Raw genomic sequence first — 57463 nt, 5'->3', positions numbered from 1 at the left:
CTGCGCAGTCGATAGCCAACACCGCGCCGGGGATCAGACGTTGAGAGATACCGTTGAACGCCTCTGAAAGTTCAGCAACGAACATACGTACACCCTGGGTGATGATGAAGATAGCGACAGCAAACGAAAAACCGGTTTGCAGGATATACACCGTCCAGTGGGTTTTACCCGCCATCGCCTGAACCACATCAATGCCGAAAGAGAGCAGGATCGCCCCGAAAAAGATGGTCATCACAATCGCGGTGGAAACGATGTTGTCATGGAAGATATTCAGCCAGCCTGGCAGCTTGAGATCTTCTACGCTCTCCTCTTTCTTACCCAGATACGGCGCGACTTTGTAAGCAATCCAGGAGGCGAACTGCTGCTGGTGACCGATGGAAAAACCGCAACCGTCAGTTACTTCCTGCGTCGGTTTGTACATCATATTGGAGGTAATGCCCCAGTAGAGCGACACCAGCACCGCGGTACAGATGATGGTGGTCCACATCGGGTAACCAAAGATGTAGAAAGAGACAGCAATCAGCCCCGCCTGCTGGAACATGATGTGCCCAGTCAGCATGATGGTTCGAATGCCGGTAATACGCCGTAGCAGTACGTAACAAATGTTCAGCGCCAGCGCTAACAGTACGGCGTACCCTACCCAACTGTATGCATCGCCCATTCGTTCGATGGTTGCCATCATGGAGGCATAGGTATCGGAGATCGCGCCATTGATACCGTAAACCTCAGACATCTTCGCCACCACCGGTTTAAACGTGCTGGTCAGAATGCCCGACCCTGCCTGCAATAACATAAAACCGATAATCGTTTTGATCGTGCCTTTGATAATGACGCTGACACTTTTACGCAACAGGATGTAGCCGAGGCAGGTCACAATACCCAACAGCAACGGTGCATTGGTCATGACCTGATTAAAAAAGACGGTAAAGATGTTGTAGAGGATCTCCATAACGATCTCCAGTAGACGAAGTTGCTGAACATTCATTACAGATGCCCAGGATGTTGTGCCCTCACTCTAATTTTCAAAAGTAATCACAACAAGATTGAATTTGATTAAATGTGATGAAGTACGCAAATAATTCTCTTACTTGCAGAGTGGATTTACTTCAAATTCATACACGTCAAAATAAATTCATTTAAAACAATAAAATACAAAAATACATTTCATATAAACCATCTTATCACGTTGTAATTTGTTCGCATTTTCCCATTCAACACCAAAAATCAGCGCATTGCCTTCTTGAGAAAATGATGTCAGTATCAATCAAAACAAATCATAATTTGATTCAAATTGAACAAACATGAAGGTAATTGCGATGAGTAAAGTAAAAAGCATCACGCGTGAATCATGGATTCTGAGCACATTCCCGGAGTGGGGAAGCTGGCTGAATGAAGAGATTGAGCAGGAACAGGTCGCACCTGGCACTTTCGCGATGTGGTGGCTCGGCTGTACTGGAATTTGGCTGAAGTCGGAAGGCGGGACTAACGTCTGCGTCGATTTCTGGTGCGGTACGGGTAAACAGAGTCACGGTAACCCGCTGATGAAAACCGGTCACCAGATGCAACGCATGGCGGGCGTGAAGAAGCTGCAGCCAAACCTGCGCACCACGCCGTTTGTTCTTGATCCGTTTGCCATTCGTCAGATCGATGCGGTGCTGGCCACGCACGATCATAACGATCACATCGACGTAAATGTTGCGGCAGCCGTCATGCAGAACTGTGCCGACGACGTGCCGTTTATTGGACCGCAGACTTGTGTGGATCTGTGGATCGGTTGGGGTGTACCAAAAGAGCGCTGCATCGTGGTAAAACCTGGCGATGTGGTGAAAGTGAAAGATATTGAAATTCATGCGCTTGATGCGTTTGATCGTACGGCATTGATCACGCTTCCTGCCGATCAAAAAGCGGCAGGCGTGCTGCCGGATGGTATGGATGCCCGCGCCGTAAACTATCTGTTCAAAACGCCGGGCGGTACGCTTTATCACAGCGGTGATTCACACTACTCCAACTACTATGCAAAGCATGGCAATGAGCACCAGATCGACGTCGCGCTCGGATCCTACGGCGAGAACCCACGGGGTATTACGGACAAAATGACCAGTTCCGACATGCTGCGTATGGCGGAGGCCCTGAATACAAAAGTGGTGATCCCTTTCCATCACGATATCTGGTCAAACTTCCAGGCCGATCCTCAGGAGATCCGCGTACTTTGGGAGATGAAAAAAGATCGGCTGAAGTATGGCTTTAAGCCTTTTATCTGGCAGGTGGGTGGCAAGTTCACCTGGCCGCTGGACAAAGATAACTTTGAATATCACTATCCGCGCGGCTTTGACGACTGCTTCACGATTGAACCGGATTTACCGTTTAAATCGTTCTTGTGATCCACACAAAATGCCGGGCCATCCCGGCATTTTTTCCCATTTACTTTAGTATTTCCAGGCTATTTCAAATATCATCTTTTCAAATCAATTTGTATCGGAATAGCTCATGACTGAAGCACAAAGACATCAAATATTGCTGGATATGCTGGCGCAGTTGGGCTTTGTTACCGTTGAGAACGTGATTGAGCGTCTGGGGATTTCACCCGCCACAGCACGCCGGGACATCAACAAACTCGATGAAAGCGGCAAACTCAAGAAAGTCCGCAACGGCGCAGAAGCTATTACCCAGCAGCGACCGCGCTGGACGCCAATGAATCTGCACCAGGCACAGAACCACGATGAAAAAGTTCGCATTGCCAAGGCGGCATCCCAGCTTGTGAATGCAGGTGAAAGCGTGGTGATCAACTGCGGATCGACCGCCTTTCTGCTGGGTCGCGAAATGTGCGGCAAGCCGGTGCAGATCATCACTAATTATCTGCCGCTGGCGAACTATCTGATCGACCAGGAGCATGACAGCGTGATCATCATGGGAGGGCAATATAACAAAAGCCAATCCATCACGCTTAGCCCGCAAGGCAGTGAAAATAGCCTGTATGCCGGGCACTGGATGTTCACCAGTGGCAAAGGGTTGACCGCGGACGGACTGTATAAAACGGATATGCTGACCGCGATGGCCGAGCAGAAGATGCTTAACGTGGTGGGCAAACTGGTGGTACTGGTCGATAGCAGTAAAGTCGGTGAACGTGCGGGAATGCTGTTCAGTCGCGCCGACCAAATCGACATGCTGATTACTGGCAAAAATGCAAACCCTGAGATTCTGCAACAGCTTGAAGCTCAGGGCGTGAGCATTATGCGCGTTTAAAGGTGCTGGCGGAAAAACGTCACTGTTGCGGCCAACGCTTCTGGCGTGATGCGATGTCGTACGCCCGCTTCCCACAGGCAGGTCAGATTGTTGTCCAAACCTGCCTGAATCAGCGCTTGCTGTAAGCGGAAGGTTTCAACAGCCGGTACAACATCATCATCCTGTCCATGCCACAGCAGCAACGGCCTGTCAGCGAGGCGTGGTAACTGATGCGTAACATCCCATTCGGCAAGCGGGGCGATAACGGCATCAAATTCCGCCTGCTGCTCTGGGGTCTGAACCAGTAAAGGGGGAAAAAGCGTCTGCGCAAGCCGGGTAAAATAGCCTGAACCCATCAGGCTGGCTACACATTTAACCTCAGGATGGCGCGCCATTATGCCCAATGCTGTCATTCCCCCCATCGACGCCCCACCGACGGCAAGCCGCTCATCTGAAAGCCAATTTTCCGCCTCCAGCGCCGCACGTAACGTCGTAAACTCCTGCATATTTTGCTGCAAAATATGCCAGAAGCGGCGCATTCGCACCCTGGCATCGCTTTTGAAGCGAGCGCCATGGTCGGGCGCATCTGGCATGACGACACGGAACCCGGCCTGAGCCAGCGCAACGGCAAAATAGCTGTAAACCAGGCTTGAAGAGGTAAACCCGTGATAGAAGATAACACAAGGGAGTGAACATTCGCGTTTGCCAGCCGGAACGGCGTGCAGGACAGGTATACCCGCCAACTGTCGTGTTTCAATTTCGATCATTTGTCGCCTCTTTCTTTCTGGTATGCCATGCAGCAATACTTAACGCAAGCGAATGTGTTCGGCAATGATTCATAATGTTGAGAACTGGGTTACGCTTTCGCAACATTTTCATTCGAAAATCGCGTGAGAGATAACAATTCGGGAACATTCCCCTAAAGGGAAATTAATAAGGCACTACACTATGGCTATCAGGAAACGAGATAGAGTTATGCGTCGGTTTGCCTCTTTGTTGTTGGTTATGTTTTTAAGCGCCTGTAGCGTGCTACAGGGAACGCCGCAACCCGCACCGCCCGTTGCCGACCACCCGCAGGAGATCCGCCGTGACCAGAGTAATGGGTTACAGCGATTAGGGACGGTTAGCGCGCTGGTAAGAGGCTCTCCGGATGATGCGCTGGCAGAGATCCGTGCCAAAGCCGCCGCGGCTAAAGCTGATTACTACGTGGTTTTATTAGTGGATGAAACTATCGTGACAGGCCAATGGTATTCACAGGCTATTTTGTATCGTAAATAACATTGGGTTGAAATTTAGTCAGCTTTACATTGCTTTGCGCCCCTATGCGTTTACCTGTGCACAATAAACCAACAGCAGGAAGCTTGAGGTTTATTATCGCGATGGAATGCCCTGCCGTGTGTAGGGGTACGAATAATGGAGCTGACGATGAAACAATCACTTGCCTTATCCTCACTGCTGCTTTCTGCCGGACTGGTAGGTACTACGGCGCAGTCTGCCGAATTCGCCAGTGCTGACTGTGTTACTGGCCTGAACGAAATTGGCCAGATATCTGTCAGTAACATTGCAGGAAATCCGCAGGATGTAGAACGTGTTGTCGCGTTAAAAGCGGATGAACAAGGTGCCTCATGGTATCGGATCATTCAAATGTACGAAGATCAGCAGCCCGACAACTGGCGCGTACAGGCCATACTCTATGCTTAACACATTGCCGGATGGCGTAAACTTATCTGACCTACAGTGAACTGTAGACATGATAAGACGCGAAAGCGTCGCCATCAGGCATATTATTAACGTAATCCCCCCGTTGCCCGCAGAAGCAAATCGTTCAGCACCTGCTCAGACAATCGTAGTCCCCCCCGCGTATCAAGCATAATTTGGCACCAGGCCTGCGCCACTGGTGGAGAGGCATAGCGCAACATCTGCGCTCCGCAACCAAGCAGGAAAAGCTGCTGCGTAATCTCCCGCCCCAATGCCTCGCTGGGTTTACGTAAACGCTGCTGGAGCTGACGCACCATTCGATCGTAATGTCGGTCTTGCCCTTTGACTTCCGCAAAGGCTTCACTGAGCATATCGTATATGCGGGGTTGTTTTGTCAGTACCCGCAATACATCAAGGCACATAATGTTGCCAGAGCCTTCCCAGATACTGTTTACCGGCATTTCACGATACAAACGCGGCAGCTCGCTCTCCTCGCAATAGCCAATCCCACCCAGCACTTCCATCGCTTCTGCCACAAATGGCATACCGCTTTTGCAAACGGAGAATTTCGCCGCTGGCGTGAACAACCTGGCCCACAGCGCTTCTTTAGCATCAGCACGACGGTCCCAGGCCCGCGCCAGTCGAAACAGTAACGCCGTTTGACCTTCCAGTTGGAGCGCCATCCGACCTAACACTTGGCGCATCATCGGTTGTTCAATCAATGGCTTGCCAAAAACTTGCCGCTGGTGAGCATGGTAAATCGCGACGGAAAAAGCACGTCGCATCATACCGTGACTGCCGAGCGCACAGTCAAAACGCGTCATCCCCCCCATTTTCAGGATATGGCGTATACCTTCCCCTTCTTCACCCAATAGCCAGCCAATCGCATCGTGGAATTCAACCTCGCAGCTGGCGTTGGAGCGGTTGCCTAACTTATCTTTCAATCGCTCAAGACGGATAGCATTACGCTGCCCGTCAGGTAAAAATCGCGGCACAAAAAAGCAGGATAATCCTCCCTTAGCCTGGGCCAGCACTAAATGGGCATCGCTTTGCGGCACGGAGAAAAACCACTTATGTCCCACCAGCCGATACGAGCCGTCAGCAAGACGTTCTGCCTGAGTGGTATTGCTCAGCACATCTGAACCACCCTGCTTCTCGGTCATGCCCATGCCGATAAGCAGCCCACGCTTTTGCCCTCCGGGCAGTAAATGCGAGTCATAACGGTCGCTTAGCAGCGGCGTAAGCCAGTCGTGAAAGGGGGCGGGTAACATTTGAAGTAACAGCGGCGTGGCGGCAAAAGTCATGGTCACCGGACACAACGTGCCAGCTTCAACCTGCGCATGCAGCATGAAACGCGAGGCCCGTGCAACAAATGTTCCCTGCCTCGCATCTTCTTCCCAGGCCAGATTATGTACGCGGTTGGCGCACAATCCCTGCATCAGCAAATGCCAGGCTGGATGAAAACGCACATCATCCAGCCGCTGCCCCTGCGGGTCGTAGCGCAACAGTTCAGGTGGAAAAGCATTGGCCAGACGGCCCAGTTCGAGCGACTCGGCAGTCCCTAGCTGCTGACCAATACTGGCGAGAAGATCGCTGTCCCAACCAGCGCCTTCGCGGATAACCGCTTCGCACAGCGCGCCATCGGACAAATATAAGTTACTGTTATTGAGCGGTACAGGTTGGTTAAAAACGGTATGCGTTTGCCAGTGCATTGTGTCTCCCTCCTTCAATGGCCGTCGCTTTAAGTATGGTCAGCCAGACAAGAGAGTGCCTGGGATTCAGGTCACAAAAAAGCCATCCCGAGGGATGGCTTAAGAGACATAGAGAATAAATTAGCCACGCTGGCGGACAGCTTCAAACAGGCAGATGCCCGTCGCAACTGAAACATTCAACGACGAAACGCTCCCTGCCATCGGGATGCTGATCAGTTCGTCACAGTGTTCGCGGGTCAGACGGCGCATACCTTCACCCTCTGCGCCCATCACCAGCGCCAGACGACCGGTCATTTTGCTCTGATAGAGAGTATGGTCGGCTTCACCTGCGGTTCCGACGATCCAGATATTCTCTTCCTGCAGCATACGCATGGTGCGCGCAAGGTTGGTCACGCGGATCAGCGGTACGCTTTCTGCCGCACCACAGGCCACTTTTTTCGCCGTCGCATTCAACTGTGCGGAACGATCCTTCGGTACGATTACAGCATGTACGCCAGCGGCATCGGCGCTACGCAGGCATGCGCCCAGGTTATGCGGATCGGTGACGCCATCGAGGATCAATAAGAACGGCTGATCGAGCGTAGCAATCAGATCCGGCAGATCGTTTTCCTGATACTGACGGCCCGGCTTCACGCGAGCAATAATCCCCTGATGTACCGCACCCTCGCTTTTCTCATCCAGAAACTGACGGTTAGCCAGTTGAATGACAACACCCTGTGCTTCCAGTGCGTGGATCAGTGGCAGCAGGCGTTTATCTTCACGACCTTTGAGAATAAAGACGTCCTGGAAGCGCTCAGGCGCACGTTCCAGCAGGGCCTGCACCGCATGGATGCCGTAAATCATTTCACTCATGAATGTACTCGTTAATAGTTTATGCGTAACGCCGGGCAACGCGAAGGTTGCCCGACTTACAGTCTATGGCTGTTATTGTGCGACTTTCTTTTTCGCCGCACGTTTAGCTTTAGTGGCGGCAGCAATTTTAAGCGTTTTTGCCGAGGGCTTTTTCGCTTTTTTATCGCCTTTCTTCTCAGCCGCATTCTTTTCCGCCTGAGGTTTGGCTCTGCCTTTCTTCTCGCCGCGGAAAGCGCTGTCCGGCTCGAAATTCACCTTTTTGCCCATCTGACGACGTTTACCGGTATTTTTACCCGCATCGCCTTTTTTGGCTTTTTCGCGGGCGGTTTTACCTTCATTACGCGGCGCACGTTCGCTGGAGATCAAGCTGAAGTCGATCTTACGCTCGTCCATGTTGACTGCTTCCACGCGAACTTCCACGCGATCGCCCAGGCGATACATCTGGCCGCTGGATTCCCCCGTCAGGCGCTGCCCAACCTGGTCGAAACGATAGTAGTCGTTATCCAGAGAGGAGACATGCACCAAGCCATCGATAAACAGTTCATCGAGACGGACAAAGAAACCAAATCCGGTCACGCTGGCAATCACGCCTTTGAAGACATTACCCACCTGGTCCAGCATGAAGTCGCACTTCAGCCAGTCAGAGACATCGCGCGTGGCTTCATCAGCACGGCGCTCGGCCATCGAACAGTGCTGACCCAGTTGCAGCATCTCTTCCATCGAATAATGGTAGCCACCGGTTTCCGTGGTGTTGCCCTTATGGCCCTGCTCCTGCGCCAGCAGATACTTAATCGCCCGGTGCAAGGAGAGATCCGGGTAACGACGGATCGGTGAAGTAAAGTGCGCATAAGATTGCAACGCCAGGCCAAAGTGACCACGGTTTTCCGGATCGTAAATCGCCTGCTTCATCGAACGCAGCAGCATGGTTTGCAGCATTTCTGCGTCAGGACGGTCAGCAATCGACTCCAGCAGTTCAGCGTAATCACGCGGCTCAGGTTTGTTGCCACCAGGCAGCTCCAGCCCCAGCTCTGCCAGGACGGAACGGAACGAGTTAATCGCTTCGGTCGTCGGCTTATCGTGAATACGGAACAGCGCTGGCTCTTTGGCTTTCTCAACGAATCGTGCCGCGGAGATGTTCGCCATGATCATGCACTCTTCAATCAACTTGTGCGCGTCGTTACGCTGCGTCTGCTCGATACGCTCGATACGGCGTTCAGCATTGAAGATAAACTTCGCTTCTTCACTCTCAAACGAGATACCGCCACGCTCTTCACGGGCTTTATCCAGCACTTTGTAGAGGTTATGCAGCTCTTCAATGTGTTTAACCAGCGGTGCGTACTGCTCACGCAGCTCCTGGTCGCCCTGCAGCATGTGCCAGACCTTAGTGTAGGTCAGACGTGCGTGGGAACTCATGACCGCTTCGTAGAATTTAAAGCCGGTTAAACGGCCTTTCGACGAAATGGTCATTTCACAGACCATACACAACCTGTCCACCTGCGGGTTGAGTGAACACAATCCGTTAGACAGCACTTCCGGCAGCATCGGAACAACCTGCGACGGGAAGTAAACGGATGTGCCACGGCTACGAGCTTCCTGGTCCAGCGGAGTCGGCGGGCGAACGTAATAGCTTACGTCAGCAATCGCCACCCATAAACGCCAACCACCGCCGCGTTTCTTCTCGCAATAAACCGCATCGTCGAAGTCGCGCGCATCTTCGCCATCGATAGTCACCAGCGGCAGATCGCGCAGATCGACACGTCCTACTTTCGCCTCTTCCGGCACTTCTTCTTTCAGTCCGGCGACCTGTTTCTCAACCGCCTGAGGCCAGATATATGGGATTTCATGAGTACGCAGGGCCATATCAACGGCCATGCTGGTTCCCATGTTGTCACCCAGCACTTCAACAATTTTACCCACCGCTTTGGTGCGGCGAGTCGGGCGCTGGGTCAGCTCAACCACGACCACAAAACCCATACGAGCGCCCATTACCTCTTCCGGCGGGATCAGGATATCGAAGCTCAGGCGGCTGTCGTCTGGGACGACAAACCCAACACCAGCATCGGTGAAGTAGCGGCCGACAATCTGGCTGGTTTTCGGCACCAGTACGCGCACAATACGCGCTTCGCGGCGACCTTTACGGTCCGCGCCCAGCGGCTGTGCCAGCACCTGATCGCCATGAATGCAGGTTTTCATCTGCTCGCTGGACAGATACAGGTCATCTTTGCGGCCTTCAACGCGCAGAAAGCCGTAGCCATCACGGTGGCCAATAACGGTACCTTTCAGCAGGTCGAGACGCTCCGGCAGCGCATAGCATTGACGACGGGTGAAGACCAGTTGTCCGTCACGCTCCATCGCGCGCAGGCGACGACGCAGCGCTTCTTGCTGCTCTTCACCTTCAATATTGAGTTCAGCGGCCAGCTCATCGCGGTTGGCCGGCTTTTCACGTTTAGTTAAATGTTCGAGGATAAATTCCCGGCTCGGGATAGGATTCGCGTATTTTTCTGCTTCGCGTTCCTGGAAAGGATCTTGTGACATGTCGGTTCCTCCGTCATCATCGCTGCTGGCGGGAGTCGTTACTCCACCAGCAATAATTTATAAAGCGGTTGATTCTTTTCAACCAAATCAGCAAGTGTGTAGTTGTCCAGTTCCGTGAGAAAACTTTGCACTGCTTTAGAAAGCGCCTGTTTGAGTCTACAGGCCGGGGTAATATGGCAAAACTCGCTGCTACAGTTGACCAACGATAAGGGTTCCAGCTCGCGAACCACATCACCAATACCAATATCCTTAGCGGGTTTACCCAGGCGGATACCGCCATTTTTTCCTCGAATAGCAGTAACAAAGCCCGCCCGGCTAAGTTGATTGATTATTTTGACCATATGATTACGGGACACGCCGTAGACTTCTGTCACCTCAGAAATACTGGTCATACGTCCTTCGGGAAGTGACGCCATGTAGATTAGCGCACGTAATCCGTAATCGGTGAAACTTGTTAACTGCACATCAACCTCAGGAAAAGGGATAAAACGGATAAACCTGGTAGTATTAATTACATTGATGATAAACCAGCCACCAGCCAGGTCGCTAATTTATTTCAGTTCGGGAAGGAAAAAAGCGAGGAACTTACGTGATTTTAAGCCGGATTCTGATGCAAAGCACCTTATCCGGCCTAAATTAGTGCAAGCGCAGCGCCGTTTGACGCTACGCTATAACCAGAATTATGCGTCGAACGGGTCGCGCAGGATCATGGTTTCAGTACGGTCTGGGCCAGTTGAGATAATATCAATCGGCACACCGGTCAGTTCTTCAATACGCTTGATGTAGTTCAGCGCTGCCTGCGGCAGACCGCTACGTTCCTTCACGCCGAAGGTGGATTCAGACCAACCCGGCATGGTTTCGTAAATCGGCTCGATACCTTTCCAGTCGTCAGCTGCCAGCGGAGTAGTCGTTACTTCGCGGCCATCCGGCATACGGTAAGCAACACAGATTTTCACCTCTTTCAAACCGTCCAGTACGTCCAGTTTGGTCAGGCAGAAGCCAGACAGGGAGTTAATCTGTACTGCACGGCGTACAGCAACGGAATCCAGCCAACCGGTACGACGACGACGACCGGTGGTCGCGCCATACTCGTTACCTTGTTTGCACAGGAACTCGCCAACGTCATCAAACAGCTCTGTCGGGAACGGACCCGCACCTACACGAGTAGAGTAAGCTTTGATGATACCCAGAACGTAGTCCACATAACGTGGACCCAGGCCGGAGCCGGTTGCCACGCCACCTGCGGTGGTGTTGGAGGACGTTACGTACGGATAGGTACCGTGGTCGATATCCAGCAGCGTACCCTGCGCACCTTCAAACATGACGAAATCGCCACGCTTACGCGCCTGGTCCAGCAGATCGGAAACATCAACAACCATTGAGGTCAGGATGTCGGCGATAGCCATCACATCATCCAGCACTTTCTGGTAGTCAACTGCTTCAACTTTATAGAAATTCACCAGCTGGAAGTTGTGATATTCCATCACTTCTTTCAGTTTTTCAGCGAAAGTTGCTTTATCAAACAGATCGCCAACACGCAGACCGCGACGAGCTACTTTGTCTTCATAAGCTGGACCGATACCACGACCGGTAGTACCGATCGCTTTCTCGCCACGCGCTTTCTCACGAGCGTTATCCAACGCAACGTGATAATCAAGGATCAGCGGACAAGCTTCAGACAGCAGCAGGCGCTCGCGAACCGGGATACCACGATCTTCCAGTCCTTTCATTTCTTTCATCAGCGCGGACGGAGACAGAACAACACCGTTACCGATGATGCTGATTACGTTTTCGCGAAGAATGCCTGATGGAATAAGATGGAGGACGGTTTTTTCACCGTTGATTACGAGAGTATGGCCTGCGTTGTGACCACCCTGGTAGCGCACAACATATTTAGCCCGTTCAGTCAGAAGATCGACGATCTTCCCTTTACCTTCGTCACCCCATTGGGTGCCCAGTACGACGACGTTGTTACCCATTTTTCAAAATCACCGTTTGCTTAAAAATGGATTCTACCACCGCTTTTTCAGATATACAGCACTTTTTGCATGCGAAAATCCGCAAATTAGTCTACTTATTGATCAGCCAATCGTTTTCCTCAACATGTAGTAGACCACAACGCCCGCAACCACAAGACCTCCACCAAAACGACGCAAAATATTTTCGGGAAGTTGCGCCATTGCGGAGATCATTTTCTTCCATGCGCTGGGATAAAGCATCGGACCCAGCCCTTCCAGCACCAAAACCAGCGCGAGCGCCAGCAAAATTGTTGAATTCATCCATCGCCCTTATATAAAAAGAAAACCACCGCATCCCTGGAGATGCCGGTGGTTTTGCTGCTTTAAAACCGCTGGAACGCGATTAGCGTGTCGCGGTATTTGGTGTCTTCATGTAGCGGAAGAAATCGCTGTCCGGGCTCATGACCATCACGTCCTGATTCCCTTCAAAGCTCTTCTCGTAAGCACGCAGGCTACGGATGAAGGCGTAGAAGTCAGGATCCTGACTGAACGCATCGGCAAACAGCTTAGCGGCTTCTGCATCGCCTTCACCGCGCATAATACGGCCCTGACGCTCAGATTCTGCCAGCGTTTTAGTGACTTCATAGTCAGCCGTTGCACGCAGTTTTTCCGCCTCTTCCTGGCCTTGTGAACGATGGCGACGCGCTACCGCTTCACGCTCAGCGCGCATACGGTTGTAGATAGCCTCGGACACTTCAGCAGGCAGGTTGATTTGCTTAATACGCACGTCAACCACTTCGATGCCCAATGCCGCCATACTGTTCGGATTGATGACCGGTACTTTACCGTTCGTTTCAGCCTGAACACGTTCAGCCGCTTCGGCAATCGCGCTATCTGCTGCCGGAGTCGCCACTTCATCTTCCGTGCCAGCAGAACCGGAGTTCAGCGCGTCACGCACTTCCAGGGTCAGACGACCGCGGGAATCGGTAACGATGTCCTTCACGTCCAGACGACCAATTTCAGAACGCAGACGGTCAGAGAACTTACGTTTCAGCAGGACTTCCGCCTGAGAAACATCGCCACCGCCCGTTGCCAGGTAGTAACGGCTAAAGTCACTGATGCGCCACTTGATGTAGGAGTCAACGATCAGGTCTTTCTTCTCTTTGGTAACAAAGCGATCGGCCTGGTTGTCCATGGTCTGAATACGCGCATCCAGCATCTTCACAGATTCAATAAACGGAATCTTGAAGTGCAGGCCTGGTGCAACGACCAGCGGCTTGTTTTCATCGTCACGCAGAACTTTACCAAAGCGCAGAGTAATACCGCGCTCGCCTTCTTTGACCACAAAGACAGACATGAACAGAACTACCAGAACGATGATGATAATCGCAATAACTGACTTACGCATCGTTATTCCCCCTGACGCTGGTAGTCGTTACGCTGCGCATTCGCGCGGCGTTGGTCCATAATATCGCCCTGACTGGTGGACGAAGTGTTGCTTGCTCCAGTGCTGGAAGTCGTTGCTGGCGGAAGACGCAGCAGGTTTGAACTGCTGTCAGTCTTTGTTGCTGGCGCACTACCACCTTTCAGCATTTGATCCAGCGGCAGAACCATAAGATTGCTACCTTTATCGTTAACCAGGACTTTGCGGGTATTGCTCAGCACTTTTTCCATGGTTTCGATATACAGACGCTCGCGGGTAATTTGCGGTGCGGCTTTATATTCCGGCAGAATTTTTGCGAAGCGAGCCACTTCACCCTGTGCTTCCAGGATGGTCTGAGTCTTATACGCACGTGCTTCTTCCAGAATACGCTGCGCCTGACCGTTTGCACGCGGCTGAACTTCGTTGGTGTACGCTTCCGCTTCACGGATGTACTGCTGTTCGTTTTCACGTGCTGCGATAGCATCGTCAAACGCGGCTTTTACTTCTTCCGGCGGACGTGCAGCCTGGAAGTTGACGTCCAGCAGGGTGATACCCATGTTGTACGGACGGATCGTTTCTTCCAGTTCACGTTGGGTGTCGCTACGAATAACGGTACGCCCTTCGGTCAGGATACGGTCCATGGTGTATTTACCGATAACCCCACGCAGGGCGCTGTCAGTAGCCTGACGCAGACTGTCATCCGCGCTGGTTACGCTAAACAGGTAACGCTGCGGATCGGTCACGCGGTACTGTACGTTCATTTCGACGCGCACGACGTTTTCGTCAGAAGTCAGCATGACGCCGGATGCGGCAAGTTCACGCACGGCTTCAACGTTGACCGGTGTCACTTCGTCGACAAAGGTCGGTTTCCAGTTCAGACCCGGTTCAACCAAATGGCTGAATTTACCGAAGCGTGTCACCACGCCACGTTCCGCTTCTTTAATGGTATAGAAACCGCTAGCCGCCCAGATAATGACGATAGCGGCCGCTGCAATAGTAAAGACTCGACCGCCCAGTTGCGGACGCGGGCCTTGCGATGAACTACCACCGCCAGAGCCTGTACCTTTACCGCCACCCAGACCACCGAGCTTTTTACTCAGTTTGCGGAAGATATCGTCCAGATCGGGAGGTCCCTGCTCGCGACCACCTTTGTTTCCATTTCCCTCAGGGTTGCCGCCAGGTTTGCTGCTTCCCCAGGGGTCGCGGTCTTGTCCGTTATTACCGGGCTGATTCCACGCCATTTTTGTGCTCCATATTTGTTATGCGATGCTATACCTGCGTCTTTTGCGCTGCCGTTGCGTTGGCTGCGTCCCTCAACGCCAGTCACATAGTTGACTATGCTCCTGGAGATTTCAGGACTTGCCGCCTTCCTGCCGCACAAAATCCACAAGGTATAGAGGCGAAAAAATCTTCAGGCCATATCCGTCAGATCAGACAACATAGTCTTCCAGTGCCGGTTCTTGTTTACAGAGGCGACGCCAGTCTACGATCGGCATACGAACCTGCAGACCTACGCTGCCGTCCTCCTCCATCCACTCTTTTTCTATTGCCTGAAGTTGATAAAACCGGCTTCTCAAACGCCCTTCCTGCGGCGGCAAACGCAACGTATGCTGCGCCACCTCACCGGAAAGTCGCTCAGTCAAAGCCTGAAAAAGTTGTGGTATACCAATCCCCGTTTGCGCTGATACCCAAACGCGAATGGGTTTATTCTCTTCATCTCTGTCGATACGCGGCTCAAAGTCATCCAACATATCGATTTTATTCATCACCAGCAGAGTCGGGATCTCATGCGCATCGATCTCTTCGAGCACCGTATCGACGGCCTCAATGTTTTCCTGCACACGAAAGTCTGCTGCATCAATAACGTGCAGCAGCAATGTCGCCTGACGTGTTTCCTGCAAGGTGGCCTTAAACGCCGCCACCAGGTCGTGCGGCAAATGACGGATAAACCCAACGGTATCCGCCAGCACTGTCTCACCCACGTCCGCAACGTCTATTCTGCGTAGCGTCGGGTCCAGGGTCGCAAACAGCTGATCCGCTGCGTAGACCTGGGCTTCGGTGATCTGGTTGAACAGGGTGGATTTTCCGGCGTTGGTATATCCCACCAGTGATACGGTTGGGACATCCGCTTTCTTGCGCGACTGTCGCCCCTGCTCACGTTGCTTTTCAACTTTTTCCAGGCGCGACTGTATCTGCAAAATGCGATTACGCAGCAAACGACGGTCGGTTTCGAGCTGGGTTTCACCCGGACCGCGCAAACCAATCCCGCCCTTTTGCCGTTCAAGGTGAGTCCAGCCACGGACCAGACGCGTAGCCATATGGCGCAACTGCGCCAGCTCAACCTGCAACTTACCCTCATGGGTTCGCGCACGCTGGGCAAAAATATCTAAAATGAGACCAGTCCTGTCGATAACAAGACACTGGCACAACTGTTCCAGGTTACGTTCCTGGGCAGGGCTTAGAGCATGATCAAAAATCACCACCGCAGCGCCAGTCGCTTTTACGGCTTCGGCAATTTCGATTGCCTTACCTTCACCAACAAAATACTTCGGGTGCGGTGCTTTACGGCTCCCGGTAATCACCTGCATTGCTTCGACACCGGCGGAAGAAACCAGAGATTCAAACTCCTGGAGGTCTTCCATATCTTTGTCTTGCGAAAAATAGATGTGTACCAGTACCGCCTGCTCACCGGCATCATAACGGTCAAACAAGCGTCAACCCCTTAATATAAATCAACGGGGAACGCAGGATCGCTGGCTCCCCGTATGTAAAACAGCTAATAACCTTATTCGGTTTCTTCGCTGTCCTGTTGCGCAGATGAACCTTGCGCGTTGCTACCGTGATGGTAGTTGCTGCCTGTGCCGCCGGTGGCATTATTGCTGTGATGAGAAACCGGACGAGACGGGACAACAGTAGAAATCGCGTGCTTATAAACCATCTGGCTGACCGTGTTTTTCAACAGGATCACGAACTGATCAAAAGACTCGATTTGACCTTGCAGCTTAATACCATTCACCAAATAAATAGAAACTGGAACACGTTCCCGACGCAGTGCGTTCAGGAACGGATCTTGTAAAGATTGCCCCTTAGCCATTCTCTCTTTTCCTTATATGCTTATTTGTACTTTGAACCTTTCGATTCTGAAAAATTGCGCACGATACGTTTCAATTGTACACATTCAGTTCGCGATAGCACCAACAACCTGTAATACTTCGTTTCGCGCCTGGTCAGGCTTTTCACTGTCAAGCCAGTGCACCCCTTCCCAACCACGCAACCAGGTTACCTGTCGCTTCGCCAACTGCCTCGTGGCGCAAACACCTCTATAAACCATTTCATCGTATGAAATTTCACCTTCAATGTATGACCACATCTGGCGATACCCTACACAACGAATGGAAGGCAAATCCGTATGCAAATCTCCACGGGCAAAAAGCGCCCGGACTTCTGCTTCAAAACCTGAAGCTAACATCTGATGAAAACGCTGCTCAATTCGCTGATGGAGCAGTTCACGGCTCGCCGGGGCGATTGCAAACTGATGCACCTGATACGGCAAAGCATCTCCTGACGTTTGCGTCAGCTCCGTTAAAGTTTTACCCGAAATGAAAAAAACTTCCAGTGCCCGGGAAAGTCTTTGCGGATCATTTGGATGAATACGCGCCGCAGCCACGGGATCGATGTCCTGAAGCTGTCGGTGTAACGCGTCCCAACCCTGCTCTGCCGCCTGCTGCTCAATTCTGGCCCTGACTTCCGGGTCCGCCGACGGTAACGGCGACAGTCCTTCAAGCAAGGCTTTGAAATATAACATTGTGCCGCCCACCAGCAACGGGATACGCCCCGCGGCGGTGATGTCGGCCATCTCGACTAACGCATCGCGACGAAAATCCGCAGCGGAGTACGCTTGCGACGGATCGCGGATATCCAACAATCGGTGCGGCGCGGCTTGTAATTCAGCTGCATCAGGCTTGGCTGTACCGATATCCATCCCCTTGTAAATAAGGGCGGAATCAACGCTTATCAACTCTATGGGCAAAACTTTACGCAATTCAATTGCTAATGCCGTTTTACCGGAGGCCGTTGGCCCCATCAAAAAAATCGCCTTTGGCAGGCTCGCCTTACGGGTATCACTCATGTTTCAGGGCATTCATTACCGAATGTAAATCAACAGGTTGTAACAGACCACCCGGCGGTGCCTTCACGAGTTGCGGGCAGAGCCGCTCAACATCCGCTAACAGCGTAATCGCCTGTGCCATGCTCCACTGTGGATGCTCGCTCATCAGGTTACGTGCGATCCACTGTGCAATATTGCCCGGCTCGAATACGGATTGCTGCGCCAGGTAGCCTATCAGTTCAGGAATCAAGATTTGTAAATTTTGTTGGCGTAAGGGTAAAGGCACAGCCCGGATGGTCACATGCTGCGCATCCAGCTGAAATTCAATGCCCAACTCAGCCAGTTGGCTCTGTCCTTTTTGCAGTGCCGCTTTTTCATCGGCGGTCACTTTTAGACGTAAAGGGATCAGTAACGGTTGAGCACAAACCGTTCCCTGACCCGGCGTTAACTGCGCCTGACGCAGCCAACGCTCAGCCACCGGCAATGCCAACAACTGAATATGGCCATCGCACTCGAGTAACGCGCAGTCTGCACCAACAATCGTTAGCACCCGGCCAAAGCCCTGACTACTGCCAGTCAGAGGCGTCGATGACGTTTCAGAGACCGGCGTTTTCCGCGTTGGAGCCGGCGTCTGCATCAGTTGCTGATAGATTTCGCCCTGCTGCTTTTGGTATCCGGGTTGAGCATGAGGCCAACTGGCTCCCGCCTGACGGCCACCGCCACTACTACTGCCACCGCTACTGCCACTTCCAGCACCAGCGGATGCTGAGTACCGCGGTGTCGCAGGTTCACGCGCGGGAGCAGGCTCGGCAAAATGGTTGCGTCCAGCAGCTACGCGGTTTTCCGGGATGTGCCTTGGGGCGGGTTCGTCGTTATCAGCCAACGGCAGCGGCGTTTCAAGCTGCTGTTGCAGGACGCTCAACACGCCCTGGTAAATAAAATCGTGCACCAGGCGAGATTGATGGAAACGGACCTCATGTTTAGCTGGGTGTACGTTGACATCCACTTGATGCGGATCGATTTCCAGATACAGCACAAATGCGGGCTGTTGATCGGCTCCCAGCTTATCTTCACAAGCCTGGCGGATAGCATGGTTGATCAGCCGGTCACGCATCATCCGACCATTCACATAGCAGTACTGGATTTCTGCCAGTGCTGCCGTTGTGTGGTTAGGATCGGCCACCCAGCCACGCAATGTTAAATCGCCATGCTGCCATTCGATCGCCAGCGCATGCTCCAGAAATGGCGTGCCGCAAATCGCACCCAGCCGGCGCTCTTTCTGCCCATCCGCGGCCACTGCCCTGTACTGTCGCACCACTTTGCCGTTGTGCGACAAATTAATCGTCACATCAAAACGTGCCAGCGCAATGCGGCGAATAATCTCGTCGATATGATTAAATTCGGTTTTCTCGGTGCGCATAAATTTGCGCCGCGCCGGGGTGTTGTAGAACAGATCTAACACCTCCAGCGTGGTTCCCACCGGATGCGCAGCGGGTTTAACTGTGACATCCATGTCACGCCCTTCGGCATACGCCTGCCAGGCTTCGGGTTGTTCTTGCGTACGCGACGTCAGGGTTAAGCGAGACACGGAGCTGATACTGGCCAGCGCTTCGCCGCGAAATCCGAGGCTCACGATGGCTTCAAGATCGTCAAGCGAGGCTATTTTACTGGTGGCATGACGCGCCAACGCCAACGCCAGCTCGTCTTTTTTAATCCCACAGCCGTTGTCACGAATACGGATAAGCTTCGCGCCGCCGCGTTCAATATCGATATCAATGCGCGTCGCACCGGCATCAATGCTGTTTTCCACCAGCTCTTTCACCACTGACGCAGGCCGCTCTACCACCTCGCCTGCGGCAATCTGGTTCGCCAGCTGTGGCGGTAGAACCTGAATCGGCATGGCTAATCCTTAATTTGTTAACGTGTTACCCGGCGATATGGCGCTGGCGGTTTGCGCCGGTGCGCCCTGCGGCCCGGTTTGCATCGGGTGCGCCTGGAAATAGTTACGCAATCCTTTGTAAATCGCCTCAGCCAGTTGCTGCTGGTAATCATCGCTCGCCAGCAGACGTTCTTCGCTGTTGTTACTGATAAAGCCGGTTTCAACCAGCACTGACGGAATATCAGGCGAACGCAGTACGCCGAGGCTAGCGTGTTCCGGGCGACGCTTATGCATCGAACCAATACGTTCTAACTGGCCGATCATGCTGGTCGCCACATCATACCCGACGCGTTGCGAATGACCGAACTGCAGATCCAGTACAGCCTGGCTGAGGTAAGGATCGGACTGGCTGTTTGCCAGCACATCGCCCGCGCCGCCCAACAGCTCCGATTGCTTCTCGTGCTGTTCCAGCCAGCCGGCCATCTCACTGTTCGCCCGACGGTTTGACAGCACCCAAACGGAAGCACCTGTGGCATCACGGTTTGGTGCGGCATCCGCGTGAATAGAAACCAGGAAATTGGCGTTTTGTTTACGCGCGACGTCTGAACGCCCCATCACCGAGATAAAGTAATCACCATCACGAGTGAGGACGCCTTTAAACATCGGGTCATCATTGAGCAAACTGCGCAGCTTGCGCGCCACGGCAATCGTGACGTTTTTCTCACGCGTGCCGCCAGGACCAATAGCGCCAGGATCCTGTCCACCGTGTCCGGCATCAATGGCAATCACCACTTTATCGCCGTTGCTGGAACTGGCGCGCGCCGCAGGGCGCGTAGAGGTATTGCTGTTAGTCACAGCCGTAGTGCGATCGTTTTCCGCTTTAAATGGATTGCGCGCTGGCTCGACAGGACGTGGGGCAACAATCGGCGCTTCAACACGCTTTGCAACCACGGGAGGTGGAGGCGGCGGCGGTGGCGCATCAGCGTTGATGGTAAACACGACGGTATAATTGCCGCCGTTCTGGCGTTTTACTGCTTCGGCTTTACCGTTCTCGGTTAAATCCACCACCAGTCGCAGAGACTGCGCATCTTTTGGCGTGCCGGAACGGATAGATTTCACCAGATTATTGCCGCTAAACAGCAGCGGTAATCCCTGAATCACTCCGGTTTGTTTAATATCCAGCGCGACGGTTCGTTTCCCGTCCTGCGAAACGGCATATTCAGGATCGCCAATAAAGCTCAGCGTAATCCGCGCCTGTTGATCGCCATTAGATACCTGAAGATCGGAGAGGCTGGCGGCCCCTGCCTGCGCGCACAGCAGGACCAGGGTTGCCATCAACCAGTTTCTGATGCGATAAATCATCCCGCCACCCTTAAGGTTAATCGGCTAAACGCGCCAGCAATAAATCACCTGATGAGGAGACTGCGCTTACACGCGCCTCTCGACCTTGCGCCTGGTATTCAATGTGTATTTCGACGTCCGGGTCTGGCAGTACACCTTTACCTTGTTGCGGCCATTCCACCAGGCAGATGGCATCATTGGCAAAATAATCGCGGATCCCCATAAATTCCAGCTCCTCTGGGTCCGCAAGTCGGTATAAATCGAAGTGATATACCATCATGTTATCGAGTGAATAGGGTTCAACCAGCGTGTAGGTGGGGCTTTTTACATTACCTTTATGACCTAATGCCTGCAGAAATCCCCGGCTAAAGGTGGTTTTACCCGCCCCCAGGTCGCCGTACAAATATATAACCGTCGCGCCGTCACAGGCTTTGGCTACCCGCAGTCCCAAGTCTAAAGTCGCCTGCTCATCAGGTAGTGGAATTACTCGATTCATCATGATAAACGTCAATCACATCAGGGTTAACAATACGCTGTAGCGTGGTAAAGAGATCTGTCGCCAGCATGCCGCGCGTACCAAAACGCGCCGCCAGCACATCCGCCGCCGCTCCGTGCGCAACACATCCCGCACATGCTGCATCATACGGGGTAAGCTTCTGTCCGAGCAATGCGCCAATAATACCGGAAAGTACATCCCCCATTCCGCCGCTGGCCATCCCGGCATTGCCGGTATCAATAATACCCAACTCCGCCTGTTCAGCAGCAACAACCGTACCCGCGCCTTTCAGCACTACCACGCCTCCGTACCGTTTTACCAGACGTTGTGCACAAAGTAAGCGATCGTCTTCAATTTCTGCAATGGAACAGCCCAGCAGTCGCGCGGCTTCACCTGGATGCGGCGTGATCACGCGATTGTGACGTTTATCGGGGTTGATTGCCAGCAGGTTCAGCGCATCCGCATCCCAGAGCATCGGTTTGCGAAAATTCTCCACTTTTTGCAGCGCTTTTTTGCCCCACTCCTGCTGACCAAGCCCGGGGCCTATCACCACCACATCCGCCCATGCCAGGCTCTCTTCCAGCGTCTGCGGCGTCAGCGCATCGACCATCAGTTCCGGTCTGGCTGTCAAAATAGGCGCGATATTTTCACTGCGCGTCAACACTTTGACCAGCCCGGCACCTGCACGCAGCGCGGCTTCTCCGGCCATGCGTATTGCGCCTGCCGTTCCGTGGTCACCGCCGATAATCACCAGCCGACCGTGGGAGCCCTTGTGCGAGGTGGGTCGACGCGGCGTTAGCCAGTGTGCAAGTTGTTGAGCATCAAAACGTTGCAATGGCGCGTTCTGCCCCGCCAGCCAGTCGTCCAGTCCGAGAGCGTTAACATGCAGACGCCCAGTGACATCGCGCGCTTTGCCGGTGAGCAGGCCCGGCTTGAGTGCAATAAAGGTAATGGTATGCGCTGCGTTGATGACCGCGCCCGGCGTCGCTCCCGTCTGCGCCAGCAGGCCGGAGGGAATATCTATCGCCACAGTAGGGGCTGGGTGAGAATTGGCACGTTCAATCAATACTGACAGAGGCTCACGCGGCGCGTGTTTTAAGCCAGTGCCTGTCAGCGCGTCGATAATCACGTCCACGTTATCTGGCCAATTGATATCAACCGCGTGAATGACGCCACCCGCGTTAAGCCAGGCATCACGCGCCTGCTGCGCCTCCTCGGGGAGCGGTTTGTCACCCTCCTGTGCCAGCAACGTGACTTCAAGACCCAGCGCTTTGGCAAGTCTTGCCACTACGTAACCATCGCCGCCGTTGTTGCCATGACCACATAGCACCAGCCAGTGCCGGGCGTTCGGATAAGCCTCACGAGTGATCTGAAACGCCGCCTCTCCCGCCCGTTGCATCAGTTCGTACAACGTCAGCCCTAAACTGTCTGCCGCCTCTCGCTCCATCCGCCCGATGTCATCGGCGTGCCAGATGGAGTGTGGTATACTTGCGGGGTTTTTCTTCATTGTATGGTCCGTCATGTCAGAGCCCCTCGATCTCAATCAGTTAGCGCAAAATATTAAGCAGTGGGGGCTGGAGCTTGGCTTTCAGCAGGTCGGTATTGCCGATACCGACCTCAGCGAAGCGGAGCCCAAACTGCAGGCCTGGCTGGATAAACAATACCACGGCGAGATGGACTGGATGGCCCGTCACGGCATGATGCGCGCCCGCCCTCACGAATTATTGCCCGGTACGCTACGTGTCATCAGCGTACGTATGAACTATCTTCCTGCCAATGCGGCCTTCGCCAGCACGTTGAAGAACCCTTCGCTGGGTTACGTCAGCCGTTACGCGCTTGGCCGCGACTACCATAAGCTGCTACGTAACCGCTTAAAAAAGCTGGGGGAGATGATTCAACAGCACTGCGTTTCGCTGAATTTTAGACCTTTTGTCGATTCTGCGCCCATTCTTGAGCGTCCGTTAGCGGAAAAAGCCGGGCTTGGCTGGACAGGTAAGCACTCACTTATCCTCAATCGCGAAGCCGGTTCATTTTTCTTCCTCGGGGAATTACTGATCGATTTACCCTTACCGGTAGACCAACCAGCAGAAGAAGGATGCGGGAAATGCGTCGCCTGCATGACCATCTGTCCCACCGGGGCCATCGTTGAACCCTACACGGTGGATGCGCGCCGCTGTATCTCTTATCTCACTATCGAACTGGAAGGCGCGATCCCGGAAGAATTTCGTCCCTTGATGGGGAATCGAATTTACGGCTGCGATGATTGCCAGCTTATTTGCCCGTGGAACCGCTATTCACAGTTGACGACAGAGGATGACTTCAACCCGCGCAAGCAGCTTCATGCTCCGGAGTTAATAGAGCTGTTTAGCTGGAGCGAAGCGTGGTTTTTAAAAGTCACGGAGGGGTCTGCCATTCGTCGTATTGGCCACCTGCGCTGGCTGCGAAATATCGCCGTTGCGTTGGGTAATGCTCCCTGGAATGAAGCCATTCTTCGCGCACTGGAAAGTCGCAGAGGTGAGCACCCACTTCTCGACGAACACATAGAGTGGGCGGTTGCTCAGCAAATTGAGAAGCGAAATACCTGCGTAGTTGAGGTGCAGCTACCGCAGAAACAACGTTTGGTCAGGGTCATTGAGAAGGGTCTGCCGCGCGACGCTTAAGTCATCCACAGCTTGTGTATAAAAATAAAAACACATTGATATTCAAGAGGGAAAAAATCGTCAAGTGATCGCATTAACAATTTGAAATGATAATTAAACCAGTAATTTCAAATGGTTAAAATAATACTATTCACCCGGCGAAGTTTTTTGCATTCCAGGAATAATACCCGAACCTGTGGATAAGTCTGTTTACAAGAGTATGTCAATGACGAAACAAAACGTCCCCAACGCAATTATTCGTTGTGGATATTTTTATTGGGGTAAGAATTTGGAGCGGGAAACGAGACTCGAACTCGCGACCCCGACCTTGGCAAGGTCGTGCTCTACCAACTGAGCTATTCCCGCTTGGGTGTGTCTGTGCTTAACAAGCACTTTCAAATTTTGGAGCGGGAAACGAGACTCGAACTCGCGACCCCGACCTTGGCAAGGTCGTGCTCTACCAACTGAGCTATTCCCGCATAATCTTCGTCTTTCGAACCGCTACTGCGTTGGCTGCCTTCATTCGCCTGAGTCACTTACTTTAGTAAGCTCCTGAGGACTCATTCAGTTGCCGCCTTGTCGCAATTCGAAATCCTGCGATTGGTGGTCTGTGCTTTACAAGCATTTTCAAATTTTGGAGCGGGAAACGAGACTCGAACTCGCGACCCCGACCTTGGCAAGGTCGTGCTCTACCAACTGAGCTATTCCCGCAAATCTGTACTGCTTTTGTTGCTGTCGTAATTCGCATTTCTGCGTCGTTACGGGAGGCGCATTATACGAGAAATCCGTTTAGCTGCAACCCCCCTGAAAGCGTTTTTTTCGAAAATTCGTTCAAGTGATTAATTTACAATCAAGCTGAACAATTTAGCGTCAAAAAACCGGTGACGCAAGCCACCGGAGAACAAAATCAAAGATTAATAAAATGTTCGCGATAGTAAGCAAGCTCAGCAACAGATTCACGAATGTCGTCCATCGCCTGATGCGTTCCCTGCTTGGTGAAGCCCGCAAGGATTTCCGGCTTCCAACGACGCGCCAGTTCTTTGAGCGTGCTGACGTCCAGATAGCGATAATGGAAATACGCCTCCAGCTCCGGCATGTATTTAAACAGGAAACGACGATCCTGTCCGATGCTGTTGCCGCAGATAGGTGATTTCCCTTCCGGAACCCACTCTTTCAAAAAAGCCAGCGTGGCCAGTTCAGCTTCACGATCGCCCATGGTGCTCGCCTTCACGCGCTCCACCAGCCCGCTACCGGTATGCGTACGTACGTTCCAGTCATCCATTAATGCCAGCTGTTCGTCGGACTGGTGCACCGCAATTGTCGGTCCTTCAGCCAGAATATTCAGGTTGGCATCCGTCACCAGCGTGGCGATCTCAATAATGCGATCGCGCTCGGGATCCAGACCTGTCATCTCCAGATCGATCCAAATCAGGTTGTTTTCATTGGCACTCATGCTATTTTCCACCCTTCAGCGTCACATTCAGTGTGACTACATTGATCTAAAATTGTGTGTATCATAAATGTTTTGCCCATCATGGGCGACCAGGAGCCAGTCCGATTGAGTAAGAATAAACTCTCCAAAGGCCAACAGCGCCGTGTGAACGCCAATCACCAGCGTCGTCTTAAAACGTCCACGGAGAAGCCCGACTACGACGACAACCTGTTTGGCGAAACCGCCGAAGGCATCGTTATCAGCCGTTTTGGCATGCATGCCGACGTAGAGTCTGCTGACGGTGAAATTCACCGTTGCAACATCCGCCGTACAATTCGCTCGCTGGTGACCGGCGATCGCGTAGTCTGGCGCCCGGGTAAAGCGGCAGCTGAAGGCGTGAATGTCAAAGGTATCGTTGAAGCGGTACACGATCGTACCTCGGTACTGACACGACCCGACTTTTACGACGGGGTAAAGCCTATTGCCGCCAACATCGACCAGATCGTTATTGTCTCAGCCATCTTACCCGAGCTGTCACTCAATATTATCGACCGGTATCTGGTAGCCTGCGAAACGCTACACGTTGAACCGATTATCGTGCTGAATAAGATCGATCTGCTGGATGATGAAGGCATGGCCTTCGTTAACGAACAGATGGATATCTATCGCAACATTGGCTATCGGGTGTTGATGGTATCAAGCCGCACAAAAGACGGCCTGAAACCGCTTGAAGAAGCATTAACCGATCGCATCAGCATTTTTGCCGGTCAGTCGGGCGTAGGTAAATCCAGCCTGCTCAATAATCTCCTCGGCCTGCAGGAAGAGATCCTGACCAATGATGTCTCCGACAACTCCGGCCTTGGACAGCACACCACCACGGCCTCTCGCCTGTATCATTTCCCGCACGGCGGCGACGTTATTGACTCCCCTGGCGTGCGTGAGTTTGGACTGTGGCATCTGGAGCCGGAACAAATCACGCATGGCTTTGTCGAATTTCATGACTATCTGGGCCATTGCAAATACCGCGACTGCAAGCATGATACCGATCCAGGCTGCGCTATCCGTGAGGCTGTAGAAAAAGGGGCCATAGCCGAAACCCGGTTTGAAAATTATCACCGCATCCTGGAAAGCATGGCGCAGGTAAAAACGCGTAAAAACTTTTCTGATACAGACAACTGACAACTAAGCTAAGCATCGCTAGAATCGTCCCCCTTTTTTCAGGATCCGGCCCGTATGCCGGATCGGGAACAAATTATGGCCTGGAGGCTACCTTGTTAAACTCATTTAAGCTTTCGCTACAATACATTCTGCCGAAACTATGGCTCACTCGCCTGGCGGGTTGGGGTGCGAGCAAACGAGCGGGATGGTTGACCAAACTGGTTATCGATCTGTTCGTGAAATATTACAAGGTCGATATGAAAGAGGCGCAAAAGCCGGACACCGCCAGCTATCGCACCTTTAACGACTTCTTTGTTCGCCCGCTGCGCGACGATGCTCGCCCGATTAACACCGATCCAAACGTACTGGTCATGCCCGCTGACGGCGTGATCAACCAGTTAGGTAACATTGAAGAAGACAAACTGCTGCAGGCTAAAGGGCACAGCTATACCCTTGAAGCGCTGCTGGCTGGCAACTACCAGATGGCGGATAAATTCCGCAACGGTACGTTTGTAACCACTTACTTGTCTCCACGCGATTACCACCGTGTACACATGCCGTGTAACGGTATCCTGCGTGAAATGATGTACGTGCCGGGCGATCTCTTCTCTGTAAACATCCTGACTGCGCAAAACGTACCGAACCTGTTTGCCCGCAACGAACGTGTAATCTGTCTGTTTGATACCGAATTTGGCCCGATGGTGCAGATTCTGGTCGGCGCGACCATAGTCGGCAGCATTGAAACCACATGGGCTGGCACCATTACCCCACCACGAGAAGGCGTCATCAAGCGCTGGACCTGGCCGGAAGGCGAAAGCGAAGGGTCGGTGGCGCTGCTGAAAGGTCAGGAAATGGGCCGCTTTAAGCTCGGTTCCACCGTCATCAACCTGTTCGCACCTGGCAAAGTTAACCTGGTTGAGCAATTGCAGGATCTTTCCGTGACTAAAATCGGCCAGCCAATGGCCATCTCGACCGAGACTTTCGTGACGCCAGAGGCAGAACCGGCCCCGCTGGCGAAAGAAGAGATCGAAGCAGAACACGATGCCAGCCCGCTGGTTGACGACAAAAAAGACGAAAGTTAAACATAGGAATCGCTGCTGTGCGCCTGATTATCACTTTTCTGATGGCCTGGTGCCTCAGCCTGGGGGCGTACGCTGCGACGGCCCCCGATGCCAAACAACTCACCCAGGAACTGGAGCAAGCAAAGGCGGCAAAACCCGCTCAGCCAGAAACCGTTGAGGCGCTCCAGTCCGCGCTGAATGCCCTTGAGGAGCGTAAAGGCTCTCTCGAGCGCGCCCAGCAATACCAGCAAGTTATTGATAACTTCCCCAAGCTGTCCGCAACGTTACGCGCGCAGCTTAGCAACCTGCGTGATGAACCGCGCAATGTGCCAACCGGACTCACTACCGATGCGTTAAACCAGGAGATCCTCCAGGTTAGCAGCCAACTGCTGGAAAAGAGTCGTCAGGCCCAGCAGGAGCAGGATCGCGCCCGGGAAATCGCCGACTCGTTAAGCCAGCTTCCTCAACAGCAAACCGATGCCCGCCGCCAGCTCAATGAGCTTGAGCGACGCATTGGTACCGCCAACGGCAATTCCGCACAGAATCAGGCGATGCAGGCTGAATCCGCCAAACTTAAAGCCCAGGTCGATGAACTGGAGCTGGCGCAGCTTTCTGCCAATAACCGTCAGGAACTGGCGCGTATGCGCTCCGAACTGGCGGAAAAACAGAGTCAACAACTCGACACTTACCTGCAGGCTTTGCGCAATCAACTCAACAGTCAACGTCAGCGTGAAGCTGAGCGAGCGCTGGAAAGCACCGAACTGCTGGCGGAAAACAGCGCGGGACTGCCGGAAGGCATTGTCGACCAGTTCAAGGTGAACCGCGAGCTGTCTCAGGCCTTAAACCAGCAAGCACAGCGTATGGACCTGGTCGCTTCGCAGCAGCGTCAGGCCGCCAGCCAAACGCTGCAGGTGCGTCAGGCATTGAATACGCTGCGAGAGCAGTCTCAGTGGCTTGGGGTTTCAAATATGCTGGGAGAAGCGCTGCGAGCGCAGGTATCCCGTCTGCCGGAAATGCCTAAACCTCAGCAGTTGGATACCGAAATGGCGCAGCTTCGCGTACACCGCATGCGCTATGAGGATCTCCTCAACAAACAGCCGCAGCTGCGTCAGATTCATCAGGCCGATGGACAACCGCTGACCGCTGAACAGAGCAGCATCCTCAACGCCCAGCTACGGACCCAGCGTGAGCTGCTGAACTCATTGTTACAGGGTGGCGATACGCTGATCCTTGAGCTGACCAAGCTCAAAGTTTCCAACAGCCAACTGGAAGATGCGCTAAAAGAGGTCAACGAAGCGACGCACCGCTACCTGTTCTGGACGTCAGACGTTAGCCCTATCTCCCTCTCCTGGCCTGTCGACATCGTTCAGGATCTGCGGCGTCTGATTTCATTAGATACGTTTAATCAGTTGGGCCAGGCCAGCATCATGATGCTGACCAGCAAAGAAACGCTGCTACCGCTGTTCGCGGCGTTGGTGCTGGTTGGCTTTAGCCTCTCTTCGCGCAAGCACTTCACCCGTTTCCTTGAACGCTCGTCCGCGCGGGTCGGGAAAGTCACCCAGGACCACTTCTGGCTGACAATACGCACGGTATTCTGGTCAATACTCGTCGCTTCGCCGTTGCCAGTACTGTGGGCAACGCTCGGTTACGGATTGCAGGAAGCCTGGCCTTATCCGTTGGCTGTCGCGATCGGCGATGGCGTTACCGCCACGGTGCCCATGCTGTGGGCGGTAATGATCTGCGCTACCTTTGCGCGTCCCAACGGTCTGTTTATTGCCCACTTTGGCTGGCCGCGGAACCGCGTCGCGAAAGCCATGCACTATTACCTGATGAGCATCGGGCTGATTGTCCCGTTGATCATGGCGGTGATTATGTTTGATAACCTCAATGACCGGGAATTCTCCGCCTCACTGGGGCGTCTGTGCTTTATTCTGATTTGCGGTGCGCTGGCTGTCGTAACCCTGAGCCTGAAACGCGCCGGGATACCGCTGTACCTCGATAAAGAGGGCAACAGCGATAACATGGTCAACAGCATGCTATGGAATTTGCTGATGGGTGCGCCGCTGATTGCTATTCTCGCCGCAGCGGTGGGCTATCTCGCTACGTCACAAGCCTTGCTGGCGCGTCTGGAAACGTCCGTAGCGATTTGGTTCTTATTGCTGGTGGTGTATCACGTTATCCGCCGTTGGATGCTAATTCAGCGCCGCCGCCTGGCGTTTGACCGCGCCAAGCATCGACGCGCTGAAATGCTGGCGCAGCGCGCGCGAGGCGAAGAAGAACCACCGCATTCCACCAGCCTTGAAGGCGCGATTGACGTTGATGAAAGCGAAGTGGATTTGGATGCTATCAGCGCACAATCGCTGCGCCTGGTGCGTTCTATCCTGATGCTTATCGCCCTGCTCTCGGTCATTGTACTGTGGTCAGAAATTCATTCCGCTTTCGGCTTCCTGGAAAACATCTCGTTGTGGGATGTCACCTCCACGGTTCAGGGCGTGGAAAGCTTAGAACCGATAACGCTGGGCGCAGTGCTTATCGCGATTCTGGTGTTTATCATCACCACCCAGTTGGTGCGTAACCTACCCGCACTGCTGGAGCTGGCGCTGCTGCAACATCTTGATTTAACCCCCGGTACCGGTTATGCCATCACCACCATCACCAAGTATCTGCTGATGCTGATTGGCGGTCTGGTTGGCTTCTCGATGATCGGTATTGAATGGTCCAAACTGCAATGGCTGGTGGCGGCTCTCGGTGTTGGTCTGGGCTTTGGTTTGCAGGAGATCTTCGCCAACTTTATTTCCGGCCTGATAATCCTGTTTGAAAAACCAATCCGCATTGGCGACACGGTGACGATTCGCGATCTTACCGGTAGCGTGACGAAGATTAATACCCGTGCCACCACTATCAGCGACTGGGACCGCAAAGAGATCATCGTGCCCAACAAAGCCTTTATCACCGAACAGTTTATCAACTGGTCGTTATCCGATTCCGTTACCCGTGTGGTGTTAACCATCCCGGCACCGTCGGAGGCGAACAGCGAGGAGGTTACGCAGATCCTGCTGACTGCCGCGCAGCGCTGTTCTCTGGTTATCGATAATCCGGCACCTGAAGTCTTTCTGGTTGACCTGCAGCAGGGGATTCAAATCTTCGAACTGCGTATTTATGCCGCAGAGATGGGACATCGCATGCCGCTGCGCCATGAAATCCACCAGCTAATTCTGGCAGGCTTCCGCGAGCACGGTATTGATATGCCGTTCCCTCCGTTCCAGATGCGTCTGGAAAGCCTCGGCGGTAAGCAAACAGGGAGAACATTAAGTTCTGCAGGAAGAGGCAGTCGCCCGGCAGGGAGTTTGTAACGCACAATGCGGGCAAGAAATGCCGGATGGCGACCTGTGGGGTCTTATCCGGCCTACGAAGATGCTTCTTTGTAGGCCGGATTAGGCAGGTCGTTTATTCCACCGCCCACTCAGGTTCATTGGTCGTGCGGCGGCTGTAGTTCTGATAAATCGCCATCGCCAGCAGTGAGAAGAAGATCGGGCCGCCGGTCATCCACAGTGCGCTGTTCCAGTCCCCGGCTTCAATCACCGGCTGGATGATGGTGAACACGTTGGCAAACGTCACCACCAGCACGACCACACCCGTTGCCAGCAGCGTCGCTGCCCGGGTTTTAAAGACCACAAATGGTCTTTCCAGACCCGGACGGGCTTTAAAGAACGGAAACGCCAGCGCGAGGAACAGATACGGCAGCGTCATCGAGACGTTCGCCATCAGCGTCAGTTTGTTATAGAACGCTGAAGCCGTATCGCCACCAAACGAAACCAGCAGGATAAACAGGCTCACCAGCAGGCACTGCAACCACATTGCCGTCGTCGGCATCCCTACGGCATTCAGTTTGGTCATCGGCGCGGGCCACAACGCCTTCGGCGTGCCTTGAATAATCGCTTTCAGCGGTGAGTAGCTGAGGGTGAAAAAAGCACCGGTATAGGCAAGGAACATGGAAAGCCCGGTAATACGTGCAAACCATACGCCCATCACCATTGCGGCATCAGGGGAAAGATGTAGCGCATTACCCAACGTCATTCCGAGGCTTTTCATCAGGATATAGGTAATATTCCCGAGGTTAACTGAGCTATTACTTAATACCTGCTGCCAGTTGGTGCTAACGCCCCATAAAAAGATGGCCAGTGAATAACCAACAGAAATGACAATAGCGGCAAAGACAATGCCTTTTGCAAAGTTCTTTTCTGGTTTTTCTGTTTTATCAACCAGTCCCCCCACAGCTTCAATTCCGCCGTAAGCAAAAATGGCAAACACAACAAATGACAACATTGCCAGTCCGGACTGATATCCGGGATTAGGCGAAGTGATGAAATTAATATCCTGTGCAAAGTGGCCACCAGTTAATAACAAAATAGCGACACTCACTAACAACAGAACTAAATTAAGACACATTACGGCAATTCCACCTACAGCCGTAATACGCGCAATCTTATTAATACCCCGGGATGCCACGCAGGTCACCAGGATCATCCAACCGACGGCGAGCAACCCGACAACCTGCGTAGGCTCAAGCCCTGCAATACGCCAGTGCTGCGTCATGTCTGCGCCAAACAAGAAGGTTGAAAAAGGTACCCAGACTTTCGCCGCGGTGCTTACCATCCATATCACATAAGAAGAAAACCACATAAACGTGCCGATAAACGCATAACGCGGTCCAACGCTATTATTCATCCACGAATAGATTCCCCCCTCTTCTTTCCGATAGGCAGAACCCATTTCCGCCATCATTAAAGCAAATGGAATAAAGAATAATAATGCAGAAAATATATACCACGGTATTGCACTATACCCCATTAAATAGAACGCGGAGGGGCTATTAGCAAAACCGAAAACTGACGTAAATATCATGAGAATGAGACCTATCAGGCTCATCTTTTTTATTGTTTGGGTCATTAAACCATCCCTTACTCTGGCAAGCGTTTAACAAACGCCGCTCACCGGTTGGCACTGCTCTCTTTGCAGAGTTCAGCGATAAAAAAATCAACACAGAATTGATACCTAAACGATATCAAATATCCAGGTGTAAATTGTGGCTATTAGAGGGGAAATGAAAAAATATGCTACAAAGTGGCGATTAAGCCGCCACTTTGTATTGCAGAAGAGTAAGTTATGCGCGATCGACTGTAAATGCGATTACCTCGGCCAGGCTCTCTGCGCCCAGCGCGAGCATCACCAGACGGTCAACACCCAGCGCCACGCCTGAGCAATCCGGCATGCCCACTTTCAGCGCTTCCAGCAGGTTGGTATCGATAGGTTGCTGCGGCAGGCCACGTGCGGCGCGTTTGCGGTTATCCTGTTCAAATCGCTGCTGCTGTTCGCGCGCGTCGGTCAATTCATGGAAACCATTCGCCAGCTCAATACCTTTGTAATAAACCTCGAAACGTTCAGCCACGCGGTGATCTTCGGTACTGATTTGCGCCAGTGATGCCTGGCTGGCCGGGAAATGATACACAAACGTCGGTTTGTCTTTACCAATATGCGGTTCAACGCCCATCGTAAACAGCAGTTGCAGTAAGGTATCCCGGTCTTCTTCGGTATCAGCGATATTGCTGAGATCCAATTTCGCCGCCGCTTCCCGCAGTTGGGTTTTATCCGCAGACAGCGGGTCAATCTCCAGATGGCGCTGAAAGGCCTGCTGGTAAGAAAGGCTTTCCGCAGGCGAACAGTCCAACACCTGCTGGAGCAAATCATCCACTTCATTCATCAGGCGATACATATCGTAATGCGGACGATACCACTCAAGCATGGTGAATTCAGGGTTGTGATGACGCCCCATCTCTTCATTACGGAAGCTGCGGCATAATTGATACACTGGGCCGCACCCTGCCACCAGCAGGCGCTTCATATGGTATTCAGGGCTGGTCATTAAATAGAGATTCATTCCCTGGGAGTGCCCAGGGCCGACGAAACGCGTTTCGAACGGGAACAGATGGATGTCCGTCACCGTTGCCTGACTCATACAAGGGGTCTCAACCTCAAGCACGCCACGATCGGCAAAAAAGCGGCGAATCTCCGCTATAATTGCTGCACGTTTCAACAGATTGGGGATGGACGCGCTCGGCTGCCAGGTTGCCGTTTCGCTCATGGTTGTTTCTCCGATTTAAGACAAGGGCACGAAGTCTACTCGTATCGCGCTAACGAGACAAATTTCGCGCACCAGTAATCAGCACTGGCAATTGGATAAAAAAGCGACACAGGGTGGTTTAGTAATTAAATTAATCAAATTCAATGATAATTCCCCCCTCTGATACGCTAAAAAAATCGAACACGTCAAATTTCCCGCACATCCCTAAGACTATACTATTGTACCTATAAAGGAGCAGTGGAAACGCGTTCATAACCTGTTTGAAGCCGATGAAGCATCTGATTCAGGCAGGGATGAAATAACAACAATCTGGAGGAATGTCGTGCAAACCTTTCAAGCCGATCTTGCCATTATAGGCGCCGGTGGCGCGGGATTACGTGCTGCAATTGCTGCCGCACAAGCAAATCCCAACGCTAAAATCGCACTGATCTCAAAAGTGTACCCAATGCGCAGCCATACCGTTGCTGCCGAAGGCGGCTCTGCTGCTGTCGCGCAGGATCATGACAGCTTTGACTACCATTTTCACGATACGGTAGCAGGCGGAGACTGGCTGTGTGAGCAGGATGTCGTGGATTACTTTGTCCACCACTGCCCAACTGAAATGACGCAACTGGAACAATGGGGCTGCCCATGGAGCCGTCGTGAAGACGGTAGCGTCAACGTACGTCGCTTCGGCGGCATGAAAATCGAGCGTACCTGGTTTGCCGCGGATAAGACCGGCTTCCACATGCTGCATACGCTGTTCCAAACATCTTTGCAGTTCCCGCAGATTCAGCGCTTTGACGAACACTTCGTTCTGGATATCCTGGTTGACGATGGCCATGCTCGTGGTCTGGTTGCCATGAACATGATGGAAGGCACGCTGGTGCAAATCCGTGCTAACGCAGTCGTGATGGCAACGGGCGGCGCAGGTCGTGTTTACCGTTACAACACCAACGGCGGCATCGTAACCGGCGACGGTATGGGCATGGCGCTGAGCCACGGCGTTCCGCTGCGTGATATGGAATTCGTTCAGTATCACCCAACAGGTCTGCCAGGCTCCGGTATCCTGATGACTGAAGGCTGCCGTGGTGAAGGCGGTATTCTGGTTAACAAAAACGGCTACCGTTATCTGCAAGACTACGGCATGGGTCCGGAAACCCCGCTGGGCGAGCCAAAAAACAAATACATGGAACTCGGTCCGCGCGACAAAGTTTCTCAGGCGTTCTGGCACGAATGGCGCAAAGGCAACACCATTTCCACTCCGCGTGGCGATGTGGTTCACCTCGACCTGCGTCACCTCGGCGAGAAAAAACTGCTCGAACGTTTACCGTTCATCTGCGAACTGGCGAAAGCTTACGTGGGTGTCGATCCGGTTAAAGAGCCGATCCCGGTACGTCCGACCGCGCACTACACCATGGGCGGTATCGAAACCGATCAGCACTGTGAAACCCGCATTAAAGGTCTGTTCGCTGTCGGCGAATGTTCCTCTGTTGGTCTGCATGGCGCTAACCGTCTGGGCTCTAACTCCCTGGCTGAACTGGTGGTCTTCGGTCGTATGGCTGGTGAGCAGGCTGCAGAACGCGCTGCAACGGCTGGCGCTGCAAACAGTGCCGCTCTTGATGCACAGGTTGCTGGCGTTGAAAAACGTCTGAAAGATCTGGTTAACCAGGAAGGTAACGAAAACTGGTCTAAGATCCGTGACGAAATGGGCCTGTCCATGGAAGAAGGTTGCGGTATCTACCGTACGCCGGAACTCATGCAGAAAACCGTTGATAAGCTGGCGGAACTGCAGGAACGCTTCAAGCGCGTACGTATCACTGATACCTCCAGCGTCTTCAACACCGACCTGCTGTATACCATCGAACTGGGTCACGGTCTGAACGTTGCTGAATGTATGGCGCACTCCGCTCTGGCACGTAAAGAATCCCGCGGCGCGCATCAGCGTCTGGATGAAGGCTGCACCGAGCGTGACGATGTGAACTTCCTCAAACACACCCTCGCCTTCCGCGATGCTGACGGCACGACTCGCCTGGAATACAGCGACGTGAAAATCACCACTCTGCCACCGGCTAAACGTGTTTACGGTGGCGAAGCGGAAGCAGCCGATAAGAAGGAGAAGGCGAATGGCTGAGATGAAAAACCTGAAAGTTGAGGTGGTGCGCTATAACCCGGAAACCGATACCGCGCCGCACAGTGCTTTCTACGAAGTTCCTTATGATGAAACCACGTCACTGCTGGATGCGCTGGGCTACATCAAGGATAACCTGGCACCGGACCTGAGCTACCGCTGGTCCTGCCGTATGGCGATCTGCGGCTCCTGCGGCATGATGGTCAACAATGTACCGAAACTGGCGTGCAAAACCTTCCTGCGTGATTACACCAACGGCATGAAGGTTGAAGCGCTGGGCAACTTCCCGATTGAGCGCGATCTGGTCGTCGACATGACGCACTTTATCGAAAGCCTGGAAGCGATCAAACCGTACATTATCGGTAACCCGCGTACACCGGATCAGGGTCCAAACACCCAGACTCCGGCGCAGATGGCGAAGTATCATCAGTTCTCCGGTTGCATCAACTGTGGTCTGTGCTATGCCGCGTGTCCGCAGTTCGGCCTGAACCCTGAGTTCATTGGACCGGCTGCGATTACGCTGGCGCATCGTTACAACGAAGATAGCCGCGACCACGGTAAGAAGGAGCGTATGGCTCAGTTGAACAGCCCGAACGGCGTCTGGACCTGTACTTTCGTGGGCTACTGCTCCGAAGTCTGCCCGAAACACGTCGATCCGGCTGCGGCCATTCAGCAGGGTAAAGTTGAAAGTTCAAAAGACTTTCTTATCGCTACCCTGAAACCACGCTAAGGAGTGCACGATGACGACTAAACGTAAAGCCTATGTGCGGCCAATGACGTCCACCTGGTGGAAAAAGCTGCCATTTTATCGTTTTTACATGCTGCGTGAAGGCACGGCGGTTCCGGCAGTCTGGTTCAGCATTGAACTGATTATCGGCCTGTTTGCACTCAAGCATGGTGCAGAGTCCTGGATGGGCTTTGTCGCCTTTTTGCAAAACCCGGTGGTGGTAATCCTTAACATTATCGCCCTGGCAGCAGCGCTGCTGCATACCAAAACCTGGTTTGAGCTGGCGCCAAAAGCTGCCAACATCATCGTAAAAGACGAAAAAATGGGGCCAGAGCCGATCATCAAAGGTCTCTGGGCAGTTACTGTGGTTGCGACAGTAGTCATACTGTTTGTTGCCCTGTTCTGGTAAGGAGTCCGGAATGATTAATCCAAATCCAAAACGCTCTGACGAACCCGTATTCTGGGGCCTGTTTGGTGCAGGCGGTATGTGGAGCGCAATCATTGCGCCGGTAATGATCCTGCTGGTAGGCATTATGCTGCCGCTGGGCTTTGTTCCTGATGCTTTCAGCTATGAACGCGTACTGGCATTCGCTCAGAGCTTCATCGGACGTGCGTTTCTGTTCCTGATGATCGTTCTGCCGCTGTGGTGTGGTTTACACCGTATGCACCACGCGATGCATGACCTGAAAATCCACGTGCCTGCTGGCAAATGGGTATTCTACGGACTGGCAGCAATCCTGACCGTTGTAACGGCTATTGGTATTCTGACCATCTAAGTACATGCGTTAATAAAAAGGCCCGCCATTGGCGGGCCTTTTTATTTGTGCAGCACTCCTGTCAACCAACGGGAAAATTCACGCATCGCGGGTGTCTCCGGACGCGATTGCAAACGCGTTATCCAGTAACTTCCCAAATCAATCTGCGTTAAAAACGGTTGAACGATTCGTTCCCTACTGAGTAAATGCGTGAACATTCTGACTGGCGCAATTGCCACACCGATCCCCGCCTGCGCGGCTTCCAGCATGGTGACGGACGAATCAAACACCACCACGTTGTGCGTCGGTGACGGAGGCGCCTCTCCGGCGGCCTGCATCCAAAGCGTCCATTCATCCCGCCGATACGATCGTAATAACGGAAATTTCAGGATGTCCGCAGGCGTTTGAATCTGCGAAGCCAATGTTGGCGAACACAGTGGAGACATCAGCGCGCTACATAAATATTGCGCGTCGGTATCGTGCCAAGCTCCCCCTCCGTAGCGAATGGTATAATCCAGCCCTTCGGCAGCGGGATCCACGCGGTTATTATGGGTAGAAATATGCAAATCAACATGCGGGTAACTGCGCTTAAAATCGCCCAGTAGAGGAAACAGACACCCAACCGCAAAGGTCCCCACCACGCCAATTTTAAGTTTTTCCTGGGTCTGTTTGGTAGCAAAACGATCCAGCATCCCCGCCATACGATCGAAAGAGTCATTAAGTACAGGTAACAGACTTTCCCCTTCAGTCGTCAACATTAATCCACGAGAACCGCGCACAAAAAGCTGACAATTTAGCTGCTGCTCCAGCGCTTTTACATGCTGACTGATGGCAGAATGCGTCACGTTGAGCTCAATCGAGGCGCGGGTAAAACTGAGATGTCTGGCGGCGGCTTCAAAAGCCCGCAGCGAGTTAAGAGGGATATAGCTACGCGTCATCATCCGGCCTGTTAGAAAAACTTATATCTGCTGCTAAATTTAACCGTTTGTCAACACGGTGCAAATCAAACACACTGATTGCGTCTGACGGGCCCGGACACCTTTTTGCTTTTAATTACGGAACTGATTTCATGATGAAAAAATCGTTATGCTGCGCTCTGCTGCTGACAGCCTCTTTCTCCACATTTGCTGCCGCAAAAACAGAACAACAGATTGCCGATATCGTTAATCGCACCATCACCCCGTTGATGCAGGAGCAGGCTATTCCGGGTATGGCCGTTGCCGTTATCTACCAGGGAAAACCCTATTATTTCACCTGGGGTAAAGCCGATATCGCCAATAACCACCCAGTCACGCAGCAAACGCTGTTTGAGCTAGGATCGGTTAGTAAGACGTTTAACGGCGTGTTGGGCGGCGATGCTATCGCCCGCGGCGAAATTAAGCTCAGCGATCCGGTCACGAAATACTGGCCAGAACTGACAGGCAAACAGTGGCAGGGTATCTGCCTGCTACACTTAGCCACCTATACGGCAGGCGGCCTACCGCTGCAGATCCCCGATGACGTTACGGATAAAGCCGCATTACTGCATTTTTATCAAAACTGGCAGCCGCAATGGACTCCGGGCGCTAAGCGACTTTACGCTAACTCCAGCATTGGTCTGTTTGGCGCGCTGGCGGTGAAACCCTCAGGAATGAGTTACGAAGAGGCAATGACCAGACGCGTCCTGCAACCATTAAAACTGGCGCATACCTGGATTACGGTTCCGCAGAACGAACAAAAAGATTATGCCTGGGGCTATCGCGAAGGGAAGCCCGTACACGTTTCTCCGGGACAACTTGACGCCGAAGCCTATGGCGTGAAATCCAGCGTTATTGATATGGCCCGCTGGGTTCAGGCCAACATGGATGCCAGCCACGTTCAGGAGAAAACGCTCCAGCAGGGCATTGCGCTCGCGCAGTCTCGCTACTGGCGTATTGGCGATATGTACCAGGGATTAGGCTGGGAGATGCTGAACTGGCCGCTGAAAGCTGATTCGATCATCAACGGCAGCGACAGCAAAGTGGCATTGGCAGCGCTTCCCGCCGTTGAGGTAAACCCGCCCGCCCCCGCAGTGAAAGCCTCATGGGTGCATAAAACGGGCTCCACTGGTGGATTTGGCAGCTACGTAGCCTTCGTTCCAGAAAAAAACCTTGGCATCGTGATGCTGGCAAACAAAAGCTATCCTAACCCTGTCCGTGTCGAGGCGGCCTGGCGCATTCTTGAAAAGCTGCAATAACTGACGATGAGGCCCAGGATATTGGGCCTCCTTTCTTTCTCTTTTTTTCCTGTTGTCATCTACACTTAACAAAAATACAGCAAGGAAAATCCCATGCGCATTTTGCCCGTCGTTGCTGCAGTTACGGCTGCATTCCTGGTTGTCGCGTGCAGCTCCCCGACACCGCCGAAAGGCGTTACCGTGGTAAATAACTTTGATGCCAAACGCTATCTGGGAACCTGGTATGAAATTGCGCGCTTCGACCATCGTTTCGAGCGCGGGTTGGATAAAGTGACCGCAACGTACAGCTTGCGCGACGACGGCGGCATCAACGTTATTAATAAGGGCTATAACCCTGACAGGGAGATGTGGCAGAAAACGGAAGGGAAAGCCTATTTCACCGGCGACCCAAGCAGAGCCGCGCTTAAGGTTTCGTTCTTCGGCCCCTTCTATGGCGGGTATAACGTAATTGCACTCGACAGGGAATATCGTCACGCGCTGGTTTGTGGTCCGGATCGCGACTACCTGTGGATCCTTTCACGGACCCCTACTATTTCAGATGAAATGAAACAGCAAATGTTAGCCATCGCGACCCGGGAAGGGTTTGAGGTGAATAAACTGATTTGGGTGAAACAGCCCGGCGCTTAGTGAGTGCTCAGCTTCAGACCAATAATGCCAGCAACGATCAGCCCAAGGCTCAGCAAACGTGCCGGGCTGGCAGACTCACCCAGCAGCAAAATTCCTGTAATGGCCGCCCCAACAGCGCCAATACCGGTCCAGACCGCATAAGCGGTTCCTACAGGCAACGTGCGCATTGCCCAGGAGAGCATGGCGATACTGACGATCATCGCCGCAATAGTGATAATGCTTGGCGTAAGACGCGTAAAACCGTGGGTGTATTTCAGGCCAATCGCCCAGACGACTTCGAGCAAACCTGCAATTAATAAAACGATCCAGGACATATCAGGCTCCAGAACAATGGGGCCGTCCCCGGTGAAAGAAGCGTTTGCAGGTCGTCCTGCAAAGCTGATGTGTGAAATGGCATTTTTGCCCGGAAGAAAATGAATTTCAACCTTTTTATTCACTGTCTGCTAAAAGCAAGAATTAAGCATAATTAGCGGCGTAGTTCCCGCATTTGGCACTCATCGGAGTTCTCTATGATGAAGGGCTTTCTGAAACCAGAAAGTCGATTGCCCCTCTTCTGAATGCGAAACGTTTATGCTTAAAATTTTAGTGATTGACCGGTGCCACTTTACCCGCACAGGGATAGAGGCCTTGCTTAATCATTCTGGCAGGTTCAGCTCCTCATTTCTGGTATCAGGAATCAATAATCTCCTGTTAGCAAAAGAGCATATTTTGCAATGGAAACCGCATCTGGTGATCGCGGATTTATACAGTTTTATTAGCGAGACGCACTCCAGTCCGCCAATTAAACCTTTTTTTATGAGTTGTGGCGTCATCCCACTAATTTTACTGCAATCAGCAGACAGACAGCATGCACCCATCGTGCCCTCTCAATCCGTAGCCCATTCGGTCTTGACCAAGCACACCACGCTGAACACACTCTCCCACACAATTCAGGAAGCGCTTCAGGTTCGCCCCGCATTAGAAATAGCCAAAAATGCCACGCCTTTGCTTACGCCGCAGGAGGAGAAAGTATTATCAATGTGGATGGATGGTGTGAGTAACAATGCCATTGCCGCCGCGCTCAGCATTCATGGCAAAACGGTCTACACCTATAAGCGGAATATCCGTATGAAACTGCACCTGGGGAACCGCTTCTCGCCGTTCCTTTCACTCCCAGGGAAGGGTGATTAACGGTACGACACAACGTCGTACCGTTCTTCATTATTGCTGAGCTTTTGTCGCTGCACCAGAAATGGCGCTACCGCCTTCAGAAATATCCTGTCCTACGCCTCGTGTGGTATTACACGCGGTTAAAACGGAAGAAAGTACCAACACAGAAAAGATCGCAGCAATTGTCTTCTTAACCATAACGTCTTCCTTTTCTAGCCAATATTGTTTGTGTATAGCTACTTAATAATAGACAAGATCCGGGAGTGTGATGGATAAACAACCGTTTTTAAGACTATATGAAAGGATTAGCTGGCGGCGTGAGAAATTGAATTGCCAAGATGTTTGATGTCTTCACCGAAGCCGCGCGCGGTATTGCATCCCGTCAGGAGGGTGCTGGTGAAAAGGAGTAGCATTACAAGACCGAGAAGACGTTTCATCATTCCTGCCCTGGAAAAAGTATGGCGCAGCAACCTGCGCCATAAGATCAAATGGAAGACTTATTTTACGCGAGAAACGTATTCGCCGGAGCGGGTATCCACTTTGATCACTTCGCCGATCTGTACGAACAGCGGAACTTTAACGACTGCGCCGGTAGACAGGGTAGCCGGTTTGCCGCCAGTACCAGCGGTATCACCTTTCAGACCTGGGTCGGTTTCAACAACTTCCAGCTCAACGAAGTTCGGCGGAGTTACGGAGATCGGCTGACCGTTCCACAGGGTCACGATGCATTCAGCCTGGTCCAGCAGCCATTTGGCGTTATCGCCTACCGCTTTCTCGTCTGCAGCCAACTGTTCGAAAGTGGTGTTATTCATAAAGTGCCAGAACTCACCGTCGCTATACAGGAAGGTCAGGTTCATGTCGGCTACGTCTGCGCCTTCAGCGGAGTCAGTAGACTTGAAGGTTTTCTCTACGCGAGTACCGGTCAGCAGGCGACGCAGCTTAACGCGCGCAAACGCCTGGCCTTTACCTGGTTTAACGAATTCGCTGGCTTCAACCGCATAAGGTTCGCCGTCCAACATGATTTTAAGACCAGCACGAAAATCGTTGCTATAGTACGTTGCCATAAGGCCCTCTGAAAATTGTTAACTGGTAGCTAAGCCACAAAATGGCGCATATTGTAACCCTAAATACCCCATCCAGAGAAGATTGGTTATCGCAACTTGCCGATGTTGTGACCGATCCCGATGAACTTCTGCATCTTTTGAACATAGATGCAGATGAAAAACTGTTGGCCGGACGCGACGCGAGACGGCTTTTCGCCCTGCGCGTGCCGCGTGCGTTTATTGCCCGCATGGAGAAAGGCAACCCGGACGATCCGCTTTTACGTCAGGTGCTGACTGCCCAGGAAGAGTTTGTGGCCGCGCCAGGCTACTCAACCGACCCACTGGAAGAACAGCACAGCGTGGTTCCCGGTCTGCTGCATAAATATCGCAATCGGGCACTGCTGCTGGTTAAAGGCGGTTGCGCGGTAAATTGTCGCTATTGCTTCCGCCGACACTTCCCATACGCCGAAAACCAAGGCAATAAGCGCAACTGGCAGGTCGCCCTCGACTACATTAACGCGCACCCTGAGCTGGATGAAATCATCTTCTCCGGTGGCGATCCGTTAATGGCCAAGGACCACGAACTGGACTGGTTGCTCACGCAACTGGAAGCTATCCCGCACATTAAGCGTCTGCGTATTCACAGCCGTTTGCCAATAGTGATCCCGGCGCGCATTACAGAAGGACTGGTCGAGCGTTTTGCGCACTCCTCCTTGCAGATTCTGCTGGTCAATCACATTAACCATGCCAATGAAATTGATGAGACGTTTCGCCAGGCGATGAGCAGTCTGCGCGCCGCGGGCGTTACGTTACTCAACCAAAGCGTATTGCTGCGTGACGTAAACGATAACGCACAAACCCTGGCTAACCTTAGCAACGCACTGTTTGATGCCAGTGTGATGCCCTATTACCTGCACGTGCTGGATAAAGTGCAGGGTGCCGCACACTTTATGGTCAGCGACGATGAAGCGCGTCGCATTATGCGTGAGCTTCTGACGCTAGTTTCCGGCTATATGGTCCCCAAACTGGCGCGTGAAATTGGTGGAGAGCCAAGTAAAACACCGCTGGATCTGCAGTTACGCCAACAATAGCCATTACTGAGTGTCCGATTCCGGACACTCACCACGATTAATTATTATTTAAATCTCCACAAGTGGAGCCTCGCTTTTAATCTGTGCTATTTTAATTAGCGCAGTTCAATCATTCATTCGTAAACATTATCAATAGTTTCAAATGCAGAATATTAATAAATATATGGTTAAGGAGAACCTTTTATGGCTATAAGTATTAAGGGCATTAATACTGGCATTATTCGCCAAAAGAATGAATTTGTTGCCATGGCATTAAAAATAAAAGAACCAAGAAACAAAGAATCTCTCTTTTTTCTCTCTCCACTTGGACTTAGAGACCTGCTTATCGCGCTGGAGAGCCGGCTGTTCGCCATTTCTCAGCTAAACAAAGACGAGCGTATGCAATATGAAAAGACATGCGATAAAGCCAGCAAAAAAATGCACGAGAATATTCCGTCAATTCAGGAAGATGAACTAAAAAATGCGGATATTAACCGTCGCATAAATTCGCTGATGTTAGTGGATGACAAAGGCGAGAATTTAACATTTTCTCTGACGTTACATGACGGACAAACATGCGAATTACTGGTTAATGAATTACAGATTCAGGTGTTGGCGCATGCAATTATTCACGCAATAAATAATGCTGGCATGAGAGAACTCGCGCTACGAATAACATCGCTGCTGGATTTCCTGCCGCTGTACGATGTTGATTGTCAGCAAAACGACAATCTGGAATACGACTCTTATACACAACCCGAATGGAAACATAACCTGTTTAATCATTATCTGGCGATTATTTACCGCTATAAAGATGATAAAGGAAAAGCCCAGTTCTGTGGTTCGGTAGTGAAAACTCGCGCCCTTTCCGGTAGCAAAGAAGCCGAAGCCATTACTCGCCGCCTTCTCGACTTCAGCCCGCGGCTGAAAAAACTTGCCGGTGTACCGTGCCAGGTGTTTGTCAGAACGTTGACGGGTGATAAGGCGCAAAAGCTCAATCAGGATCAGTGCCTGCGCGCACTGCATCATTTACGCGTTCAGTCTGCGCATAAAACTCAGAATGCCTGATGGCGCTGCGCTTATCAGGCCTACGATTGCATGAGCCTGTCCAGGCCACTTTATTACACAAAATCATTCAATCTGCATCGCGGCGGCAAGCGAAGAAATCCCCAGGAGCATAGATAACTATGTGACTGGGGTTTCATAGCGCAGTCAACAAAGAGGCAGCTTGAAGGATGAAGTGTAATCAGTTAGGGCACTTATAAACCTGACCAATCATCTCACTGGCGGTAGGAACAAAGCTGGACAGCATTCCCTGCGATGGGCTGCTGACGCCATAAATCACGTTACCGCCCATTGCCGCAGCCTGGTTACGCAGATCGTTTGCTGCGCCACGCATTGAGCCGCCCTCTTCGCCGTGCTGGCCTGAAAGCCAGTTGCTTTGCTTACCGGTTGCGGTGCCTATCAATTGGCACTCTGCACCAGGCTTGTCTTCAACAAAACGTACGCTTTGCCCGGCAGAACTCAGTTCGTTGCTGGAGCTACAACCCGCCATCAGTAGCGCGGCACCAACGATCCCTGCTAAATATTTCACGTGCATGTCATTCCCCATAATCAATTAGTTGGACGTTTTGTCCGTAGCTGAATCATATACTAAAAAGATGACCAAAAGAAAAACCCCCGGACATTTCTGCCCGAGGGTTTCTCAATTCTGGGAGATGAGCACCCAAATCATTCTGGTTGCAGGAAGGCGGCCAGTTTGTTAATCCCCAGGAGCTTACTCAAGTAAGTGACTGGGGTTAGCAAACGCAGCCAACGCATCTGCGGCCTGAAGGATGCAGGGTGTGGGCAATTACATCATGCCGCCCATACCACCCATGCCACCCATACCGGCAGCGCCTAAGTCAGGCGCATCGCCTTTCGGCAGGTCGGTAACCATGCACTCGGTGGTGATCATCAGACCCGCAACAGAAGCCGCGTACTGCAGAGCAGAACGAGTTACTTTGGTTGGATCCAGGATACCCATGTCGATCATGTTGCCGTATTCTTCAGTTGCAGCGTTGTAACCGTAGTTACCGTCACCAGCTTTCACGGTGTTAGCCACTACAGACGGCTCTTCGCCGCAGTTCAGTACGATTTGACGCAGTGGGGATTCCATTGCGCGCAGCGCAACTTTGATACCTACATTCTGGTCTTCGTTCTGACCTTTCAGGCCGGCAATTTTAGACGCTACGCGAATCAGCGCAACACCACCACCAGCAACCACGCCTTCTTCTACCGCAGCACGGGTAGCGTGCAGGGCATCTTCAACGCGGGCTTTCTTCTCTTTCATTTCAACTTCAGTCGCAGCACCAACTTTGATAACCGCAACGCCGCCTGCCAGTTTCGCTACGCGCTCCTGCAGTTTTTCACGGTCATAGTCGGAAGTTGCTTCTTCGATCTGCTGACGAATCTGAGTCACGCGACCCTGGATTGCAGCTTCGTCGCCCACGCCATCAATGATGGTGGTGGTATCTTTGTTGATAACAACGCGTTTCGCCTGACCCAGATCTTCCAGAGTTGCTTTTTCCAGCTCCATACCGATCTCTTCAGAGATAACGGTACCACCGGTCAGGGTAGCGATATCCTGCAGCATTGCTTTACGACGATCGCCGAAGCCAGGTGCTTTAACCGCAGCGACTTTCACGATACCGCGCATGGTGTTAACAACCAGAGTTGCCAGCGCTTCGCCTTCAACATCTTCAGCGATGATCAGCAGCGGTTTACCTGCTTTCGCTACAGCTTCCAGAACCGGCAGCATTTCGCGGATGTTGGAGATTTTCTTGTCAGCCAGCAGGATGAACGGGCTTTCCAGTTCTACTGCGCCAGTTTCCGGCTTGTTGATGAAGTAAGGAGACAGGTAGCCACGGTCGAACTGCATACCTTCAACCACGTCCAGTTCGTCCTGCAGACCAGTACCGTCTTCAACGGTGATCACGCCTTCTTTACCGACTTTGTCCATCGCTTCAGCGATCAGTTTACCTACGGTTTCGTCGGAGTTAGCGGAGATGGTACCAACCTGAGCAATAGCTTTAGAGTCGGAGCACGGTACGGACAATGCTTTCAGTTCTTCAACAGCAGCAGCGACAGCTTTGTCGATACCACGTTTCAGATCCATCGGGTTCATGCCCGCAGCAACGGCTTTCAGACCTTCAGTGATGATGGACTGAGCCAGTACGGTTGCGGTGGTGGTACCGTCACCTGCAGCGTCGTTCGCTTTAGAGGCAACTTCTTTCACCATCTGCGCACCCATGTTTTCGAACTTGTCTTCCAGTTCGATTTCACGTGCTACGGAAACACCATCTTTAGTGATGGTCGGTGCACCGAAAGATTTATCCAGAACTACGTTACGGCCTTTTGGACCGAGGGTAACTTTCACTGCATCTGCCAGTACGTTTACGCCGCGCAGCATTTTCACACGAGCGTCGTTACCGAATTTTACGTCTTTAGCTGCCATTTTATCTTTCCCTTAAATTCGTATGTTCAGTGTCGTTCGCGGATTAGGCTTCAACAATCGCCAGGATGTCGCTTTCAGACATGATCAACACTTCTTCATTGTCGATCTTCTCAGATTTAACACCGTAGCCATCGTTGAAAATAACGATATCGCCGACTTTCACGTCCAGCGGCTGTACGGTACCGTTGTCCAGGATGCGACCCTTACCGACAGCGATGATTTCGCCACGAGTTGATTTACCTGCTGCAGAACCAGTCAGTACGATGCCGCCAGCAGATTTGGATTCAACTTCTTTACGTTTGACGATCACACGATCATGTAACGGACGAATACTCATTGATAGCTCTCCTTTGAGAAAGTCTTTATCAGTTATGGGTGACGCCGGCCCGTAAACGGTTTCCCGGCTAGTGACCAGAGAGATGGGGATGGGGTTTTGTGCCTTCAAGGGGGCAAGCGAAAAAAATTTTTTATCAGCAGAAAATCCCGTCAAAACGCCGACGCACCTCACATTTCATAACGATTTCAGTCACGTCGTCATAAGCAAATCTGATTGTGATACCATCAAAAATCTGCGCTGTAGCCCGGTCAATGGGCATAACCGGATAACAACTTATGAGCGGACTGAAACAAGAGCTGGGACTGGCTCAGGGCGTTGGCCTGTTGTCGACATCATTGTTGGGTACAGGCGTTTTTGCCGTCCCCGCGCTGGCCGCACTGGTTGCGGGCAACAACAGCCTGTGGGCATGGCCGGCGCTGATTGTTTTGGTCTTTCCCGTAGCGATTGTCTTCGCCGTACTGGGTCGTCATTTTCCCAGCGCAGGCGGTGTGGCGCATTTTGTCGGCATGGCCTTTGGTTCGCGCCTGGAGCGCGTCACCGGATGGTTATTTTTGTCGGTCATTCCTGTCGGCTTGCCTGCGGCATTGCATATCGCCGCCGGATTCGGTCAGGCGATGTTTGGCTGGCATGACGAGCAGCTTTTGCTGGCTGAGCTCGGTACGTTGGCATTGGTTTGGTACATCGGCTCCCGCGGCGCAAGCTCCAGCGCGAATCTACAAACGGTCATTGCCGGGCTGATTGTTGCCCTGATTGTTGCTATCTGGTGGGCGGGCGATCTGACACCTGGCGAAATCCCCTTCCCTGCGATTACCGATATTGAGCTTCCAGGCCTGTTCGCCGCGTTGTCGGTCATGTTCTGGTGCTTTGTCGGCCTTGAAGCGTTTGCTCACCTGGCGTCTGAATTCAAAAATCCGGAGCGAGACTTCCCGCGCGCACTGATGATCGGCCTGCTGTTGGCGGGGTCTGTTTATTGGGCATGCACCGTTGTCGTTCTCCATTTTGGTGCTTACGGCGAGCAAATGGCGGCGGCGGCATCATTGCCTGAAATCGTCGTGCAGCTGTTTGGCGTACAGGCACTGTGGGTGGCCTGCATCATTGGTTATCTGGCCTGTTTTGCCAGCCTCAACATTTATATTCAAAGTTTCGCCCGGCTGGTCTGGTCGCAAGCCCAGTATAAGCCGGAGAGTTATCTGGCTCGTCTGTCCCCCCGCCACCTTCCTCGCAATGCGCTAAACGCCGTATTGGGCTGCTGCGTAGTCAGTACTCTGTGCATCTATATGCTGCAAATCAATCTCGATGCGTTAATCGTCTACGCCAACGGCATCTTTATTATGATTTATTTGCTGTGCATGTTGGCGGGTTGTCGATTACTAAAAGGGCATTATCGCGCGCTGGCGGTCATTGGCGGTCTGCTGTGTCTGTTGCTGCTGGCGATGGTCGGCTGGAAGAGTCTGTACGCGTTGATTATGCTGGCAGGGCTGTGGCTGTTTTTACCCCGCAGGCCGGAAAAGGCAACGTTGACGCCATCATCCGGCCGATAAACACTTTTGCCGGATGGCGCTAACGCTTATCCGGCCTACATACTGATGCTTAATCCCGACGATCGTCTTTATGTTCGATGCTGTCGCGCTTGTCATCCTTGCGCTGAAATTCACCATCAAAAGTCTCACCGCCACCCGTTCCGGCGCTAAAACCACCGCCAGGCATACGCGAAAAACGCAAATGTGGCAGCAGTTTCATCGTCAGATGTTTTTGCACCGGGGGTAATAAAAGAAGAAGACCGAGGAAATCGGTGAAAAAACCAGGCAGCACCAACAACAGGCCAGCGATAATCAATGATACGCTTTTGATCATTTCTGCAGCCGGACTTTCACCAGCCGCCATTTTTTGTTGCATCAGTAAAAAGTTCTTAAATCCCTGATTACGAACCAGAGACATACCGATAACCGACGTAAAAATAACCAAAATCAGCGTCATCAGGACGCCCATCACATGGGCAACCTGAATAAAAATAGATATCTCTATGTAAACATAGAGAAAAATGGCAAGCAATGGTATCCAGCGCAAAGGGATCTCCTGTTAATAACAGCCGTTTTGTTCAACTTCTGTTCGAAAAATTATGTTAATCGCATCGATTTGATATTGTGGTGGTTAGCAAAATTTCAAGTGCCTTGTACACTAATATTTGGGGTTAATCACAAAGGGGTGATCCATTTCACAGAATAATAAATAAGGGGTAAATTCCACGTTTTAAGTGATCCAGATTACGGTAGAAATCCTTAACCAGCATATGATCTCGGGTATCAGACCGATGCAGGGGATAATCGTCGGTCGAGAAACAATCGAAATCACATATATCCTGTGTGTTTAGTCAAATCATTGGCAGCTTGAAAAAGAAGGTTCACATGTTAAACAACATTCGTATCGAAGAAGACTTGTTGGGTACCAGGGAAGTTCCAGCGGACGCCTACTACGGTGTCCACACTCTGAGAGCGATTGAAAACTTCTACATTAGCAACAACAAAATCAGCGATATTCCTGAATTTGTTCGCGGTATGGTAATGGTTAAAAAGGCAGCGGCTATGGCCAACAAAGAGCTGCAAACCATTCCTAAGAGTGTGGCAAATGCCATCATCGCGGCGTGTGATGAAGTCCTGAATAACGGAAAATGCATGGATCAGTTCCCGGTAGACGTTTACCAGGGTGGTGCGGGTACCTCCGTCAACATGAACACCAACGAAGTTCTGGCCAATATCGGTCTGGAACTGATGGGTCACCAGAAAGGTGAATATCAGTACCTGAACCCGAACGACCACGTTAACAAATGTCAGTCTACCAACGACGCATACCCAACTGGCTTCCGTATCGCTGTATACGCATCCATCATCAAACTGGTTGATGCACTGAACCAGCTGCGCGAAGGCTTCGAGAAAAAAGCTGTTGAATTCCAGGACATCCTGAAAATGGGTCGTACCCAGCTGCAGGATGCTGTACCGATGACCCTCGGTCAGGAATTCCATGCTTTTAGCGTACTGTTGAAAGAAGAAGTGAAAAACATTAGCCGTACCGCTGAGCTGCTGCTGGAAGTTAACCTCGGCGCGACAGCAATCGGTACTGGTCTGAACACGCCGAAAGAGTACTCTCCGCTGGCAGTACAGAAACTGGCTGAAGTCACCGGCTTCGCCTGTGTTCCGGCAGAAGACCTGATTGAAGCAACTTCTGACTGTGGCGCATACGTTATGGTGCACGGCGCACTGAAACGTCTGGCTGTGAAGATGTCCAAAATCTGTAACGACCTGCGTTTGCTCTCCTCTGGTCCGCGTGCAGGTCTGAACGAGATCAACCTGCCGGAACTGCAGGCTGGTTCTTCTATCATGCCAGCTAAAGTGAACCCGGTTGTTCCGGAAGTCGTAAACCAGGTGTGCTTCAAAGTCATCGGTAACGACATCACTGTAACCATGGCATCTGAAGCTGGTCAGCTGCAGCTGAACGTAATGGAGCCGGTCATTGGTCAGGCAATGTTTGAATCCATTCACATTCTGAGCAACGCTTGCTACAACCTGCTGGAAAAATGCGTTAGTGGTATCACTGCTAACAAAGAAGTCTGTGAAGCGTTTGTATTCAACTCCATCGGCATCGTTACTTACCTCAACCCGTTCATTGGTCACCACAACGGCGACATCGTCGGTAAAATTTGTGCCGAAACCGGTAAGAGCGTACGTGAAGTTGTCCTGGAGCGCGGTCTGTTGACCGAGTCTGAACTGGACGATATCTTCTCTGCACAGAACCTGATGCACCCTGCTTATAAAGCAAAACGTTATACTGATGAAAGCGAACAGTAATCGTGTAGGGTAGTACCGGAGAAGGCACGTCATGATGACGTGCCTTTTTTCTTACTCGAAGTTACTTAAAAACAACAATTTAATATCAACTTGTTAAACAACAAGGAAGGCTAATATGATAGTTTTAGAACTTATCATCGTTTTGCTGGCAATCTTTTTAGGTGCCAGACTTGGGGGTATCGGTATTGGATTTGCAGGTGGGCTGGGTGTTCTGGTTCTCGCCGCTATCGGCGTAAAACCCGGTAATATCCCGTTCGATGTTATTTCCATCATCATGGCGGTTATCGCTGCCATTTCAGCTATGCAGATTGCAGGTGGTCTGGACTATCTGGTTCATCAAACTGAAAAACTGCTGCGTAAAAACCCGAAATACATCACGATCCTTGCACCTATCGTGACCTATTTCCTGACCATCTTCGCAGGTACCGGCAACATCTCTCTGGCAACGCTGCCAGTTATCGCCGAAGTTGCGAAAGAACAAGGGATCAAACCTTGCCGCCCGCTCTCTACTGCAGTGGTTTCTGCACAGATTGCGATTACGGCGTCTCCAATCTCCGCAGCCGTGGTTTACATGTCTTCCGTAATGGAAGGTCATGGCATCAGCTACATTCATCTGCTGTCCGTGGTCATTCCGTCCACCCTGCTGGCTGTTCTGGTCATGTCCTTCCTGGTAACTGCACTGTTCAACTCCAAACTGTCTGACGACCCGATTTATCGTAAGCGTCTGGAAGAAGGCCTGGTTGAACTGCGTGGTGAAAGACAAGTTGAAATCAAAGCTGGCGCAAAAACTTCTGTTTGGTTGTTCCTGCTGGGCGTGGTTTGTGTCGTCGTATATGCGATCGTCAACAGCCCAAGCCTCGGTCTGGTCGCTAAACCGCTGATGAACACCACCAACGCAATCCTGATCATCATGCTGAGCATCGCGACGCTGACCACGATCATCTGCCGCGTTGAAACTGACTCCATCCTGAACTCCAGCACTTTCAAAGCCGGTATGAGCGCCTGTATTTGTATCCTGGGTGTTGCATGGCTGGGTGATACCTTCGTATCTCACAACATTGACTGGATCAAAGATACTGCAGGTAGCGTAATTCAGGGTCATCCGTGGCTGCTGGCTGTCATCTTCTTCTTTGCTTCTGCACTGCTGTACTCTCAGGCTGCAACCGCTAAAGCACTGATGCCGATGGCTCTGGCTCTGAACGTTTCCCCACTGACTGCTGTTGCGTCTTTCGCCGCGGTTTCTGGCCTGTTCATTCTGCCAACCTACCCAACTCTGGTTGCGGCAGTTCAGATGGATGACACCGGTACAACTCGCATCGGTAAATTCGTCTTTAACCATCCGTTCTTCATCCCGGGTACTCTGGGTGTGGTTCTGGCTGTCTGCTTCGGCTTCTTGCTGGGCAGCTTCATGCTGTAAGTTTTTCCTGCAGGGTGCCTGGGCGCCCTGCAGTTCCTCCTCCCCACCCCGCTTTAACTAACATCCTTCCCTCGTCCGTTGTATAGTGACCATTCTTTTGCTGGTTACTCTGTTCTTTCGAGGTGTTTATGCTTGATGTAAAGAGTCAGGATATTTCCATCCCCGATACCGTTGTGGTGCTCTGTACCGCCCCGGATGAAGCAACCGCCCAGGATCTGGCCGCCAAAGTGCTGGCGGAAAAGCTGGCTGCCTGCGTGACCCTGCTACCCGGTGCGACCTCCCTCTACTATTGGGAAGGCAAACTGGAACAGGAATATGAAGTCCAGATGATTTTAAAAACCACCGTCACACACCAGCAAGCCCTTCTCGATTGCCTGAAGTCACATCATCCGTATCAAACGCCTGAACTTCTGGTTTTACCCGTCACTCACGGAGACTTTGATTACCGCTCATGGCTCAACGCATCCTTACGCTGATCCTGCTGCTGTGCAGCACATCTACCTTTGCCGGATTATTTGACGCGCCTGGCCGCTCGCAGTTTGTTCCTGCCGATCGGGCGTTTGTTTTTGATTTTCAGCAAAACCAACACGATCTGAACCTCACATGGCAGGTTAAAGATGGCTACTATCTGTATCGCAAACAGATAAACATTACGCCATCTCAGGCCGATATTGCTGAGGTAAAACTGCCGCCAGGCGTCTGGCATGAAGATGAGTTTTACGGCAAAAGTGAGATTTACCGTAAACAGCTGACTGTCCCGATCACGGTCAATCAGTCTAAGTCTGGCGCAACATTAACGATCACATACCAGGGCTGCGCCGACGCCGGATTTTGCTATCCGCCAGAAACAAAAACGGTGCCATTAAGTGAAGTGTCTGCCGGTTCTGCGGCGGCCCCTGCGCCAGCCCCAGCCACTGCAGATCCGCAAGAGAAACCGCAGCCCACGGCCCAACTCCCCTTCTCCGCGCTGTGGGCATTGCTGATCGGAATTGGTATCGCATTTACGCCTTGCGTACTGCCGATGTATCCGCTGATTTCCGGTATCGTACTGGGTGGCAAGCAACGCTTATCAACCGGACGGGCATTGCTGCTGACGTTTATCTACGTTCAAGGGATGGCGCTCACCTATACCGCGCTGGGTTTGGTTGTTGCAGCCGCCGGTTTGCAGTTCCAGGCCGCGCTTCAGCATCCCTACGTCCTGATTGGCCTTGCCGTCATCTTTACGCTGCTGGCTCTGTCAATGTTTGGCCTGTTCACGCTGCAACTGCCCTCATCGCTGCAAACGCGCCTCACGCTAATGAGTAACCGCCAGCAAGGCGGATCTCCCGGCAGCGTCTTTGCGATGGGGGCGATTGCTGGCCTCATCTGTTCTCCTTGCACAACGGCCCCGCTAAGCGCGATTTTGCTGTATATCGCTCAGAGCGGGAACATGTGGCTGGGAGGCGGCACACTGTATCTGTATGCGTTGGGGATGGGATTACCCCTGATGCTGATTACCGTATTTGGCAACCGCCTGCTGCCTAAAAGTGGCCCATGGATGGAACATGTCAAAACCGCTTTTGGCTTTGTCATTCTGGCGCTTCCCGTCTTCTTACTCGAACGTATCGTTGGCGACGAGTGGGGCGTTCGCTTATGGTCACTGCTAGCCGTCGCGTTCTTTGGCTGGGCGTTCATCACCAGCCTACAGGCAAAGCACGCCTGGATGCGTATCGTGCAGATTGTCCTGTTAGCCGCAGCACTGGTAAGCGTGCGTCCATTGCAAGACTGGGCGTTCGGCGCACCACATGCTCAAACCCAGGTACATCTTAACTTCACGCCGGTGGCATCGGTAGATGCGTTAAATCAAGCACTGGCGCAAGCTAAAGGCAGGCCAGTCATGCTGGATCTGTATGCCGACTGGTGTGTAGCCTGTAAGGAATTTGAAAAGTACACGTTCAGTAATCCGCAGGTTCAGCAAGCGCTAGGCAACACGGTGCTATTGCAGGCAGATGTGACAGCAAACAATGCCCTGGATGTCGCTCTCCTGAAACATCTACAGGTTTTAGGTTTGCCGACTATCTTGTTCTTTGATGCCGATGGGAAAGAGCACCCGGAAGCTCGGGTTACGGGCTTTATGGATGCCGCGACCTTCAGCGCACATTTGCGCGATCGCCAACCGTGAGCGACACTTGCAACAGGAAATACGGAGGAGAATACCGTGCAACGTGAAGATGTCCTGGGAGAAGCCCTGAAATTACTTGAGGTGCAAGGGATAGCCAATACCACGCTGGAAATGGTGGCCGAACGCATCGATTATCCTCTGGATGAACTGCAGCGCTTTTGGCCCGATAAAGAGGCCATTCTGTACGATGCGCTACGCTACCTCAGCCAGCGGGTGGATATCTGGCGGCGTCAGCTTTTGCTGGATGACACGCTGAGCGCTGAGCAGAAATTACTGGCGCGCTACACTGCGCTGTCCGAATGCGTGAGCAATAATCGCTATCCCGGCTGTCTGTTCATCGCCGCCTGTACGTTTTACCCCGATCCCGGGCATCCGATCCATCAGTTAGCCGATCAGCAAAAAAAGGCGGCACATGACTTCACCCATGAGCTGCTGACTACGCTGGAAGTTGACGACCCGGCAATGGTCGCCAAACAGATGGAACTGGTGCTGGAAGGCTGCCTGAGCCGCATGCTGGTTAATCGTAGCCATGCTGATGTCGAAACGGCACACCGCCTGGCTGAAGATATCCTGCGCTTTGCCCAGTGCCGAATGGGCGGTGCGCTGACCTAAGCGAGCATTACCTGTTTTCGTCGCCTCTGCCGGATAGATTTGTGCAAACTTCAGGCATAACCATGCAGATTGCCGCAATATTAAGCGGTTGAACAATGTTTCCAGAAATTTGATTGACTGACAGACGTGAATACGGTTTAATGCGCCCCGTTGCCCGGATAGCTCAGTCGGTAGAGCAGGGGATTGAAAATCCCCGTGTCCTTGGTTCGATTCCGAGTCCGGGCACCAAATTCATATCAACGGACCTCCACGGAGGTCCGTTTTTGCATTCTAAGCCCGCCAAAACCAACATTCCTACAATCCCTTAACTCCACCCAACTCAATCAACTTCAACCCGCATCAAGTCCCTTGCGAGGGTACAACTGAGGGTATAGTCTGATTCGATAAAATTTATACCCCTTTTTACTATCAGGAGATACCGCCAATGGCGCTCACTGACGCTAAAATCCGTGCCGCTAAACCGGATGAAAAACCTTATAAACTTGCCGACAGCGGCAACATGTTCTTGCTCGTTCACCCTAACGGCTCTCGCTACTGGCGGCTCCGCTATCGGTTTCTGGGCAAAGAGAAAACGCTCGCTCTGGGGGTCTATCCTGAAGTCTCGTTATCAGAAGCAAGGGAAAAACGCGATACGGCGAGAAAGCTGATAGCTGAGGGAACTGACCCATGCGAACAGAAAAGGATCAAAAAGTCGGTACCCGAAACAGCTCAGACATTTGAAGGCATCGCAAGACAGTGGCATAAGAGCAACAAAAAATGGTCAGCCTCACACAATGAGAGGATACTGAAAAGCCTCGAAACTCATGTTTTCCCCTTTATTGGTTCACGTGACATTACCACCCTCAGGACTCCCGATTTACTTGTTCCCGTTAAAGCAGCCGAAGCAAAGGAGATATATGAAATCGCAGCGCGCCTTCAGCAGCGTATCACTGCAATCATGCGCTATGCTGCACAGTCAGGCATTATCACCTATAACCCTGCCTTGGATATGGCTGGCGCGTTAACCACAGTGAAACGCCAGCACCGCCCTGCCCTCGCCTTAAATCGCATTTCAGAGCTTCTTGAACGACTGGATGCCTACAGAGGACAACCTCTCACCCGGCAGGCAACTAAACTCACCCTGCTTATCTTCATCCGTTCCAGCGAACTACGCTTTGCCAGGTGGTCTGAGATCGACTTCAAGAAAGCCATGTGGACCATTCCTCCTGAGCGGAAACCTATTGAAGGGGTCAAGTATTCCCATCGTGGCTCAAAAATGCGAACAGAGCATCTTGTGCCACTATCTACTCAGGCGGTGAATATACTGAAGCAGATCCACACTATCAGCGGAGAACATGAACTGATTTTCACCGGCGATCACAATCCATGGAAACCCATGAGTGAGAACACTGTAAATAACGCACTGCGTCTGATGGGCTATGATACAAAGGTCGATGTCTGTGGTCACGGCTTCCGGGCAATGGCCTGTAGTTCGTTGATTGAGTCAGGTCTTTGGTCCAGGGATGCGGTCGAACGTCAGATGAGCCATATGGAACGTAACACAGTGCGGGCTGCGTATATCCATAAAGCGGAACATCTGGATGAGCGAAAGCTGATGTTGCAGTGGTGGGCTGATTTTCTGGATGCTAACAGGGAACAGAGTGTCAGCCCTTTTGACTATGCAAAAATTAATAATCCTTTGAGAAGGTGACAGAACTCCAAACACACACATGCTCCTCCCTCACAGGGGAAGAGCACTCATTGATAAAATACTGGCGTACAATCCCGAAGATAATCAGGGAGCACGCTGATTGATAGGACCGGAATTGTTACGCTCATGGCGACCATGAGGGGCAGTCCATGTACTGATGGTGCATGTAGTTGAATTTTCACCTTACTGGTATGAACTTAGTCTTCTGTATTTTCTGAATGGAGAATACATTAAAGGTGCGATAGCTTTTCGCCACGGTTTTACCACAAAATCTTACACCGCGGAAATTTACATCCCTTTCCACTTGCTGTGCGGCATAATCTTTCTGGCGGACCCGATACCGCTGAAGATTATTATGTAACATACAACTCGTTATGGGGACAATATCCAGAAACATTGATGTTTGTAAACTGACTGTATAATCACTCATCTGTAATGCGTGAACTGGAAGAAATAATTAAATGTGTCGAAATGCTGATGCAGAAAGATGTTTTTGAATATGCGAAAGTATTTTAAGACAGAAGAAGAATCGACGAGCGACTTTCTGAGAAAATTG

Annotated in this window: 53 protein-coding genes, 4 tRNA genes and 1 pseudogene (1 of these 58 cut by a window edge); 26 read left to right on the top strand and 32 right to left on the bottom strand. The window is 52.1% G+C overall.

Translation table 11 applies throughout. The annotated features are described in order from the left end of the window. On the bottom strand, nt 1-949 hold the 5' portion of the coding sequence (ulaA, locus tag OGY18_RS21530; protein WP_003830456.1) for a PTS ascorbate transporter subunit IIC. 449 nt of this gene lie to the left of the window's left edge; only the first 949 of its 1398 coding nucleotides appear in the window; it begins with the start codon at nt 947-949; the stop codon falls past the left edge of the window. A 367-nt stretch (nt 950-1316) separates the two neighbouring features. On the opposite strand from ulaA, the gene ulaG reads away from it, so the two are divergent. Beyond that, complete coding sequence (gene ulaG / locus OGY18_RS21525; protein WP_003025649.1) at nt 1317-2381, top strand: L-ascorbate 6-phosphate lactonase; 1065 nt, start codon at nt 1317-1319, stop codon at nt 2379-2381. Nucleotides 2382-2487: 106 nt separating this feature from the next. Beyond that, on the top strand, nt 2488-3243 hold the full coding sequence (gene ulaR, locus OGY18_RS21520) for an HTH-type transcriptional regulator UlaR (RefSeq protein WP_003025646.1): 756 nt from the start codon (nt 2488-2490) through the stop codon (nt 3241-3243). On the opposite strand, the gene yjfP is transcribed toward ulaR, so the two are convergent. Beyond that, the gene (gene yjfP / locus OGY18_RS21515) at nt 3240-3989 is read right to left on the bottom strand and encodes an esterase (RefSeq protein WP_063941654.1); all 750 of its coding nucleotides are present in this window, start codon (nt 3987-3989) and stop codon (nt 3240-3242) included. The genes ulaR and yjfP overlap by 4 nt on opposite strands. A 181-nt stretch (nt 3990-4170) precedes the next feature. Between yjfP and bsmA the strand changes: the two genes are divergently transcribed. Together bsmA and yjfN are read left to right on the top strand one after the other, a co-directional pair. After that, a complete protein-coding gene (gene bsmA / locus OGY18_RS21510) occupies nt 4171-4500 on the top strand; it encodes a biofilm peroxide resistance protein BsmA (RefSeq protein WP_057066585.1) in 330 nt (109 codons plus the stop codon). Nucleotides 4501-4647: 147 nt separating this feature from the next. After that, nucleotides 4648-4923, top strand: a complete 276-nt coding sequence (gene yjfN, locus OGY18_RS21505; RefSeq protein WP_003830465.1) for a DUF1471 family protease activator YjfN — start codon at nt 4648-4650, stop codon at nt 4921-4923. Between the two features lie 86 nt (nt 4924-5009). Here the strand turns inward: yjfN and OGY18_RS21500 are convergent, their stop codons facing one another. The 15 genes from OGY18_RS21500 to nnr all read right to left on the bottom strand — a co-directional run bounded on the left by OGY18_RS21500 (nt 5010) and on the right by nnr (nt 22746). Beyond that, nucleotides 5010-6632: an isovaleryl-CoA dehydrogenase gene (locus OGY18_RS21500; protein WP_286554304.1), complete on the bottom strand. Its 1623-nt coding sequence runs from the start codon at nt 6630-6632 to the stop codon at nt 5010-5012. Nucleotides 6633-6752: 120 nt separating this feature from the next. Then, complete coding sequence (gene rlmB / locus OGY18_RS21495) at nt 6753-7484, bottom strand: 23S rRNA (guanosine(2251)-2'-O)-methyltransferase RlmB (RefSeq protein WP_126319449.1); 732 nt, start codon at nt 7482-7484, stop codon at nt 6753-6755. Between the two features lie 72 nt (nt 7485-7556). After that, on the bottom strand, nt 7557-10019 hold the full coding sequence (rnr, locus tag OGY18_RS21490; protein WP_126319451.1) for a ribonuclease R: 2463 nt from the start codon (nt 10017-10019) through the stop codon (nt 7557-7559). A 38-nt stretch (nt 10020-10057) separates the two neighbouring features. Next, nucleotides 10058-10483, bottom strand: coding sequence for a nitric oxide-sensing transcriptional repressor NsrR (nsrR, locus tag OGY18_RS21485; RefSeq protein WP_003830485.1), 426 nt, complete (start codon nt 10481-10483; stop codon nt 10058-10060). Between the two features lie 216 nt (nt 10484-10699). Beyond that, a complete protein-coding gene (gene purA / locus OGY18_RS21480) occupies nt 10700-11998 on the bottom strand; it encodes an adenylosuccinate synthase (protein ID WP_003025606.1) in 1299 nt (432 codons plus the stop codon). A gap of 102 nt (nt 11999-12100) precedes the next feature. After that, entirely contained in the window at nt 12101-12298 is a 198-nt protein-coding gene (locus OGY18_RS21475) for a DUF2065 domain-containing protein (protein ID WP_003025602.1), read from the bottom strand. 82 nt (nt 12299-12380) lie between these two features. Beyond that, nucleotides 12381-13385 carry a protease modulator HflC gene (hflC, locus tag OGY18_RS21470; protein WP_003830491.1) on the bottom strand — a complete coding sequence of 335 codons (1005 nt, stop codon included), beginning with the start codon at nt 13383-13385 and terminating at the stop codon, nt 12381-12383. 2 nt (nt 13386-13387) lie between these two features. Next, the gene (gene hflK, locus OGY18_RS21465; protein WP_063941660.1) at nt 13388-14641 is read right to left on the bottom strand and encodes an FtsH protease activity modulator HflK; all 1254 of its coding nucleotides are present in this window, start codon (nt 14639-14641) and stop codon (nt 13388-13390) included. A gap of 189 nt (nt 14642-14830) precedes the next feature. Further along, a complete protein-coding gene (gene hflX / locus OGY18_RS21460) occupies nt 14831-16111 on the bottom strand; it encodes a ribosome rescue GTPase HflX (RefSeq protein WP_003830495.1) in 1281 nt (426 codons plus the stop codon). Between the two features lie 74 nt (nt 16112-16185). Beyond that, entirely contained in the window at nt 16186-16494 is a 309-nt protein-coding gene (gene hfq / locus OGY18_RS21455) for an RNA chaperone Hfq (RefSeq protein ID WP_003025584.1), read from the bottom strand. An 84-nt stretch (nt 16495-16578) separates the two neighbouring features. Beyond that, entirely contained in the window at nt 16579-17529 is a 951-nt protein-coding gene (gene miaA / locus OGY18_RS21450; protein ID WP_003830497.1) for a tRNA (adenosine(37)-N6)-dimethylallyltransferase MiaA, read from the bottom strand. Further along, the gene (mutL, locus tag OGY18_RS21445) at nt 17522-19408 is read right to left on the bottom strand and encodes a DNA mismatch repair endonuclease MutL (RefSeq protein WP_126319455.1); all 1887 of its coding nucleotides are present in this window, start codon (nt 19406-19408) and stop codon (nt 17522-17524) included. Before mutL ends, miaA begins: the two co-directional genes overlap by 8 nt. Before the next feature lie 9 nt (nt 19409-19417). Next, nucleotides 19418-20749, bottom strand: coding sequence for an N-acetylmuramoyl-L-alanine amidase AmiB (gene amiB, locus OGY18_RS21440; RefSeq protein ID WP_003830500.1), 1332 nt, complete (start codon nt 20747-20749; stop codon nt 19418-19420). Nucleotides 20750-20765: 16 nt separating this feature from the next. Continuing rightward, nucleotides 20766-21227 (bottom strand): tRNA (adenosine(37)-N6)-threonylcarbamoyltransferase complex ATPase subunit type 1 TsaE, encoded by a 462-nt coding sequence (gene tsaE / locus OGY18_RS21435; RefSeq protein WP_003830502.1) that lies wholly within the window; start codon nt 21225-21227, stop codon nt 20766-20768. After that, nucleotides 21199-22746 carry a bifunctional ADP-dependent NAD(P)H-hydrate dehydratase/NAD(P)H-hydrate epimerase gene (nnr, locus tag OGY18_RS21430; RefSeq protein WP_198579513.1) on the bottom strand — a complete coding sequence of 516 codons (1548 nt, stop codon included), beginning with the start codon at nt 22744-22746 and terminating at the stop codon, nt 21199-21201. The genes tsaE and nnr overlap by 29 nt, the downstream gene beginning before the upstream one ends. Here nnr and queG point away from each other — a divergent pair. Next, a complete protein-coding gene (gene queG / locus OGY18_RS21425) occupies nt 22745-23884 on the top strand; it encodes a tRNA epoxyqueuosine(34) reductase QueG (protein ID WP_126319459.1) in 1140 nt (379 codons plus the stop codon). The two genes, nnr and queG, sit on opposite strands and share 2 nt — an antisense overlap. Nucleotides 23885-24153: 269 nt before the next feature. On the opposite strand, the gene OGY18_RS21420 is transcribed toward queG, so the two are convergent. The 4 genes from OGY18_RS21420 to orn form a co-directional block, all read right to left on the bottom strand. Next, nucleotides 24154-24229: transfer RNA gene (locus tag OGY18_RS21420), tRNA-Gly, on the bottom strand. 37 nt (nt 24230-24266) lie between these two features. Further along, a tRNA-Gly gene (locus OGY18_RS21415) sits at nt 24267-24342 on the bottom strand. Between the two features lie 156 nt (nt 24343-24498). Then, a tRNA-Gly gene (locus OGY18_RS21410) sits at nt 24499-24574 on the bottom strand. 196 nt (nt 24575-24770) lie between these two features. Then, on the bottom strand, nt 24771-25316 hold the full coding sequence (orn, locus tag OGY18_RS21405) for an oligoribonuclease (protein WP_020996267.1): 546 nt from the start codon (nt 25314-25316) through the stop codon (nt 24771-24773). Between the two features lie 105 nt (nt 25317-25421). Here orn and rsgA point away from each other — a divergent pair, with 105 nt between their 5' ends. The 3 genes from rsgA (at nt 25422) to mscM (ending at nt 30867) form a co-directional block, all read left to right on the top strand. Further along, nucleotides 25422-26474, top strand: a complete 1053-nt coding sequence (gene rsgA / locus OGY18_RS21400) for a small ribosomal subunit biogenesis GTPase RsgA (protein WP_170974257.1) — start codon at nt 25422-25424, stop codon at nt 26472-26474. A gap of 92 nt (nt 26475-26566) precedes the next feature. Further along, the gene (gene asd, locus OGY18_RS21395; protein ID WP_003830511.1) at nt 26567-27535 is read left to right on the top strand and encodes an archaetidylserine decarboxylase; all 969 of its coding nucleotides are present in this window, start codon (nt 26567-26569) and stop codon (nt 27533-27535) included. Between the two features lie 17 nt (nt 27536-27552). Then, nucleotides 27553-30867 (top strand): miniconductance mechanosensitive channel MscM, encoded by a 3315-nt coding sequence (mscM, locus tag OGY18_RS21390; protein ID WP_003830513.1) that lies wholly within the window; start codon nt 27553-27555, stop codon nt 30865-30867. A 94-nt stretch (nt 30868-30961) separates the two neighbouring features. Here mscM and yjeM read toward each other — a convergent pair whose 3' ends face one another. Continuing rightward, nucleotides 30962-32464, bottom strand: a complete 1503-nt coding sequence (gene yjeM, locus OGY18_RS21385; RefSeq protein WP_286554296.1) for a glutamate/gamma-aminobutyrate family transporter YjeM — start codon at nt 32462-32464, stop codon at nt 30962-30964. Nucleotides 32465-32678: 214 nt separating this feature from the next. Further along, entirely contained in the window at nt 32679-33656 is a 978-nt protein-coding gene (gene epmA, locus OGY18_RS21380; protein ID WP_079939036.1) for an elongation factor P--(R)-beta-lysine ligase, read from the bottom strand. 322 nt (nt 33657-33978) lie between these two features. Here epmA and frdA point away from each other — a divergent pair, with 322 nt between their 5' ends. The 4 genes from frdA to frdD are packed head-to-tail and all read left to right on the top strand — an operon-like array spanning nt 33979 to nt 37269. After that, nucleotides 33979-35769 carry a fumarate reductase (quinol) flavoprotein subunit gene (gene frdA, locus OGY18_RS21375; RefSeq protein WP_003830519.1) on the top strand — a complete coding sequence of 597 codons (1791 nt, stop codon included), beginning with the start codon at nt 33979-33981 and terminating at the stop codon, nt 35767-35769. Next, a complete protein-coding gene (frdB, locus tag OGY18_RS21370; RefSeq protein WP_003025540.1) occupies nt 35762-36496 on the top strand; it encodes a fumarate reductase iron-sulfur protein in 735 nt (244 codons plus the stop codon). The genes frdA and frdB overlap by 8 nt, the downstream gene beginning before the upstream one ends. 10 nt (nt 36497-36506) lie before the next feature. Then, the gene (gene frdC, locus OGY18_RS21365) at nt 36507-36902 is read left to right on the top strand and encodes a fumarate reductase subunit FrdC (protein WP_003025537.1); all 396 of its coding nucleotides are present in this window, start codon (nt 36507-36509) and stop codon (nt 36900-36902) included. A gap of 10 nt (nt 36903-36912) precedes the next feature. Then, nucleotides 36913-37269 carry a fumarate reductase subunit FrdD gene (gene frdD, locus OGY18_RS21360; RefSeq protein ID WP_003025535.1) on the top strand — a complete coding sequence of 119 codons (357 nt, stop codon included), beginning with the start codon at nt 36913-36915 and terminating at the stop codon, nt 37267-37269. 41 nt (nt 37270-37310) lie between these two features. Here frdD and ampR read toward each other — a convergent pair whose 3' ends face one another. Next, complete coding sequence (gene ampR / locus OGY18_RS21355; protein ID WP_286554292.1) at nt 37311-38186, bottom strand: LysR family transcriptional regulator AmpR; 876 nt, start codon at nt 38184-38186, stop codon at nt 37311-37313. Between the two features lie 131 nt (nt 38187-38317). Here ampR and blaCMY point away from each other — a divergent pair, with 131 nt between their 5' ends. Beyond that, entirely contained in the window at nt 38318-39463 is a 1146-nt protein-coding gene (blaCMY, locus tag OGY18_RS21350) for a CMY-2 family class C beta-lactamase (RefSeq protein ID WP_279275261.1), read from the top strand. A 93-nt stretch (nt 39464-39556) separates the two neighbouring features. Then, nucleotides 39557-40090: a lipocalin family protein gene (locus tag OGY18_RS21345; RefSeq protein ID WP_001221666.1), complete on the top strand. Its 534-nt coding sequence runs from the start codon at nt 39557-39559 to the stop codon at nt 40088-40090. On the opposite strand, the gene sugE is transcribed toward OGY18_RS21345, so the two are convergent. Next, nucleotides 40087-40404, bottom strand: coding sequence for a quaternary ammonium compound efflux SMR transporter SugE (gene sugE, locus OGY18_RS21340; protein ID WP_000118520.1), 318 nt, complete (start codon nt 40402-40404; stop codon nt 40087-40089). The two genes, OGY18_RS21345 and sugE, sit on opposite strands and share 4 nt — an antisense overlap. Nucleotides 40405-40660: 256 nt before the next feature. On the opposite strand from sugE, the gene OGY18_RS21335 reads away from it, so the two are divergent. After that, nucleotides 40661-41260 carry a LuxR C-terminal-related transcriptional regulator gene (locus OGY18_RS21335; protein WP_003830562.1) on the top strand — a complete coding sequence of 200 codons (600 nt, stop codon included), beginning with the start codon at nt 40661-40663 and terminating at the stop codon, nt 41258-41260. Between the two features lie 30 nt (nt 41261-41290). On the opposite strand, the gene ecnB is transcribed toward OGY18_RS21335, so the two are convergent. The 3 genes from ecnB to efp all read right to left on the bottom strand — a co-directional run bounded on the left by ecnB (nt 41291) and on the right by efp (nt 42303). Next, on the bottom strand, nt 41291-41437 hold the full coding sequence (ecnB, locus tag OGY18_RS21330; protein WP_003025482.1) for a lipoprotein toxin entericidin B: 147 nt from the start codon (nt 41435-41437) through the stop codon (nt 41291-41293). 107 nt (nt 41438-41544) lie between these two features. Continuing rightward, nucleotides 41545-41679: a lipoprotein antitoxin entericidin A gene (ecnA, locus tag OGY18_RS21325; protein ID WP_003830568.1), complete on the bottom strand. Its 135-nt coding sequence runs from the start codon at nt 41677-41679 to the stop codon at nt 41545-41547. Between the two features lie 57 nt (nt 41680-41736). Beyond that, nucleotides 41737-42303: an elongation factor P gene (gene efp / locus OGY18_RS21320; RefSeq protein ID WP_003025478.1), complete on the bottom strand. Its 567-nt coding sequence runs from the start codon at nt 42301-42303 to the stop codon at nt 41737-41739. 41 nt (nt 42304-42344) lie between these two features. On the opposite strand from efp, the gene epmB reads away from it, so the two are divergent. Continuing rightward, nucleotides 42345-43373, top strand: a complete 1029-nt coding sequence (gene epmB / locus OGY18_RS21315; RefSeq protein ID WP_063941665.1) for an EF-P beta-lysylation protein EpmB — start codon at nt 42345-42347, stop codon at nt 43371-43373. A gap of 183 nt (nt 43374-43556) precedes the next feature. Further along, complete coding sequence (gene yjeJ, locus OGY18_RS21310; RefSeq protein ID WP_149282147.1) at nt 43557-44420, top strand: YjeJ family protein; 864 nt, start codon at nt 43557-43559, stop codon at nt 44418-44420. A gap of 178 nt (nt 44421-44598) precedes the next feature. Here the strand turns inward: yjeJ and OGY18_RS21305 are convergent, their stop codons facing one another. The 3 genes from OGY18_RS21305 to OGY18_RS21295 form a co-directional block, all read right to left on the bottom strand. Beyond that, complete coding sequence (locus tag OGY18_RS21305; RefSeq protein ID WP_003025468.1) at nt 44599-44952, bottom strand: DUF4156 domain-containing protein; 354 nt, start codon at nt 44950-44952, stop codon at nt 44599-44601. Between the two features lie 252 nt (nt 44953-45204). After that, nucleotides 45205-46848 (bottom strand): chaperonin GroEL, encoded by a 1644-nt coding sequence (gene groL / locus OGY18_RS21300; RefSeq protein WP_003830576.1) that lies wholly within the window; start codon nt 46846-46848, stop codon nt 45205-45207. Nucleotides 46849-46891: 43 nt separating this feature from the next. Continuing rightward, nucleotides 46892-47185 carry a co-chaperone GroES gene (locus OGY18_RS21295; RefSeq protein ID WP_000027827.1) on the bottom strand — a complete coding sequence of 98 codons (294 nt, stop codon included), beginning with the start codon at nt 47183-47185 and terminating at the stop codon, nt 46892-46894. 275 nt (nt 47186-47460) lie between these two features. On the opposite strand from OGY18_RS21295, the gene yjeH reads away from it, so the two are divergent. Beyond that, the gene (yjeH, locus tag OGY18_RS21290; RefSeq protein WP_149282148.1) at nt 47461-48726 is read left to right on the top strand and encodes an L-methionine/branched-chain amino acid transporter; all 1266 of its coding nucleotides are present in this window, start codon (nt 47461-47463) and stop codon (nt 48724-48726) included. Nucleotides 48727-48775: 49 nt separating this feature from the next. On the opposite strand, the gene OGY18_RS21285 is transcribed toward yjeH, so the two are convergent. Continuing rightward, nucleotides 48776-49252 carry an FxsA family protein gene (locus OGY18_RS21285; RefSeq protein WP_003025457.1) on the bottom strand — a complete coding sequence of 159 codons (477 nt, stop codon included), beginning with the start codon at nt 49250-49252 and terminating at the stop codon, nt 48776-48778. A 338-nt stretch (nt 49253-49590) separates the two neighbouring features. Between OGY18_RS21285 and aspA the strand changes: the two genes are divergently transcribed. From aspA to OGY18_RS21245, 8 genes and pseudogenes are all read left to right on the top strand, one after another. Next, complete coding sequence (gene aspA / locus OGY18_RS21280; RefSeq protein WP_003830668.1) at nt 49591-51027, top strand: aspartate ammonia-lyase; 1437 nt, start codon at nt 49591-49593, stop codon at nt 51025-51027. 115 nt (nt 51028-51142) lie between these two features. After that, nucleotides 51143-52444, top strand: a complete 1302-nt coding sequence (gene dcuA / locus OGY18_RS21275) for an anaerobic C4-dicarboxylate transporter DcuA (RefSeq protein ID WP_003830670.1) — start codon at nt 51143-51145, stop codon at nt 52442-52444. Nucleotides 52445-52572: 128 nt separating this feature from the next. Next, entirely contained in the window at nt 52573-52920 is a 348-nt protein-coding gene (cutA, locus tag OGY18_RS21270; RefSeq protein ID WP_003025447.1) for a divalent cation tolerance protein CutA, read from the top strand. Next, a complete protein-coding gene (locus OGY18_RS21265) occupies nt 52896-54605 on the top strand; it encodes a protein-disulfide reductase DsbD (RefSeq protein WP_286554287.1) in 1710 nt (569 codons plus the stop codon). Before cutA ends, OGY18_RS21265 begins: the two co-directional genes overlap by 25 nt. A 36-nt stretch (nt 54606-54641) precedes the next feature. Further along, nucleotides 54642-55217 (top strand): transcriptional regulator, encoded by a 576-nt coding sequence (locus tag OGY18_RS21260; RefSeq protein WP_008785982.1) that lies wholly within the window; start codon nt 54642-54644, stop codon nt 55215-55217. A gap of 152 nt (nt 55218-55369) precedes the next feature. Further along, nucleotides 55370-55445: transfer RNA gene (locus OGY18_RS21255), tRNA-Phe, on the top strand. A gap of 196 nt (nt 55446-55641) precedes the next feature. Next, entirely contained in the window at nt 55642-56907 is a 1266-nt protein-coding gene (locus tag OGY18_RS21250; RefSeq protein WP_032170149.1) for a tyrosine-type recombinase/integrase, read from the top strand. Between the two features lie 46 nt (nt 56908-56953). Continuing rightward, nucleotides 56954-57455, top strand: a pseudogene (locus tag OGY18_RS21245) (tetratricopeptide repeat protein); the annotation flags it as partial. Nucleotides 57456-57463: the final 8 nt, after the last annotated feature.

Source organism: Citrobacter sp. Cpo142, from assembly GCF_030332425.1.
Classification (GTDB): Bacteria; Pseudomonadota; Gammaproteobacteria; order Enterobacterales; family Enterobacteriaceae; genus Citrobacter; species Citrobacter portucalensis.
Note: the sequence above shows the minus strand (reverse complement) of the source record. Positions and strands in the feature narration are given on the sequence as shown.

What these genes read in the sequence shown, in the direction of transcription:
- OGY18_RS21305 (WP_003025468.1), bottom strand. Translation starts at nt 44,952, where the DNA reads ATGCACGTGAAATATTTAGCAGGGATCGTTGGTGCCGCGCTACTGATG.
- nnr (WP_198579513.1), bottom strand. Translation starts at nt 22,746, where the DNA reads ATGACGGACCATACAATGAAGAAAAACCCCGCAAGTATACCACACTCC.
- blaCMY (WP_279275261.1), top strand. Translation starts at nt 38,318, where the DNA reads ATGATGAAAAAATCGTTATGCTGCGCTCTGCTGCTGACAGCCTCTTTC.
- ampR (WP_286554292.1), bottom strand. Translation starts at nt 38,186, where the DNA reads ATGACGCGTAGCTATATCCCTCTTAACTCGCTGCGGGCTTTTGAAGCC.
- aspA (WP_003830668.1), top strand. Translation starts at nt 49,591, where the DNA reads ATGTTAAACAACATTCGTATCGAAGAAGACTTGTTGGGTACCAGGGAA.
- ulaR (WP_003025646.1), top strand. Translation starts at nt 2,488, where the DNA reads ATGACTGAAGCACAAAGACATCAAATATTGCTGGATATGCTGGCGCAG.
- OGY18_RS21345 (WP_001221666.1), top strand. Translation starts at nt 39,557, where the DNA reads ATGCGCATTTTGCCCGTCGTTGCTGCAGTTACGGCTGCATTCCTGGTT.
- sugE (WP_000118520.1), bottom strand. Translation starts at nt 40,404, where the DNA reads ATGTCCTGGATCGTTTTATTAATTGCAGGTTTGCTCGAAGTCGTCTGG.
- yjeH (WP_149282148.1), top strand. Translation starts at nt 47,461, where the DNA reads ATGAGCGGACTGAAACAAGAGCTGGGACTGGCTCAGGGCGTTGGCCTG.
- OGY18_RS21265 (WP_286554287.1), top strand. Translation starts at nt 52,896, where the DNA reads ATGGCTCAACGCATCCTTACGCTGATCCTGCTGCTGTGCAGCACATCT.
- mutL (WP_126319455.1), bottom strand. Translation starts at nt 19,408, where the DNA reads ATGCCGATTCAGGTTCTACCGCCACAGCTGGCGAACCAGATTGCCGCA.
- epmB (WP_063941665.1), top strand. Translation starts at nt 42,345, where the DNA reads ATGGCGCATATTGTAACCCTAAATACCCCATCCAGAGAAGATTGGTTA.
- purA (WP_003025606.1), bottom strand. Translation starts at nt 11,998, where the DNA reads ATGGGTAACAACGTCGTCGTACTGGGCACCCAATGGGGTGACGAAGGT.
- ulaG (WP_003025649.1), top strand. Translation starts at nt 1,317, where the DNA reads ATGAGTAAAGTAAAAAGCATCACGCGTGAATCATGGATTCTGAGCACA.
- rlmB (WP_126319449.1), bottom strand. Translation starts at nt 7,484, where the DNA reads ATGAGTGAAATGATTTACGGCATCCATGCGGTGCAGGCCCTGCTGGAA.
- frdD (WP_003025535.1), top strand. Translation starts at nt 36,913, where the DNA reads ATGATTAATCCAAATCCAAAACGCTCTGACGAACCCGTATTCTGGGGC.
- orn (WP_020996267.1), bottom strand. Translation starts at nt 25,316, where the DNA reads ATGAGTGCCAATGAAAACAACCTGATTTGGATCGATCTGGAGATGACA.
- amiB (WP_003830500.1), bottom strand. Translation starts at nt 20,749, where the DNA reads ATGATTTATCGCATCAGAAACTGGTTGATGGCAACCCTGGTCCTGCTG.
- bsmA (WP_057066585.1), top strand. Translation starts at nt 4,171, where the DNA reads ATGGCTATCAGGAAACGAGATAGAGTTATGCGTCGGTTTGCCTCTTTG.
- OGY18_RS21250 (WP_032170149.1), top strand. Translation starts at nt 55,642, where the DNA reads ATGGCGCTCACTGACGCTAAAATCCGTGCCGCTAAACCGGATGAAAAA.
- hflK (WP_063941660.1), bottom strand. Translation starts at nt 14,641, where the DNA reads ATGGCGTGGAATCAGCCCGGTAATAACGGACAAGACCGCGACCCCTGG.
- OGY18_RS21475 (WP_003025602.1), bottom strand. Translation starts at nt 12,298, where the DNA reads ATGAATTCAACAATTTTGCTGGCGCTCGCGCTGGTTTTGGTGCTGGAA.
- OGY18_RS21335 (WP_003830562.1), top strand. Translation starts at nt 40,661, where the DNA reads ATGCTTAAAATTTTAGTGATTGACCGGTGCCACTTTACCCGCACAGGG.
- groL (WP_003830576.1), bottom strand. Translation starts at nt 46,848, where the DNA reads ATGGCAGCTAAAGACGTAAAATTCGGTAACGACGCTCGTGTGAAAATG.
- ecnB (WP_003025482.1), bottom strand. Translation starts at nt 41,437, where the DNA reads ATGGTTAAGAAGACAATTGCTGCGATCTTTTCTGTGTTGGTACTTTCT.
- hfq (WP_003025584.1), bottom strand. Translation starts at nt 16,494, where the DNA reads ATGGCTAAGGGGCAATCTTTACAAGATCCGTTCCTGAACGCACTGCGT.
- rnr (WP_126319451.1), bottom strand. Translation starts at nt 10,019, where the DNA reads ATGTCACAAGATCCTTTCCAGGAACGCGAAGCAGAAAAATACGCGAAT.
- efp (WP_003025478.1), bottom strand. Translation starts at nt 42,303, where the DNA reads ATGGCAACGTACTATAGCAACGATTTTCGTGCTGGTCTTAAAATCATG.
- frdB (WP_003025540.1), top strand. Translation starts at nt 35,762, where the DNA reads ATGGCTGAGATGAAAAACCTGAAAGTTGAGGTGGTGCGCTATAACCCG.
- ecnA (WP_003830568.1), bottom strand. Translation starts at nt 41,679, where the DNA reads ATGATGAAACGTCTTCTCGGTCTTGTAATGCTACTCCTTTTCACCAGC.
- OGY18_RS21295 (WP_000027827.1), bottom strand. Translation starts at nt 47,185, where the DNA reads ATGAGTATTCGTCCGTTACATGATCGTGTGATCGTCAAACGTAAAGAA.
- dcuA (WP_003830670.1), top strand. Translation starts at nt 51,143, where the DNA reads ATGATAGTTTTAGAACTTATCATCGTTTTGCTGGCAATCTTTTTAGGT.
- OGY18_RS21500 (WP_286554304.1), bottom strand. Translation starts at nt 6,632, where the DNA reads ATGCACTGGCAAACGCATACCGTTTTTAACCAACCTGTACCGCTCAAT.
- frdC (WP_003025537.1), top strand. Translation starts at nt 36,507, where the DNA reads ATGACGACTAAACGTAAAGCCTATGTGCGGCCAATGACGTCCACCTGG.
- tsaE (WP_003830502.1), bottom strand. Translation starts at nt 21,227, where the DNA reads ATGATGAATCGAGTAATTCCACTACCTGATGAGCAGGCGACTTTAGAC.
- cutA (WP_003025447.1), top strand. Translation starts at nt 52,573, where the DNA reads ATGCTTGATGTAAAGAGTCAGGATATTTCCATCCCCGATACCGTTGTG.
- miaA (WP_003830497.1), bottom strand. Translation starts at nt 17,529, where the DNA reads ATGAGTGATACCCGTAAGGCGAGCCTGCCAAAGGCGATTTTTTTGATG.
- yjeM (WP_286554296.1), bottom strand. Translation starts at nt 32,464, where the DNA reads ATGACCCAAACAATAAAAAAGATGAGCCTGATAGGTCTCATTCTCATG.
- yjfP (WP_063941654.1), bottom strand. Translation starts at nt 3,989, where the DNA reads ATGATCGAAATTGAAACACGACAGTTGGCGGGTATACCTGTCCTGCAC.
- queG (WP_126319459.1), top strand. Translation starts at nt 22,745, where the DNA reads ATGTCAGAGCCCCTCGATCTCAATCAGTTAGCGCAAAATATTAAGCAG.
- epmA (WP_079939036.1), bottom strand. Translation starts at nt 33,656, where the DNA reads ATGAGCGAAACGGCAACCTGGCAGCCGAGCGCGTCCATCCCCAATCTG.
- hflC (WP_003830491.1), bottom strand. Translation starts at nt 13,385, where the DNA reads ATGCGTAAGTCAGTTATTGCGATTATCATCATCGTTCTGGTAGTTCTG.
- yjeJ (WP_149282147.1), top strand. Translation starts at nt 43,557, where the DNA reads ATGGCTATAAGTATTAAGGGCATTAATACTGGCATTATTCGCCAAAAG.
- yjfN (WP_003830465.1), top strand. Translation starts at nt 4,648, where the DNA reads ATGAAACAATCACTTGCCTTATCCTCACTGCTGCTTTCTGCCGGACTG.